The sequence below is a fragment of the Deltaproteobacteria bacterium genome (genome assembly GCA_019309045.1).
Lineage (GTDB): Bacteria > Desulfobacterota > Syntrophobacteria > BM002 > BM002 > JAFDGZ01.
The window spans coordinates 1-45323 of sequence record JAFDGZ010000038.1 but is presented as its reverse complement, the minus strand read 5'-3'; the positions used below and the strand labels follow the sequence as shown (position 1 = coordinate 45323).

47 protein-coding genes, 1 tRNA gene, 1 pseudogene and 1 riboswitch are annotated in these 45323 nt (G+C 52.1%); of the genes and pseudogenes, 33 read left to right on the top strand and 16 right to left on the bottom strand.

Annotated elements, in window-relative coordinates; translation table 11 throughout:
• From JRI89_09825 to JRI89_09775, 11 genes are all read left to right on the top strand, one after another.
• Positions 1–1045: AsmA-like C-terminal region-containing protein (locus JRI89_09825; protein MBW2071541.1), on the top strand; the 1045-nt coding region annotated here is incomplete at its 5' end.
• Positions 1046–1523: 478 nt separating this feature from the next.
• Positions 1524–2429 carry a hypothetical protein gene (locus JRI89_09820; GenBank protein ID MBW2071540.1) on the top strand — a complete coding sequence of 302 codons (906 nt, stop codon included), beginning with the start codon at positions 1524–1526 and terminating at the stop codon, positions 2427–2429.
• Positions 2430–2556: 127 nt separating this feature from the next.
• On the top strand, positions 2557–2973 hold the full coding sequence (locus tag JRI89_09815) for a DUF1566 domain-containing protein (protein MBW2071539.1): 417 nt from the start codon (positions 2557–2559) through the stop codon (positions 2971–2973).
• Positions 2974–3068: 95 nt separating this feature from the next.
• A complete protein-coding gene (locus tag JRI89_09810; GenBank protein ID MBW2071538.1) occupies positions 3069–3584 on the top strand; it encodes a cob(I)yrinic acid a,c-diamide adenosyltransferase in 516 nt (171 codons plus the stop codon).
• Positions 3581–4381: a sugar phosphate isomerase/epimerase gene (locus JRI89_09805; protein ID MBW2071537.1), complete on the top strand. Its 801-nt coding sequence runs from the start codon at positions 3581–3583 to the stop codon at positions 4379–4381. The genes JRI89_09810 and JRI89_09805 overlap by 4 nt, the downstream gene beginning before the upstream one ends.
• Complete coding sequence (gene cobU / locus JRI89_09800) at positions 4378–4896, top strand: bifunctional adenosylcobinamide kinase/adenosylcobinamide-phosphate guanylyltransferase (protein ID MBW2071536.1); 519 nt, start codon at positions 4378–4380, stop codon at positions 4894–4896. The genes JRI89_09805 and cobU overlap by 4 nt, the downstream gene beginning before the upstream one ends.
• Positions 4897–5004: 108 nt before the next feature.
• Positions 5005–5784, top strand: a complete 780-nt coding sequence (cobS, locus tag JRI89_09795; GenBank protein MBW2071535.1) for an adenosylcobinamide-GDP ribazoletransferase — start codon at positions 5005–5007, stop codon at positions 5782–5784.
• A gap of 336 nt (positions 5785–6120) precedes the next feature.
• Complete coding sequence (deoC, locus tag JRI89_09790; protein MBW2071534.1) at positions 6121–6783, top strand: deoxyribose-phosphate aldolase; 663 nt, start codon at positions 6121–6123, stop codon at positions 6781–6783.
• Between the two features lie 430 nt (positions 6784–7213).
• Positions 7214–8260: an ABC transporter substrate-binding protein gene (locus tag JRI89_09785; GenBank protein MBW2071533.1), complete on the top strand. Its 1047-nt coding sequence runs from the start codon at positions 7214–7216 to the stop codon at positions 8258–8260.
• A 133-nt stretch (positions 8261–8393) separates the two neighbouring features.
• Positions 8394–10073: an iron ABC transporter permease gene (locus JRI89_09780; protein MBW2071532.1), complete on the top strand. Its 1680-nt coding sequence runs from the start codon at positions 8394–8396 to the stop codon at positions 10071–10073.
• 28 nt (positions 10074–10101) lie between these two features.
• Positions 10102–11181, top strand: a complete 1080-nt coding sequence (locus tag JRI89_09775) for an ABC transporter ATP-binding protein (GenBank protein ID MBW2071531.1) — start codon at positions 10102–10104, stop codon at positions 11179–11181.
• 85 nt (positions 11182–11266) lie between these two features.
• Here JRI89_09775 and JRI89_09770 read toward each other — a convergent pair whose 3' ends face one another.
• From JRI89_09770 to JRI89_09760, 3 genes are all read right to left on the bottom strand, one after another.
• On the bottom strand, positions 11267–12163 hold the full coding sequence (locus JRI89_09770) for an EamA family transporter (GenBank protein MBW2071530.1): 897 nt from the start codon (positions 12161–12163) through the stop codon (positions 11267–11269).
• 340 nt (positions 12164–12503) lie between these two features.
• On the bottom strand, positions 12504–12923 hold the full coding sequence (locus JRI89_09765; protein MBW2071529.1) for a type II toxin-antitoxin system VapC family toxin: 420 nt from the start codon (positions 12921–12923) through the stop codon (positions 12504–12506).
• A complete protein-coding gene (locus tag JRI89_09760) occupies positions 12907–13155 on the bottom strand; it encodes an AbrB/MazE/SpoVT family DNA-binding domain-containing protein (protein MBW2071528.1) in 249 nt (82 codons plus the stop codon). The genes JRI89_09765 and JRI89_09760 overlap by 17 nt, the downstream gene beginning before the upstream one ends.
• A gap of 292 nt (positions 13156–13447) precedes the next feature.
• Between JRI89_09760 and JRI89_09755 the strand changes: the two genes are divergently transcribed.
• The gene (locus JRI89_09755; protein MBW2071527.1) at positions 13448–13978 is read left to right on the top strand and encodes a hypothetical protein; all 531 of its coding nucleotides are present in this window, start codon (positions 13448–13450) and stop codon (positions 13976–13978) included.
• Positions 13979–13992: 14 nt separating this feature from the next.
• On the opposite strand, the gene JRI89_09750 is transcribed toward JRI89_09755, so the two are convergent.
• The 4 genes from JRI89_09750 to arfB all read right to left on the bottom strand — a co-directional run bounded on the left by JRI89_09750 (position 13993) and on the right by arfB (position 16154).
• Positions 13993–14880 carry a radical SAM protein gene (locus tag JRI89_09750; protein MBW2071526.1) on the bottom strand — a complete coding sequence of 296 codons (888 nt, stop codon included), beginning with the start codon at positions 14878–14880 and terminating at the stop codon, positions 13993–13995.
• Positions 14881–15022: 142 nt separating this feature from the next.
• The gene (locus tag JRI89_09745; protein MBW2071525.1) at positions 15023–15412 is read right to left on the bottom strand and encodes an FxsA family protein; all 390 of its coding nucleotides are present in this window, start codon (positions 15410–15412) and stop codon (positions 15023–15025) included.
• A gap of 70 nt (positions 15413–15482) precedes the next feature.
• Positions 15483–15641 (bottom strand): hypothetical protein, encoded by a 159-nt coding sequence (locus tag JRI89_09740; GenBank protein MBW2071524.1) that lies wholly within the window; start codon positions 15639–15641, stop codon positions 15483–15485.
• 96 nt (positions 15642–15737) lie between these two features.
• Positions 15738–16154 carry an aminoacyl-tRNA hydrolase gene (gene arfB / locus JRI89_09735; protein MBW2071523.1) on the bottom strand — a complete coding sequence of 139 codons (417 nt, stop codon included), beginning with the start codon at positions 16152–16154 and terminating at the stop codon, positions 15738–15740.
• 391 nt (positions 16155–16545) lie between these two features.
• On the opposite strand from arfB, the gene JRI89_09730 reads away from it, so the two are divergent.
• The 15 genes from JRI89_09730 to JRI89_09660 all read left to right on the top strand — a co-directional run bounded on the left by JRI89_09730 (position 16546) and on the right by JRI89_09660 (position 30465).
• On the top strand, positions 16546–17442 hold the full coding sequence (locus JRI89_09730; GenBank protein MBW2071522.1) for a transporter substrate-binding domain-containing protein: 897 nt from the start codon (positions 16546–16548) through the stop codon (positions 17440–17442).
• 66 nt (positions 17443–17508) lie between these two features.
• Positions 17509–18228, top strand: a complete 720-nt coding sequence (locus JRI89_09725) for an amino acid ABC transporter permease (protein ID MBW2071521.1) — start codon at positions 17509–17511, stop codon at positions 18226–18228.
• Positions 18225–18884, top strand: a complete 660-nt coding sequence (locus JRI89_09720) for an amino acid ABC transporter permease (GenBank protein MBW2071520.1) — start codon at positions 18225–18227, stop codon at positions 18882–18884. Before JRI89_09725 ends, JRI89_09720 begins: the two co-directional genes overlap by 4 nt.
• Entirely contained in the window at positions 18881–19606 is a 726-nt protein-coding gene (locus JRI89_09715; protein ID MBW2071519.1) for an amino acid ABC transporter ATP-binding protein, read from the top strand. The genes JRI89_09720 and JRI89_09715 overlap by 4 nt, the downstream gene beginning before the upstream one ends.
• 26 nt (positions 19607–19632) lie before the next feature.
• The gene (locus tag JRI89_09710; GenBank protein ID MBW2071518.1) at positions 19633–20358 is read left to right on the top strand and encodes an amino acid racemase; all 726 of its coding nucleotides are present in this window, start codon (positions 19633–19635) and stop codon (positions 20356–20358) included.
• A gap of 195 nt (positions 20359–20553) precedes the next feature.
• On the top strand, positions 20554–21552 hold the full coding sequence (locus tag JRI89_09705; GenBank protein MBW2071517.1) for a D-cysteine desulfhydrase: 999 nt from the start codon (positions 20554–20556) through the stop codon (positions 21550–21552).
• 122 nt (positions 21553–21674) lie between these two features.
• Positions 21675–21882, top strand: a riboswitch (cobalamin riboswitch).
• Positions 21883–22144: 262 nt separating this feature from the next.
• Positions 22145–22405: a hypothetical protein gene (locus JRI89_09700; protein MBW2071516.1), complete on the top strand. Its 261-nt coding sequence runs from the start codon at positions 22145–22147 to the stop codon at positions 22403–22405.
• Positions 22406–22513: 108 nt separating this feature from the next.
• Positions 22514–24556 (top strand): TonB-dependent receptor, encoded by a 2043-nt coding sequence (locus JRI89_09695; protein MBW2071515.1) that lies wholly within the window; start codon positions 22514–22516, stop codon positions 24554–24556.
• Between the two features lie 94 nt (positions 24557–24650).
• Positions 24651–25505: a cobalamin-binding protein gene (locus tag JRI89_09690; protein MBW2071514.1), complete on the top strand. Its 855-nt coding sequence runs from the start codon at positions 24651–24653 to the stop codon at positions 25503–25505.
• Between the two features lie 100 nt (positions 25506–25605).
• Positions 25606–26604 carry an iron ABC transporter permease gene (locus JRI89_09685; protein ID MBW2071513.1) on the top strand — a complete coding sequence of 333 codons (999 nt, stop codon included), beginning with the start codon at positions 25606–25608 and terminating at the stop codon, positions 26602–26604.
• 2 nt (positions 26605–26606) lie between these two features.
• A complete protein-coding gene (locus JRI89_09680) occupies positions 26607–27404 on the top strand; it encodes an ABC transporter ATP-binding protein (GenBank protein MBW2071512.1) in 798 nt (265 codons plus the stop codon).
• A 9-nt stretch (positions 27405–27413) separates the two neighbouring features.
• Positions 27414–28088, top strand: a complete 675-nt coding sequence (locus JRI89_09675) for a MotA/TolQ/ExbB proton channel family protein (GenBank protein MBW2071511.1) — start codon at positions 27414–27416, stop codon at positions 28086–28088.
• Between the two features lie 114 nt (positions 28089–28202).
• Complete coding sequence (locus tag JRI89_09670; protein MBW2071510.1) at positions 28203–28622, top strand: biopolymer transporter ExbD; 420 nt, start codon at positions 28203–28205, stop codon at positions 28620–28622.
• A 509-nt stretch (positions 28623–29131) separates the two neighbouring features.
• Positions 29132–29473 carry an energy transducer TonB gene (locus tag JRI89_09665; GenBank protein MBW2071509.1) on the top strand — a complete coding sequence of 114 codons (342 nt, stop codon included), beginning with the start codon at positions 29132–29134 and terminating at the stop codon, positions 29471–29473.
• Between the two features lie 137 nt (positions 29474–29610).
• Entirely contained in the window at positions 29611–30465 is an 855-nt protein-coding gene (locus tag JRI89_09660) for a 4Fe-4S binding protein (protein ID MBW2071508.1), read from the top strand.
• Here the strand turns inward: JRI89_09660 and JRI89_09655 are convergent.
• The 4 genes and pseudogenes from JRI89_09655 to JRI89_09640 all read right to left on the bottom strand — a co-directional run bounded on the left by JRI89_09655 (position 30359) and on the right by JRI89_09640 (position 33333).
• Positions 30359–31246, bottom strand: a complete 888-nt coding sequence (locus JRI89_09655) for a complex I NDUFA9 subunit family protein (protein ID MBW2071507.1) — start codon at positions 31244–31246, stop codon at positions 30359–30361. The two genes, JRI89_09660 and JRI89_09655, sit on opposite strands and share 107 nt — an antisense overlap.
• A 247-nt stretch (positions 31247–31493) precedes the next feature.
• Complete coding sequence (locus tag JRI89_09650) at positions 31494–31664, bottom strand: hypothetical protein (protein MBW2071506.1); 171 nt, start codon at positions 31662–31664, stop codon at positions 31494–31496.
• Between the two features lie 130 nt (positions 31665–31794).
• Complete coding sequence (locus JRI89_09645) at positions 31795–32166, bottom strand: hypothetical protein (GenBank protein ID MBW2071505.1); 372 nt, start codon at positions 32164–32166, stop codon at positions 31795–31797.
• Positions 32167–32378: 212 nt separating this feature from the next.
• Positions 32379–33333: pseudogene (locus JRI89_09640) on the bottom strand (putative sulfate exporter family transporter).
• Between the two features lie 24 nt (positions 33334–33357).
• On the opposite strand from JRI89_09640, the gene JRI89_09635 reads away from it, so the two are divergent.
• The 3 genes from JRI89_09635 (at position 33358) to JRI89_09625 (ending at position 36103) form a co-directional block, all read left to right on the top strand.
• Positions 33358–34575, top strand: coding sequence for a DUF3365 domain-containing protein (locus JRI89_09635; protein ID MBW2071504.1), 1218 nt, complete (start codon positions 33358–33360; stop codon positions 34573–34575).
• A 24-nt stretch (positions 34576–34599) separates the two neighbouring features.
• Complete coding sequence (locus tag JRI89_09630) at positions 34600–35334, top strand: sigma-54-dependent Fis family transcriptional regulator (GenBank protein ID MBW2071503.1); 735 nt, start codon at positions 34600–34602, stop codon at positions 35332–35334.
• Between the two features lie 157 nt (positions 35335–35491).
• Complete coding sequence (locus JRI89_09625) at positions 35492–36103, top strand: site-2 protease family protein (GenBank protein ID MBW2071502.1); 612 nt, start codon at positions 35492–35494, stop codon at positions 36101–36103.
• Positions 36104–36118: 15 nt separating this feature from the next.
• On the opposite strand, the gene mltF is transcribed toward JRI89_09625, so the two are convergent.
• Positions 36119–37564 (bottom strand): membrane-bound lytic murein transglycosylase MltF, encoded by a 1446-nt coding sequence (gene mltF / locus JRI89_09620; GenBank protein ID MBW2071501.1) that lies wholly within the window; start codon positions 37562–37564, stop codon positions 36119–36121.
• Between the two features lie 140 nt (positions 37565–37704).
• Complete coding sequence (locus JRI89_09615) at positions 37705–39024, bottom strand: glycerate kinase (GenBank protein MBW2071500.1); 1320 nt, start codon at positions 39022–39024, stop codon at positions 37705–37707.
• Between the two features lie 294 nt (positions 39025–39318).
• On the opposite strand from JRI89_09615, the gene JRI89_09610 reads away from it, so the two are divergent.
• Positions 39319–39732, top strand: a complete 414-nt coding sequence (locus JRI89_09610) for an HIT family protein (protein ID MBW2071499.1) — start codon at positions 39319–39321, stop codon at positions 39730–39732.
• An 88-nt stretch (positions 39733–39820) separates the two neighbouring features.
• On the opposite strand, the gene JRI89_09605 is transcribed toward JRI89_09610, so the two are convergent.
• The 3 genes from JRI89_09605 to dusB form a co-directional block, all read right to left on the bottom strand.
• The gene (locus JRI89_09605; GenBank protein MBW2071498.1) at positions 39821–40696 is read right to left on the bottom strand and encodes a glycosyltransferase family 2 protein; all 876 of its coding nucleotides are present in this window, start codon (positions 40694–40696) and stop codon (positions 39821–39823) included.
• A gap of 137 nt (positions 40697–40833) precedes the next feature.
• Entirely contained in the window at positions 40834–42585 is a 1752-nt protein-coding gene (ispH, locus tag JRI89_09600; GenBank protein MBW2071497.1) for a 4-hydroxy-3-methylbut-2-enyl diphosphate reductase, read from the bottom strand.
• Positions 42582–43631, bottom strand: a complete 1050-nt coding sequence (gene dusB / locus JRI89_09595; GenBank protein ID MBW2071496.1) for a tRNA dihydrouridine synthase DusB — start codon at positions 43629–43631, stop codon at positions 42582–42584. The genes ispH and dusB overlap by 4 nt, the downstream gene beginning before the upstream one ends.
• Positions 43632–43856: 225 nt before the next feature.
• Between dusB and JRI89_09590 the strand changes: the two genes are divergently transcribed.
• Together JRI89_09590 and JRI89_09585 are read left to right on the top strand one after the other, a co-directional pair.
• Positions 43857–43955 (top strand) — tRNA-Sec (locus JRI89_09590).
• A gap of 573 nt (positions 43956–44528) precedes the next feature.
• On the top strand, positions 44529–45323 hold a 795-nt coding region (locus JRI89_09585), incomplete at its 3' end, for a hypothetical protein (GenBank protein MBW2071495.1).

The window sequence follows — 45323 nt, the reverse complement described above, 5'->3', positions numbered from 1 at the left end:
TACTGAGGTCTTTTCTTCCGAATCCACCTCTGAACAGCTGCTCGATACCCAGGAAACTGCAGATTCATTGACGCAAGAATCTTTTCCTCCTTCCACCACTGGCACGCCACTTTCGGAAGAAACCGCTCCATCGCAGCCAGCTGAGCCACCTCTGCATGAGGCAGCGCCAGTATGGTCTACAGGTATGGCTCCAGGTTTCGACGCCGTGGGAACGATAAACGTTGAGTGGCTCTACTACAAAAAATTCGTTGCCAACAAAGTAAACTGCCATTTCACCCTGCAAAAGGGGAAGCTCGATATCGACACTCTCGACGCCAGGGTATACGGTGGAGAGCTTCACTCGACTCTAGGAGCTGATCTAAAACAGATCGGTCCTCCCTTCCAAACGAAGCTGACTGTCAAAGACGTTCTGTTGGATGAGATGATGAAGGATATTGCCCCTCATCTCAGCAAGTCGATGTCAGGAAATATGACCTTGCAGGCAACAGCCACTGGCAGCAGCCCTGATGTTGCTCATTTGAATTCTCAGGCAGATATTGTTCTGGAAGAGGCGCTATTCACCGGGCACCCACTAGTGCAACAACTAGTCGAGTTTTTCCAAAGCGAAGATTTTCAACAATTGGCCTTTCCACGGGTCACTGCCCGACTCCTTATAAGAAGGGGCCAGGTTATAGTCCAGGACCTCATCCTGCAGGGCCCGGTTCTCAGTGGTGAGGGCAGGGGTACTGCAAGCTTGCTTGATAGAAGGCTCGCTCTTGAGATGAACCTGCGTTTTCCTGTGCAATATGCCGGAAAATTGACGGAAATCAGACCTCTTCTCCCCCAGATCACAGACCCCCAGAATTTTGTAACCCTGCCAGTCGAGATTGTTGGAACAATGGAGAAGCCTGTTTACACTATAAATGAATTGTGGCTCAGAAAACATAGAGAGGCAGCAGAGAAGGAAAGTGTGCAGAGACCGCAAGCCAATGTGGTCCCCGAACCACCAGGCAGGGAAAAACAGCAGCAAGAAATAAACCAGGATTTACAGAAACTGGTTGAATGAGACCCTTGCCCACATGGCCAGGTAACCAGCCTGCCATACCAGCCGGCAACAAAAAGGCGCCCCGACAAACCTTCGCGCCGCTCAGTCCACCGCCACCTAGCGTCCCTTCCAGTTGTTTCTGGATTTCAACTGGCCTTACCCAAAAGCGTAAGCGGAGTAATAGGTTGGCCTTCCTGGGACCGAGTCACCCACGCGGCTTATCGGGGTTAGCTTATTTTAGCACACTCAGGGCACCTTTTCCTAGAAGAAATTCTCGAGCAAATCAGACTTATAAATAGTCATGATATAAGCAACTTGTCAGTTTCTGCAAAGCAGAAGTTTTGCGATAGCCCTCTTCTTTCTGTAATAAAGGAAAACAAACAAAAAGTATACCACCATATCCGGGGTAGATTTTCGCCATAAAAAATGATAAGCAACTGCGAAAGTAGAAACGACTGTTCTTTAACTGACAGCTAACAACAAATCTAGAGAAAACACTATGAAAAGAGGATGCGGAGCGTTTCTATTTGTGGTTCTGATCGTAGGTGCCCTCGCCGCCATTCTCTGGTGGAAGTGGGATCCTATCTATGAAAGGTTCACCCGCAAGGCAGTAGTAGCGGAGCAGCAGAAGTGTACTGAGCGCATCCAGGAGTTGCAGAAGTTGCTCAGCCAGAAGCAGCCTATTCAACAACAGCAGCCCCAGAAGCAGCTGCTTCCAACCGCCAGGTTCACCGAGGTCTTTGGGCCAAATTCACCCATAGCCCAGGGACGCTCACCCCAACGGTTGGATTGTCAGCAACTTGAGGATACCCTGCGCAGTTTCTGCAGGTATCTAGATGGCAACCAAGCACTCAAAACTCATGGAATATCGCAGGACAGCTGGCCCTTTTTTACTGGCATACTCGCCAGCCTGGATCGCCATAAGCCCACCATCAGCGGCGAAGCCTATCGCGCGCCAATTCTTCTGCAAAACAGTTTTTTCTTTTTCCGGCTATTGCGGCAGAAAAAAATTGCCGTGATCCGGGACATAATAAACTCAGAGGCAGATTTGGCCGAACCTCTGATGGGTACGCTCTATCACTGGCTCATACGTAAATGTGGTGATTTAGGCGATTCTGCCGAAAGTCTCAAATTTCTTTACCGCTATGCTGGCTTCTTTCTTCAGACCCTGGGAGGGCATTCTTATCTGATCAGGCGGGACTCGAAGATCGCCTTGTTGACCATGTACTATTCTGTTCTGGCAGTACACCAGGCAAATGAACACAGCCTCAATGAGGAGGGCATCGATCTTCGCTTTTTCCTGCCTATTTTGTTCAGTGGTGTTCAGAGTCGCAATGACCTCCTCTATAGTGAAGATTACCTGCAAACCTTGAGTAACCTCCAACTAAAATATTTTGGCTCGTAGCTATTGATATAGCAAGCTGGCTACCTCCTGCTGCCGCTAGCTGTCGAGAAAAAGTGAGCCCTTACCTATGATTGAATATCTGGCACGTTTGCCCGTGGTTATGATGATGACTATCAAGGAGGTTTAGATGTCAGAGAGATTTGTGGACAACGGCAATGGCACAGTCACTGACACCCAGACGGGTCTCATGTGGCAGAAAGATCCGGCACCCGAACGGGTTACCTGGCCCGAAGCGCAGCGCTTTATCAGCTATCTCAACAAGATCAAATTCGCTGGCTATGAAGACTGGCGATTGCCGAACAATGAAGAACTGTCCTCTCTTCTTCTTCCAGAAGAAAACAAACATCGTCTCTACCTCGACCCCATTTTCGGCAACCAGCGCTGTTTCTGGAGTGCCACTACCAGGGGGCACCATACTGCCTGCTACGTGGACTATTTCTACGGCGGCATCTACCGCTTTCCAGAAAGTTACGTCAATCACTCGGTGCGAGCTGTTCGGGGAGAGATGAAGAAAGAGAGCCAGCGCTTGTCCCAGGCAGCCTGAAAGGTTACCTCTCCCTCCAGAGGACAGGCACCTCAAAGAGGCTGGTCTTCGCAGTAAGTGTGCGGCTTACTGACTGCCATGAGGGCTCTCCTGAAATGATAGGCTATGTCCATATCTATACCGGCAATGGCAAGGGAAAGACTTGCGCTGCCATAGGCCTGGCCATTCGCGCTCTCGGCGCTGGCTGGAAGGTGTATCTGGGGCAGTTTCTCAAGAGTGGTCAGTACAGTGAGCACCTTGCCCTGGCCAGGTTCTCAGATCTCCTCACCATAGAGACCTTCGGCAAACCCGGCTTCATCCAGGGGGAACCTTCTGACAGGGATCGTCACCAGGCCCAAGCGGCCCTCGGGCAGGTCACCAAAGCCCTCACTTCCGGCACCTATCGGCTGGTAATTCTCGACGAAGCAAATGTGGCTGCACATCTTGGCCTTGTGCGTGTGGAGCAACTCATCGAACTCGTAGACCTCCGGCCGCAGCAGGTGGAACTGGTCTTTACCGGCCGCCACGCACATCCTGCCCTGATAGCCAGAGCTGATCTCGTTACAGAAATGCAGGAAGTCAAACATTACTTCCAACAGGGAGTAGCTGCCAGGACCGGCGTGGAAAAATGACCTTGACTGTAAGCAGCAGTTTCCCAGCAACGCGACGTTTTCCCTTTCGACTCGGCACCACATCATATATTTATCCAACAGATATCCTCACCAATGTCTGCAAACTCGCCTCTGAAGTGGACGACATTGAAATTGTTCTTTTTGAATCGGATGAGTTGGCCAACTACCCCAGCCAGGAAGAAATTCGCCAACTCAAAACAATTGCCAACCAGTGTGACCTGAGCTACACGATTCACCTTCCTCTGGATATCCAGCTCGGAGACCTGGACACCGACATCCGCAGCAAGTCCGTGGGCAAATGTCTGCGGGCCATCACTGCCACTGCACCACTGAAGCCTCATGGCTACATCGTCCATTTCCAGGGCCTGCCTGAGCACAATATTTCTCAATGGCTTCATAATCTGAGCCTCTCGATCGGCACCATTGTCGACCATGGAGTTTCTGCAGAACTTATCTGTGTGGAAACACTCGATTATCCCTTTCATCTGGTGGAAGACCTTATCCATGGTCTGCACCTCAGTGTGTGCCTCGATGTGGGCCATGTCATCCTCTACAAGCAGCCTCTGCAGCGCTATCTCGAGCGTTACAGAAAATCCATCCGGGTGGTGCATCTGCATGGCATCCGCTCAGGTCGTGATCACCGCGATCTTGGAGAAGCGCCGGATGACATCATGAGCACCCTCTTTTCCAGCCTGCTCTCCCTGGCCCAGGCCAGGGACATAGTGGTCACCCTGGAAGTGTTCAGCAAACAAGATTTACAGGTATCTCGTGCTGTAGTGGAGAAGTTCTGCCCATGAGTCGTCTTGTTCTTGTTACCGGTGGCAGCAGAAGCGGCAAGAGCAGCTATGCCCTGCACCTGGCAGCACCCTACGCCCACAAAGTCTTCATTGCCACCGCGGAACCAACAGATCCCGAAATGGCCAGCCGTATTGCCAGGCATCAGCTGGAGCGCGACCCTTCCTTCACTCTCATTGAAGAGCCGCTCGACCCAGCTGCAGCACTCAGGGCTATGCCTGCCAACACCTCGGTGGCCCTTATAGATTGCATCACTGTCTGGCTCGGCAATCTGTTCTACAGAAAGCGCATCAGCAATGAGAGCTCAGGGGAAATTGACGACTTTTTGGAACAGTTACAGGCGCCTCCCTGCCACCTCATTGTGGTGACCAATGAAGTTGGCATGGGAATCGTTCCTGCTGACAGGAAAACTAGAGAATTTCGCGATCTTGCCGGAAAAATAAATCAGCACCTTGCCCGGTGCGCCCAGGAGGTCTTTTTCCTGGTTAGCGGCATTCCTGTGCGGCTCAAATGGTGAGTCCGAGTATAATCGTCAAGCAGATAAAGGGGTCGATCCGCCACAGGCTTCGGCCAGCTGCATTACGAAATAAGAGATGCTGCTGCCCCATCAGATGAAGAATCCGCCATGCTACCAGAGCTCACCACCGCCATCCGCACTCTGACCATTTTGCCGATCCCAGGCCGGGAGGCAGAGAACCCGGCTGCTTCCCTGCCGTACTTTCCTCTGGTAGGCTGCCTGCTCGGCCTCTGTCTCTGGGCAGCTGGGCTGCTCGGTAATCTTATTCCGGGCAACGGCTGGCCTGCCGGAGTTGCCGGCCTCATGGTCGCAGCCCATATTGTCCTTACCCGCGCTCTTCACCTAGACGGCCTTGCTGATCTTGTGGACGCCATCGGCGGCAGCTGGGACAAACATGAAAGACTCGCCATCATGAAGGATTCTCATCTGGGGGTATTCGGAGCCATCGCGGTGGCCCTGGTACTCCTTCTCAAATGGCTTGCTTTTGCAAGAATGGTCGCCGGCGGGACCACCCTGTGGCTCGTGCTCATTTTTGCCATAGCGCGTGCCATCCAGGTGGACCTGGCCGTGCAGCTGCCCTATGCCCGGGCTGAAGGCGGCACCGCCAGCAGTTTTGTGGAAGCTGCTACCAGCCGACACCGCTATAGTGCTCTCGGGTTTACTCTAGTCCTCGCCGTGGTCTTTGGTCCTCCTGGAGTCGTCTTGTTCACGGTGGCAGTCACAGTTTCCCGGCTATATGGCCGCTGGTGCGGCAAGCGACTCGGAGGCATCAGCGGTGATATGCTTGGCGCTGCCAATGAGCTGGTGGAAACAGCTCTCTTCATGCTGCTGGCAGCGCTTGGCCCCACAGTCACCACCTACAGCAGCTGGGAGATATTTGCCAATTGATTGCAGCAAAGCGGAACCTCTGCGGCCCAAGAAGGCCACATAGGGGTGGGGCTATTTATCTAATCAAGCGTCGACAGCCAATGTCGCGAAGGGCAATCGTCAGGACTACAATCACGAGGCGGCTTTCTTGTATCTCATAGACGATGCCATAGTCCCTCAGTCTGACTTTGCGGAAAGGGTGGAGCCCTCTCATGTTGGTTGTTCACGGCTCCGGTAAATTTGCCGCCTGGCTGTCGATTCTCCCTCGGATTTTTCTCCTCCCGGGCCCAGGAATCCTCTTTAAGGTTTTAGCCGCATAGTCCTTGATTGGATGATCTTTAGACCAAGGAGACAGATATGAACATTACTCCACAGCAACTGGCAGCAATGATAGACCATTCTTTGCTCAAACCCTTTGCCGGTCGACAAGACATACAGCGGCTCTGCTCCGAAGCCGTGGGCTACGGCTTCAAGGCGGTGTGTGTCAATCCTGTCCACGTGGAGGAGGCGGTGCGCTGCCTGCGCGCTGCGGACGTGCTGGTATGCTCGGTAGTGGGCTTCCCGCTGGGAACTCATTCTCCAGCGACAAAGGCCAGGGAAACCCGGGAGGCGGTGAGGTCGGGCGCCAGGGAAATCGATATGGTCATGCGGCTTGACGCCTTGAAAGAAGGGGACGATGAGACGGTGCTCACCGATATCCGCGCCGTGGTCGATGCTGCCACCGGCAATCCGGTGAAGGTGATCCTCGAGATCTGCTATCTGACGGACGAAGAAAAAAGAAGAGGTTGTCTGCTTGCAAAGGAGGCAGGAGCAGCCTTTGTCAAGACCTCTACAGGCTTTGCGGTGGGCGGGGCCACGGTGGAGGATGTGAAACTGCTGCGCCAGACAGTTGGCAGCGACTTTGGCGTCAAGGCTGCCGGCGGCATCAAAACCCTGGAGGATGCTCTGCACATGATTGCGGCCGGGGCCAACAGGTTGGGAACTAGTGCCAGCGTGGGAATTATTAACCAAATAAGATAGCAAAAGAGACAATGCGGAATGATGGCCGTATTCCTATCTTCTGGCAAAAATGCTCGCCTGCTGGATATTAATGCTACCGACTGGAAGAAAAAAGAGGTAAAATCTTAAATCATATCAAAGCCGGATCTCGCCACAGCGCCTGGAGATGAACAAAACCTGAACCTAGTGGTATACCTTCTGCTATTGGCCAGGCCCAAGAAACCAGTGGGGAATGCCCCACAATTAGACCATAGTCGATGTTGGTAAACGAGATACTTTGGTGCGCCCCTTTTTAGGGACACTGATGCTGCTGGCAATAACGGTATCTGATTATGATCGGAGCAACCACTCGAGGGAAGATTGGCTGCAAAGAAGGGGGGTGAGAAAGCAATTTGCTTTTGCTTGGGCAGCCTACACCTAACCATAATCTTAGCGAAAAGGAGATGATACCATGAGGACAAAAAAAAGGGTTTTTGTGTGTCTGGCCCTGGCAGCATTGCTCTCGTGGCCGATCCTGGGCCCGGTGAATGCCACCGCCGGGGGGAAAATCCTCATTTACTCTCCCTGGAAAGACAAGGTCATGAAGAAATTTACCGCACTCTTTGAAGAGAAAACCGGCATCAAAGCGGAGAGCATCAATATTTCCACAGGAGAGATCGCCGCGCGGCTGCGGGTGGAAAAAGCCCGTCCCCAGGCTGACGTCTGGCATTCTGTCAGAGCGGCCTATCTAGTCAAGGCGAGGGAGCAGGGCTTGATTGCTCCCTACAATCCCCCCAATGCCAAATATGTGCTCAAACGCTATACCTATCCGAATGATGACTACATCATGGGAACCACCATGTATCCTCTGGTATTTTGCTACAACAGCAAACTGCTCAAGGAAATGAATGTGCCGCCTCCGAAAAACTATGAGGATCTTCTGGATCCAAAGTGGAAGGGGAAGATCGTCATGCCCCATCCCGCAGCCTCGGGCACAGCCTATGCCTTTGTCACCACCATCTTGCAAATGTACCGGAAACCCGGTGAGACAGGCATTGAATCAAAAGGCGGCTGGAGTTATTTGAAAAAGCTCATGGCCAATGTGGCCCAGTATACCAGGAGCGGCAGCGCTCCCAGCAAGATGGTAGCCAGGGGTGAGTATCCTGTGGGCATTACCTTCTACGATAGAGTCTACATGCTGCAGGAGGAGGGCTATCCAATTGTTCCTGTGTTCCCGAGTCCCATCTATGCCGAGCCTTCGTGCACAGCTCTGGTGGCGAACTCTCCCAATCCGGAGGGGGCCAAGGCTTTTCTCAACTTTATGCTCTCAAAAGAAGCACAGGAACTGGCGAAGGAGACGGGAAACTATTCGGTTCGACCTGATGTAGACAGGCCAAAAGGGGCCGTGCCCCTCAGTGAACTGAACATTTTCAACGACGACTACCTGTGGGGAGCCAAGTATAAAAAGGAGATAATCGGGCAGTTCAATATCTACGAGTGGAAGGCGAGGAAGAAGTAGAGACCCCTTTGGAAAAGCTGGCTCGATTTTACTCTACTGTTTGTCATCGGTCAGCGATAATGATATCTGAAAAAAACCCATTTTTCTCATGCGAGGGTATGAGCATGATGCCCTCATGCCCCAGTAAGGCTAGATGCACATTATTAGTGAAAAACTTGGAGAAATAAGAAGACTGACCAGAGAGCCGCTTGTCTTCTCTCTGGTCATCTTCTGTTTCATCATGCTGGTCTGGTTCGTCCTCTATCCTCTCTACTCGGTATTCCGCCAGAGCGCCCTGGACGAAAACGGCCTGTTTATCGGTCTCAACAATTACCTCCACTTCTTCACCAATCCCTATTTTCGCAACGTTCTCTACAACACCCTCTACATTTCAATTTTCGCCACTGTCGGCGCTCTCTTTGTGGGCACACTGTTTGGCTATGCACTCACCAGAAGCACAGTTCCCTTGAAGCCACTCTTCATGGTAACAGCAATCCTGCCCATGATCACCCCACCCTTTGTGAACGCCTTTGCCTTCATCTTGCTGCTCGGACGCGTTGGTCTCATCAATATCTATTTGCAGAAATTTTTCCATTTCAAATTCATCATCTATGGCTGGCATGGCGTGGTAATCTCGCAGATAATTACCACATTTCCCCTGGCGTTTCTGGTGACCTCGGCCTCCTTCAGCAGCTTTGACAGATCCCTGGAGGATTCGGCTCAGGATCTTGGCGCTAGAGACTTCAGAGTTTTTCGCACCATCACCTTGCCGCTCATCACCCCGGCCCTCATGGCAGCCACCCTGCTCATTTTCATGACCAACCTGAGTGCCTTCGGGGCGCCTGCCCTTCTGGGCGGCGGACTATCTGTGCTTGCCGTTGAAGCAGTCATGCAGACCCTGGGGGTCATGGACTGGGGCATGGGAACCACCATCAGTATCATCCTGCTCATTCCTTCTTTTGTTCTCTTCTATCTGCAAAGTGTGTACAAATCAAAGCGCTCCTATGTGACGGTCACAGGCGCACCTGCGCACGCAGACGTAAGGCCCACGCCGCCGAAGATAAAATGGCCGCTCTTTGCTTTTCTCGCTTTCATGTCGGTAATTGTACTCGTGCAGTACCTGGTGATTTTTGCCGGAGGCTTCGCCAAGGTCTGGGGGGTGGACAACTCGTTCACCCTGGACCACTACCGCCTTTTGCTGGAAAATGCCGGCCGCTCTGTCATCAACAGCCTCTGGATGTCATCGGTGGGAGCACTGGGCGCAGCCCTGGTAGGAGTTGTCATAGCCTACCTCATAGAAAGACAGAACTTTGCCGGCAGAAAGGCCATGGATTTTGTGGCTATGCTGCCGTATGCCGTGCCAGGAACCATGATGGGCCTCGGCTTTGTAGTAGCTTTTAACAGACCGCCATTGATACTCACCGGCACTGCTCTCATTATCATCGTTGATTATGTAATCAGGCGAATGCCTTTCGGTCTGAGAACAGGTGTATCCACTCTCAAGCAGATCGATGTGGTCCTGGAAGAGGCTTCCGCAGACCTGGGGGCCACCTGGTTCACCACATTTCGCCGGGTGGTGCTTCCTCTGTTGAAACCTGCATTTATTGCTGGACTCACCTTTGCCTTTATTCGAGCGATCACGGAACTTACTTCCACCATCTTTCTCGTCACCCCCAAATGGCGAGTCATGGCAGTAGATATTTATAATTTTGTTGAGGCCGGCTCTCTCGGCGTGGCAGCTGCCATGTCAAGCCTGCTTATGGCGATGGTGATTTTACTCCTTGTGCTTCTCTACAAATTAACCGGAGCCACTGCTTCCATGTTTCGTATGTGACGGTACTGTTGAGTGTTAGGAGATCAGTATGACCAGGGTCCCTGTTCTTTTGAAGAACGTCACCAAGCGCTTTGGCAAAAAGGGAGAGGAAATACTCGCTGTAGATCGGTTCAGCCATGATTTCGAGGCTGGCAAACTCACTACTCTTTTGGGTCCGAGTGGCTGCGGCAAGACTACTACCCTGCGATGTATCGCAGGCTTTTACGAGCCCGAGGAGGGCGACATAGTTGTGGGAGGAAAACGGGTCAACCATCTGCCTCCTTACCAGAGGCCAACAGGGACCGTATTTCAGAATTATGCTCTTTTTCCACATATGACTGTGTTCGAAAATGTTGCCTACGGCCTCAAGATCAAAAAGCTTCCGGCGGCGGAGATAAAGAAAAAAGTGGCAGCCGGCCTCGAACTCCTGCAACTCGGCGGCATGGAAGATCGGATGCCTGACCAGCTTTCCGGCGGCCAGCAGCAGCGGGTGGCCATTGCCCGGGTGCTGGTGAACGAACCACAGGTCTTGCTCTTTGACGAACCTCTGTCGAATCTTGATGCCAAACTGCGTCTCTACATGCGGGGGGAGATTCGGAACCTGCAGGAACGGCTGGGAATCACCACCATCTACGTAACCCACGATCAGGAAGAGGCCACCAGCATCTCGGATACTATGCTAGTAATGAATCAGGGACGTATCGAACAGGTGGGCTCACCCATAGAAATATACCGCAGACCGGCAACCAAGTTCGTTGCCGAGTTTATAGGCATAACCAACTACCTGCACGGTACGGTGCAGAAAATGACAGGAAACCGGGTGCAGATCAGTCTCTATGAGGCCGTCTTCGAGGTGGAGGTGGATGACCGCTTTGAAGAGGGTGAGGAGGTGACCATCGTTGCCCGTCCCGAGATGCTACGCTTTGCAGAAGAAGGTGAGGCAGCACTCAGGGGGAAAATTAAAAATGCTTTTTTTCTCGGTTCTCTGGCCAGATACGAGATAGAAGTGGCCAATGGCCACCTCATCTCTCTTGACGATGCAAACCCGACGCACTTTCGTGCCCGGGGGACTAATGTGGCTGTGGCTCTCGATACCCTTACTGTCTATGTGAAGAAAACAGACGTTTGACTTTCGACTGCCACTTTTGTCAATGGCATTCAAACTGCACAAGGCTATGATCTTCTGCTACTTTTTTGCAAAACTCCCTTTTCTGTCAGGCTGCTGTTGCCACCAGATAGAATCCTACCACCATGGCTCCAGAAAGAATCAGCCGCTGCTTGCCATACGGCTCCCGCAAAATGAACCAGCCCACCAGTACGGCTAGAAGCACGCTAGCCTGGCGGAGAGTGACGATGTAGCTGACCTCTTCTGTCTGCATGACGTGCAGGATCAAACTATATGAAGCCAGTGTGCCAGCAGCTGCTACCAGCCCGCGCGGCCATTCTCTTTTCCACACTTCTCTGATTGCCAGTTTTTTCTTTATCAACCAGTAGCCCCAGAATAGCAAATAGCAGAGCATCACCTGGAGGAGAAAAAAAACCGGTCCACGAACACTCGTCGGCATCTCTGGGTGGTTGCTGAAGCTGACCATTGCTGCTTTGTCCACCAGGGTGTAGGCCACCACCGCCCCCAGGGTAATGAAGGCCCAACGGGTGTCTTTCTTGCGAATGGATGTCCTGAGTCCTTCCCCCTCAGAATCACCGCTGTTTCTGAACTGGAGCAGCAAGACGCAGGTCATGACAATCGCAATGCCGATACCACCACGCCAAGTGATCGTTTCTCCGAGTATGAAAAAAGCGGCAACAGGCACCAGTGCCGGTGCCGACCTGGCAATGGGATAGACATACGAAATGTCACCCGTTTCATAGGCAATACTAAGGGCTAGAATATATATACCGTGTATCACCCCGGAGGCCAGGACATAGATCCACAGTTCCTGCGGAATCATCTGTCCAGGTATGCTCAGCAGCACCACTGCCCCAAAGGCAAGCAAAAAAGTACCCTTCAACAGTGAAAACGCCATGGGGCTTTCACTGGATTTGGTCAGGAAATTCCAACCCACATGAATGGCGGCAGATAGCAAAACGAGCACTACAGCGGTTAAATTCATATACCTGACAATTCTCTTGATCGGGGACGAAGGGATAGCCTAATTTGCCACATTGTGTTCGCCGCACTCCAGCATAAAACGACTACTCTCAAAAAGCACCCTGGCCTGGATGTTTCATAAACAGCCGCTTGCAAGTGGTAAAGATTATTGTACCAACGGGGACAAAAACAGCGATCCCGAGAATAGAGGCCATCCTCAATTATCCCTAACTCAACTGGCAGTTGCAGCGAGCAAGATCAGAATTGTTAGGCCAGGAATGGAGAAGAATGAAATAACAACAAAAATTAGTGGAAAAACAACGAAAACCACTGAACGGAGAAATGGCAGCCATAGCAGCTGATCAGGCGGGTCCCAACCAAAGCAAAGAAATCATGCCTTTGTCTGCCAGTATCTTCAATTCAGGATCACCTGTGACCAGTGGCACTGCCTTTTCTCGCGCTGTTTGGGCGGCGAAGGCATCCGCGAAAGCTACAGGATACTGACCTTTTATGCGAGCTGCCTCACGGACTCTGTTGCGCGTGGGTTCCACCAGCTTCACAGGCAGATTCCCCCGCCGAACCTCTTCCCAGAAAGCTTCAGCCTCTTCAAGGTTTCGAACACGTACAAGACGATAGAAGACCTCTCCCAGATTGATCGTGGAAAGGTAACAATTGAATTGTTCATCCTCGGCTGCCCGGGTCAGATATTCTTCTACCTCATGAGCTCCTGCCGCATCCTGTAGCCAGCTCAGCATTGCGAAAGCATCAAGGCAGACGCTCATCAGTCACCTCTTCACTATGCTCGGCCAGGTGATCTGCCAGGGCGGTTGTTCCAGCAAGAACACCGCGCCAGCGTCGCCAGTCCTGCACATTACTGGACCGTATCGGTCGGATGGTGATATGGTCATCTTCGATCTCAACCCGCAGACGATCTCCTTCCCTCAAGCCCAGTGTCTCTCGAATCTCTCTGGGCAGGACAACCTGACCTTTAGAAGAAAGAACTGCTTCGGGCATATTTGATCCCCACTGCTGTCTGTCTTACCGTCATTGTAAGACAGTTTTTCCATTGTGTCAAACAGACGAGAAAGTTCTCATGATCCTTCAGATGGTTGGACATACATCTCGTGTTCTCACCCGCACTTTGTTGGCTGAGGCGGTGCGGCAGGAAGGTCAAACTGGCTTGATACATTGCCTGCCAAATCGAAACCGACATTCAGCTGGAAAAGAAAAGCTTGGCAGAAAAGAACGATAGCATGTTAGTATACCTTAGTTAACAAGGTCGCGCTCTTTTTCGCAGGGAGAAATCATGCAGAGTAAGGAAGCATGGCAGATGACTATCGAGGAGCTCACGAAGGCCGCTCAAGGCGGCAAGATAGACCCTTTCGGAGGCGTTGAAGACGAGATGGTTGCATTGTGCTCCGGGGCTAAACCAGTAATTTTTGATAACTGGCCTCAAACGGTTGATAAAGCAACGTTTGAAAAAATTGTTAATGCTTGGTTCAACCGAAAACCAACCCCGTGCGCTAATACTCTCTTCGTGGCACCGATCGCAGATAGTGACGGAATAATAGGCCTCACCATCGCTTTGAGCAAGAAGACGGCCACGGTTGCTGCAACAGAGATCGTAGAATTGCCCCACGATGCCAGTTATGATGCCAGAATGGGAAAAATCTTGGGGTACTCAGACGCTGATATTGCAGCATGGTATCTCAACATGCGAAATCATGTTGATGCGTTCTTGAGATTTGCTGGTGGACACATGGATAAGGCTACAATTATGTTCGAGAGATTCTGTGCTGGTCTGTCACTTGAGCAAGCCATAGACATTGAAAGCTGATGTTACCGGGCACTCTAGTCCCCCATTATTACTTCCCTGCCGGCGGCTAGATAGTAAACCACGCCATTCTTGCGCACTGTTCGGATCCTTTCTGTTCGAAGCAATCTTCCGAGATATTTCGCTACCTCATTCGGATGCATGTTGAATGCATCGGCTATTTGTTCCGCCGTGCACGGACGGCGCTGCAGCATGGAAAAAACCATCTCTTGCGTAACCGGCATTTTTTTTACTGTGGCTGCGCTGAATTCTGGGATGATCTCTGCCGGCGGCTGAAACAGGTGAACTAGAACACGCATGTCTTCATGTGACAGCGGTTTGACAAACTGTTCAGCCGAGGGACGTATAGCAGTGTTAAATTGAACACGTTCCACATTGATTGTCCTTACCAAAGCGGCGATTTTTCTCACATCCTCGGGCATTGAGTTGACGCCTTCTATAAGAAAAATCTCCAGCCATAATTTTCCGCTGAATTGCGCTGCAAAAACCCTCTGACTTTCAACCAGTTGATCGAACTGCAATTGCTGGTGGGGTCGGTTCACTCTCTCGTAGGAATCCTGATCCCAGGCGCTCAGAGAAACCTTCACAGTATTGGCCTGAGAAGCCGCCTGCCGAACTTCCTGGGACTGCAGCATAGTGCCATTAGTTAGAAGCGCCGTTGGAATTGTGCTCTTTACTTTGATGAACTCGATAACCTCGCCGAAGCAACTATGCAGTGTTGGTTCTCCTGAACCGGAAAGGGTAATATAGTCTGCCTTGCCGTCAGTCTCTAACCACTTTTCCAGTTCGGCAATTACTTCAGCAGTAGGAACGTATTCCTGGCGAACAACGGTCTTGTGTGTTGTTCGCCCCAGTTGACAAAAGATGCAATCCAGACTGCATGTCTTGAAAGGCGTAAGATCCACACCCAGAGACCGCCCGAATCGACGAGAGGGTACTGGTCCAAATAAATATCTATATTTTCTTCTTTTGGATAGATCTCTTTTCCGGGTCATTTACCACCAGATAATCCTGCCGCTTTTCCTGACAGCACGGCGTTCCTCTCTCTTACCAGCTCTCACCATAAGGGTGAGTTGTCATCCACACATCGAATTTTTTCCGCAGCCACCGTTTGAATCTGTTCCTCGACTGCGGAATCAGCAAGGCAAGCCCCGCAAGATCAGTTATGAAGCCAGGCGTCAAAAGCACGACTCCAGCCACGAAGATAAGCAGGGCATCCAGCATTTCCTCTGCCGGGAGTTCACCATGCTCCAGACTCTGCCGAACCCTAACAAGCGTCTGAAGGCCCTGCAGCCTTGCCAGGGAAGCACCCAGGATGCCGGTAACAATCACCACAGCAATGGTATTGAGTGCGCCTATGTGTGAGCCGATTTTGATCAGCAAATAGATCTCTGCGATGGGCACAAGGGTAAAACCTAGAAAGAGCTTGAGAAACATACAAATAACTCCTGGTGAGTCCGTCCACGGCTGCGGCATTTGCAGTATGCAGGACGCTGCTCTGCTCTCTTCAATCGGCGCCATACACCTGGGCTACCATTTGCTTGAACCATGGCGGCCTTTGCAGAAGCACGTAGATGAGCAGAATGCCGACAATTGGCAGAGGAACTACCCAGTCCACCACAGCAATCATAATCAGACCGGCCAATATCTTGTTCTTGCTACTCATTTTAACAACCGTGCCTCCAGATTAGAGGGAAGAATCTGGCTGATGTTGAAATCGCTCTAACTCGTGATCATGTGTTGTTGCCACTGCGTCACAGGACTATTCCTCTTCAATCCTTTGTCTCAATCTTTTCAATTGTCCTCGCCGTATTTTGCTTTCGAGGCGTCTTTCTTGCCACCTTCGTGGGGGCTTTGTAGGTTTTCGCTTTTTGCGGACAACAGTCGCTCCCTTGATCAGTTCTTTCAGTCGGTTGAGTGCATCTTCTCTGTTCTTTTCCAGATTGCGATACCGCTGGGCCTTGATGATAATTATACCCTCTTTTGAAATACGATGATCATTGTACCTCAGCAGCGCTTCTTTACAGGTTTCAGGCAGCGACGATCCCTTGATATCAAAACGGAGGTGCACTGCGGTGGCCACCTTGTTAACCTTCTGACCACCCGCACCCTGCGCCCGAATCGGCTGCAATTCCACTTCATGCATTAGCACAGCTATTTCGTCTGAGATTCTCAGCATGGTCGGAACCCTCAACCTTGCTGCTAAGTCTGCGCAAGTCCCAACTGTGAAAAGCAACCCTCTGCCACAGGGAACACACGACGTCAGTATCAACCAGAATACTCCCTCTTTACAGTCTGTGCAATGTTCTCTTTTCACTGGAGAGAGTCGAGGACTCGTTCTTCAACAGTACACGGTTACATACCCCTCAAGCCCATAAAACCGTGAATGTGGAGGACGGGCCTGTTGTTGCTTCGGAAACCGTGATGCGCTATAGTGGTTTGCATCTTATTGCGGGCCCCGGAACAGCGCTTGCTCGGGAAAAGTACAGGGTACGGAGCTGGCTCCATTAAAGCACTGTTCCGGTCCAATCATTTCATCTGCATCACATCACCAGGCAAAGGAGGAAAAAATGAAGAGAGTAGGGATAATTGCTCTGGCAATTGCCTGCTGTGTGTCTCTTTTGGCCGCGCCGGTCTTGGCTGATCAGACCATGGACCAGATAGAGAAGACAGGCAAGATCAAACTGGGGTTCAGGGAGGGATCCATACCTTTCGCCTATGTGGACCCAAAGGTGGGAAAGCACGTTGGCTTTTCTGTAGATATGGCTCATCTGTTGGCGGAAAACCTCAGCAAACGATTCGGCAAGAAAATTGAGATAGTACCGTACACCGTTACCCCGAAAACTCGTATACCCATGGTAGTAAACGGTACCATCGACGTGGAAATGGGCTCCACCACCTACACCCAGAAGCGGGAAGAACAGGCTGATTTTAGCATGATTTTCTTCTTCTCAGAGACCACCTTCCTGGTTGCCAAGGACAGCGGCATCACCAAGCTGGAGGATCTCAACGGCAAACGGGTGGGTGCCGCCAGGGGGACAACGAACCTGCGGGCAGTGGAAGCTCTGGCCAAACAAGGTAAATTTAAACCCAGGGACATTGTTGTCACTGAAACCCATCCTCAGGGAATGTTGGCTTTGAAAAGTGGAAAAATCGAGGCCTACTCCACTGACCGCAGTCTTCTGGAAGGATTGCGAATGAAAGATCAGCACCCGGAAAAATGGATGACCGTCCCCTTTGCTATTGCCTACGAACCCTATGCCTATATTATGCGTGAGGGAAACTCCGACTTCCGGGACTTCGTTAACAACACCATAATCTGGTCCATCAAGACCGGCAAATTCTTTGAACTGTACGATAAATGGATGGGACCCAATGGTGTTGTCCCCATCCCTATGTCCGAAGCCTACAGGAACTATCTACAGATGATGGTCTATCCCATTTCAGACGGTTGGTGGAAAAAATAGCTCTTCTTCTCGATAGAGGGAGGTTTGTCGGCCTCCCTCTGCTTCTCCCTGTCTGGAATACAACTCATGGGAATGAACTACACGTTCGACTGGGGCGTACTGTGGCGGCAGCCTTACGGCATTTGGCTGCTGCAAGGCATCTGGCTCACCTTGAAGATCGGTTTCATCGCCTGGATCATCGCACTGTTCCTCGGCATTATGATTGGAACCCTGCGGGTGACCCCGTGGCGCTGGTTGCGCTTCGTTGCCACGGCCTACACTGAACTCTTTCGAAATATACCTTTCCTGGTCCAGCTTTTCTTCTGGTACTATGCCGGGCCCATGATTTTCGGTGAACATATCGGCAGGGAAATCAACCAGATTCTGGGTCTCAACTACTACGTTTCTATTTTTGCTCTGGGACTGTATACGGCCTCACGTGTAGCTGAACACATGCGCGCCGGCTTTGCCTCTATCAACAAAGAGCAATATCAGGCAGTTCTGTCAACTGGAATGACCTACTACCAAATGTATCGTTATGTGATTATCCCGTATGCCCTGCGAATCATCATACCACCTATCACCACTGAGTTTCTCACAATTTTCAAGAATTCATCCATCGCCATGACCATAGGAGTGGCTGAATTGACTTTTATGAGCTACCGAATCGACGCTGAAACCTTCCACGGCTTGGAGGCAACTACAGGAGCCATGTTGATCTACCTGCTCCTTGGACTCACCGTGGTGCGCCTCATGGGGATCATTGAAGCCAAATTCAAGATTCCCGGCATGATCGGGAGGCAATGATGTTCGATGCTGTGGCCCGCAACCTGCCGTTCTTGATGGGGGGATTTCTGGTTACCCTCCAGCTCACTTTCTGGGCTCTGGCAGGAGGAATTGCCCTGGGGATCATGGTGGGTCTGGGCAGGATTTCGAGGAGCAAGTGGATCTATCAACCAGTCACTGTCTACGTCAATTTTGTCCGCAATATGCCGCTTATTCTGGTCATATTCTGGTTCTATTTCGTTATGCCCATATTCGCCGGCAGACCTCTCAATCCCTTTCTCTCAGCAGTCATTTCATTCATTATCTTTGAAGCAACGTATTTTGGAGAGATATTTCGCGCCGGCTACCAGTCTATCAGTAGAGACTTGATACATGCGGCCTACTCCACAGGTCTGACTTATTCGCAGACAGCTCGTTATATTCTGATCCCTCTGGCTTTCAGACGCATGCTGCCCAGCCTGATCACCCAATCCATCGTCACTTTCCAGGACACCAGCCTTGCCTTCGTCATCGGTGTGCAGGAGTTTGTCAGACGTACCTCAATTGTAGACAACCTGGAGGTGCGTTCAATTCAGCTGTTCGGATTCGTTGCCATTGTCTTTTTCGTTTTCTGCTTTATCGGTTCCAAGATATCTCTCCACTTTGAAGGAAAGGCGAGGAAGTCAGGAATCCTATGATAGAAATCAAGAATGTCAGCAAGTGGTTCGGTGATTTTCAAGTGCTCATCGACATCAACGAGACAATCCGTCGAGGGCAGACCGTGGTAATTTGTGGGCCAAGTGGTTCCGGCAAGAGCACCCTCCTTCGCTGTATCAACGGACTGGAGCCGTATCAACAAGGAGAGATCCTGGTTGACGGCACCTCCCTGAGCGATCCCAAAACCAACTTTTATCAGCTCAGACAGAAGATCGGTATGGTATTTCAGCGCTTCGAACTGTACCCGCACATGACGGCCCTTCGCAACATCAGCCTTGCTCCCATGAAAGTGCTCAAGAAAACCAAAAAGGAGGCGGAGAAAAAGGCCATGGAGCTCCTTGAAAGGGTGGGCATACCCGATAAGGCCCACGAATACCCGGCCAACCTTTCAGGGGGACAACAGCAGCGGGTTGCCATTGCTCGCAGTCTGGCTATGGAACCGAAGTACATGCTGTTCGATGAGCCCACTTCAGCGCTGGATCCAGAAATGATCAACGAGGTACTCGAAGTCATGGTTGACCTTGCCAAAGAGGGAATGACCATGATCGTGGTGACTCACGAAATGGGCTTTGCCAGGGAGGTGGCGGACGAAATTATCTTCATGGACGAGGGCAAGATTGTCGAACGAGGTACGGACGAGCAATTCTTCAGGAATCCCAAGTACGAACGCACCAGAGACTTTCTCAGCCAGATTCTGGTCTGAGTGCACCATAAAAGAGGCGGGCACAAATGTCACGAAAAGTCATCGGTATTCTAGGTGGTATGGGACCTGAAGCAACTCTGGCTTGCTTTGCCATGATAATTCAAAATACCCCGGCAACAAGAGATCAGGACCATTTGCGGGTCATCATCTACTCGAATCCAGAGGTGCCCGACCGCACTGCAGCCATTACTGGCAAAGGAGAGTCCCCTGTGCCCATGCTGGTGCAAGGATGCAGGACACTGGCGCAGGCCGGTGCGGATTTCATCATCATTCCCTGTGTCTCGGCTCACTATTTCCTGGAAGAATTGCAGGAACAGACAACCTTGCCGATCCTTTCAATCTTTGATATGGTAGCAGAGGCTATAGCGACTCAACATCCCGGAGTCAAAAAGGTAGGGTTGCTGGCCACTTCAGGTACAATTCAGGGCCGGGCATTCCAGAAGCGTCTAAGTGAAAGTGATATCGAGACCATCACCTGCGAGGCAGCCGACCAGAATCTGGTTATGCAGGCCATCTACGATCTCAAGAAAAGCTCCCCCCAACGTTCGCGTCCTGCAATCAGGGCCGATCTCATCGAGGTTGTCGGCAGACTCATCCGCAGGGGAGCAGCAGGGATAGTTGCCGGCTGCACCGAGATTCCTCTGGCTTTGAGCCAGGAGCATCTCCAGGTGCCCTACTTTGATTCGCTCGGCCTGCTCGCCAGGGCTGCCATTCGCCAGGCTGGAATCGAACCACTCTCTGACAGCTGTTAAGCGCCTCTGGAAATTTGCCTCGGCAAATTGCTTTTTGCAAACATCACTTGCACTGAGGGCGCCAGTCGCCAGGCCATGGGAGGATCTAGTCAGAGTTGAAAGCCGGCTATTTTTCGGCTGACCTTTATCAGAGAAGCAGTCGGCTGCAAGGCCGCTTCTACACCAGGCTCACTCAATGCAAAGAAAGGAATCGTTATGAACCTAGCGCGCTTTCCTCGCAGACGATATACTGAAGGCCGCACCCCTCTGGAAAAGCTTTCCCGTCTTTCCCGAGCCCTAGGTGGCCCCACCATTTACATGAAAAGGGACGACCTTCTTGGTCTGGCTGCCGGCGGCAACAAGACCAGAAAGCTGGAATTTCTCGTTGCCGACGCCCTCGCCCAGCAGGTTGACACCCTCATTACCTGCGGCGCGGTCCAGTCCAATCACTGTCGCTTGACTCTGGCTGCCGCAGTTAAAGAAGGCCTGAAATGCCGCCTGGTTCTGGAGGAACGCGTTCCAGGCAGCTACAGCCCCAAGGCCAGCGGCAACAACTTGCTCTTTCATCTCATGGGAGTAGAAAAAATTAAAGTTGTACCCGGCGGCTCCGATATGATGCAAGAAATGCAGCAGGTGGCAGCAGAGGTGGCAGCAGAGGGAGGAAAAGCATACGTGATACCAGGTGGTGCTTCCACTCCCATTGGCGCCCTCGGCTATGTGGCCTGTGCCGAAGAAATACTGGCGCAAGCGTTTGAAAATGGTGTCAGAATAGATCAGGTGGTCTGTGCCAGCGGCAGTGCTGGCACTCACGCCGGCCTGGTAACCGGTTTCTCCGGGACCAACAGCAATATTGACGTAATTGGCATCAATGTCAGCCGCCCCAAGGAGATTCAGGAAGAAATAGTACACCATCTTGCGGAGCAAACTGCCTCTCTTCTCGGAATTGCAGCAGGAATACCAAGAGATGCCGTGCTTTGCTTTGCTGATTATGTGGGGCCGGGGTACTCCCTGCCCACGCCTGAGATGGTGGAAGCCGTTAAGCTGGTGGCCAGAACTGAAGCAATTCTTCTAGACCCCGTCTACACCGGCAAGGCAATGGCCGGCCTCATCGATCTGCTGAGAAAGGATTACTTCCGTAAAGATGAAAACGTGCTCTTCGTCCACACCGGCGGCTCACCCGCCCTGTACGCCTACGTCCCAGAATTCATGCAGTAAAGGGCGAGGGTTGCAGGCCTTGAAACAAGTAAAATGACATCCAACGACCGCCATAATCAGCTGATCGGCTGAACATGGCAGTTGAATTTTTCACTTGATTTTTGCTCTTTCGCTATAGTAAAAGGGATACTCACAACTCAGGTGCCCATCTGGGCTCAATAGGGAATCCCGTGCAAATCGGGAGCGGTCCCGCCGCTGTAACCCTGCTCTTTCCTTCAGGGAAAGGGAACCCTCCTGGCAACATGTTGCCACTGTCTCGCTGAAGCGGGGTGGGAAGGCAGCCTGGGGGGCAGGGAAGCCAGAAGACCTGCCTGAGTACCGGTCGAGGAGGCCACGAGGAGCTGGCTGCAATCGGCGATCCTTGAGGATCAAGTAAACTGGGTGCAATCCTTGAGCTCAAAGCAGCTCAAGGATTTTTTTTTGCACCACTCCTCAACCTCAACCAGTTTCCAGGAGACGGTCGGTTTAGCCCGACCGGCCGTCTCTGGAAACCAACCCTGGCAGAGGTCTGCCGGGCAACAGTTCATCCTGCTCATGCCAGGCAGCAGTAAACACATCCAAAAAATTATTGTCCAGAGAAAGGAGGCAACAGATGAAGAAAGGCATAATCGTTTACCTCACTGACAGCGGCAATCTGCCCGAGTCCTTTTCTGTTGAAGAGGCAATGGCCGGCCTGGGCCTTCCAGGCGACAGCACTGTTCTTGCTGCCGGCACAGAAGGCTTCTACGATGTGGAAGATGCCTGCCATCTCCTGCTCACCCAGGGAGCCCAGCACGTCTCTTGTGTGAAGGCCCGCTTGAATGAAGCAGGCAAACTTGAAATATTCGGAGACCCCTTGCGGTTATACGGCTGATTTTTTGCTGATCCGAATAGGAGTCTTCCACCTTCAGCAAGAGCTATCTTGCAGTTTTCTTAAGGGTATCCAGCCTGTTGCAAAGGCTATATTTCTTGGGAGGGTTTTATGAAAAGAGCACACCTTTTCATTTCGAGTATACTCATGGCAGCGGCGATCGCAGTGCCCGCAACAGCTCAGGAACAGGAAGAGACTACACTGGCGCCAGTGGTGGTTACTGCTACCAGAACCGAGGTGCCAGTCACAGAGCTCGGCGTCTCAGCTACTGTGATAACAGCAGACGAGATCCAGCGTCGCCACATTACTGATGTGTCGCAGCTCCTCCAGAATGTGGTTGGCCTGAACATCTCGCAGACCGGCTCCCGCGGTGGCACAACTGTTCTATACCCCAGAGGCGGTGAGAACAACTTCACGCTCATCATGATCGATGGAGTCCACGTCAATCTGGCCGGCGGCGACTATGACTTTTCGAATCTTACCACTGACAATATCGAAAGAATAGAGATCATTCGGGGCCCCCAGAGCGCCCTGTACGGTTCAGACGCCATGGGCGGGGTAATCAACATCATAACCAAGAGAGGCCAGGGCAAGCCAACCATCAGGCTCTCTACGGCCAACGGCGCGCACCATGAGGGCGGCCGTTACATCGGCGAGCAGAAGATAGGCGTCTCAGGTGGAAACGAGCGAATCGGCTATTCCTTCGCATACGGCAGGATAGACGACAAGGGGATTCTGAACGTGAACAACGACTACTACAATAACACTTTCAGCGGCCGCCTCGACGTCTATCCATCTGAAATCTGGGAAATAAACCTGACTGCGCGTTATGCTGACAGCAAATATGAGTTTCCCACTGAACTCGGCGGAGATCGTGTTGACAAAAGCTTTCCGGGGCTGGATCCTGATCAATATCAGAGAGACCGTGATACGGTTATAGGTGTGCAAACCCGCAACAACATGCTTCCCTGGTGGGAAAACGTCTTCCAGCTAGGGTTTCACAGATCGGACAAGACGTACGACGATCCGCCCAACAAGCAGACCGCACTGGACGCTCCACCCGGCAGTCATTCTGAGAGCAGCGAAACCAGGGCAACTATTGATTATCACCTGAACCTGCGCTTTGCCAGAGGCGAGGCCTTGAAATCCGTATTTACAGCTGGATATGCATACGATAGAGAAGCGCTCGATCTGGACAGTCTGGCCACAATTGTTTTTGGTCCACCGCCTTTCGGTTCTTTTCCATCAACTGAGACCGCTGACAAGAGCCGCCACAATAACGCCTTCTATTTGCAGGAGCAGTTGGGCTTGTTCAACCGCCTGTTTCTCACTGGAGGTGTCCGCGTAGATGACAACAGTGAGTATGGCAGCAAGACATCGCCCAGGGGTTCGGTGGCGCTGGACATCAGGGAAACTGGCACAAAACTGCGGGCAGCAGTTGGCACTGGCATCAAGGAGCCGACTTTTCTAGAAAATTTCGGGGGATTTGGCGCCATAGGCAATCCAAAGCTGGATCCGGAAAAAACATTTTCCTGGGAAGTAGGTGTCGACCAGACTCTACTGAACAACAAAGTCGCCCTGAGCTTCACCTATTTCAACAGCAAGTTCAAGGACCTCATTGCTGCTGTTTATGAAGCACCCATCTTTACCTTCGAAAACATCCAGAAAGCAGAGGCCTGGGGGCTGGAGTTCACCTTTCTGGCCAAACCTGGCCCTGGCCTTACCCTGGGAGGCAACTACACCTATTTGAACACCGAGGTAACAGACGATGGCGGCCTCACGAATCTTGCTTTTGCCAAGGGCAAGAAACTTCTGCGGCGGCCAAAGCATTCTGCTTCCTTTTTTGTGAACTGGCTATGGCGCCAGTTCAATGTAAACATAAGAGGCACCTATGTGGGAGACAGAGACGACCTGTTGTTCCAGGCACTTGACACATCTCCTTTTTACACGTTTACTACCAAGCGTCTGCAAAACAACGATTATTTCACCCTTGACGCAGCAGCCTCCTATACCACCCAGATAAGACAGGGTCCCGTGCAGCAGCTGAAGTTTTTTGTCAAGGGGCAGAATGTCTTCGACAATCATTACCAGGAGGTTATTGGTTATTCTTCTCCTGAATTCAGTGCCATGGGCGGTGTCGAGATTCTGCTCTGACAAACTGCCCTCAACTTGCAAGTAGAGAGAAGTTGTCCAAACAATGACTCCATGCCTGTTCAGCAAACTTGGAGGGAAGAGTGCACCGCTCTTGTTGAGCCTTCTTATATTGCTGTCCACAGTCGGCTACTGTGGAACGGTCACTGATGAGGCTGGCAGGCTGGTTGCAGTGCCGGAATACTGCAAGCGAATAGTCTCCCTGGCGCCGAGCATCACCGAGATTCTCTTTGCCCTGGGTGCCGGCAACCGTGTGGTGGGAGTAAGTCAGTTCAGCAATTATCCAGTGCAGGCCAGGAAAGTTGCCAAAGTGGGCTCTTATGTGTATCCCAATCTCGAGCGCATAGTGGCCCTGCAGCCAGATCTGGTTATTGGCACCAGGGACGGCAATCCCAAAGTTCTGGTGGAGCGTCTCTCAGAACTGGGCATTCCTGTCTTTGTTACCGACCCGAAGAACCTGGAAGAAATTACTGTCACGGTGACCAATATTGGCAGGGTTATCGGCGCCGAGGAGGCAGCCAGCTCGTTGGCCCGACAAATGACCCGACGCATTCATCAGGTGGAAGCCAGAGTGTGTGGAGAACCAAGGCCAAAAGTTTTTTTCCAGATTGGCATCGAACCTGTTATTTCTGCGGGTCGAGGGACATTTATAGACGTCCTGATCAGAAAGGCCGGAGGCTTGAACATTGCCGCTTCCAGTTCAGGCTACCCTCGCTTCAACATCGAGCGCGTTCTCGTGGCCCAGCCCCAGGTCATCATCATCACCTCTATGGCGCGAGGTTTTTCCTTTGAAAAGGCAAAACAGTTCTGGCAGCAGTGGCCGCAGATTCCCGCGGTAAAACACAAGCTGATTTATCCGATCGACTCTGATATCTGTGATCGGCCCTCGCCGCGGATTGTCGACGGACTGGAGACGCTCGCCCGGATTATTCATCCGGAGAGATTTCCCTGAAATTGAACAGCATCTCTGGGCAGTTGCACAACAGCCGGGCTGGGCATCTTTCGACTTTGTTCTTTACAATTAGCCGGCCGGCTATTATCACTTTGGGACCATGCGAGCAACGCCATCCAGGATAACACTCATATCACTGCTGCTGCTGGCAGTGCTCCTTGCAGTCTGTCTGCTGTCACTGACGGCAGGTCCGGCCCATTTACAGAGCGGGGCAGTGCTGCGTGAACTGCTGGGCATGAGGGTCCTCAATGACACCAGCCGCACCATTCTGCTCAAGATCAGACTGCCCCGAATTCTGCTGGGAGCTCTGGTTGGCGGTACTCTCGCTGTGGCTGGCGTTGTGTTTCAGGCTCTTCTGCGCAACCCCCTGGCCGAGCCTTTTATTCTCGGCATCTCAGGTGGCGCGGCCTTTGGCGCTATTCTGGGCATCCTTCTGGGTTGGGCTTTCTTCCCGGGGGTGATGGGGGCATCCTTTGCTGGCGCTCTTGCCACCATTGTGCTGGTCATGGGAATTGCCAGAGGCAATGCTCGCATCCAGACAAATGTTCTGCTTCTCTCCGGGGTGATCGTCAACGCATTTTTTTCCGCGGCCATTATGTTTCTCATTGCCATAACCCGAAATCACAAAATCCACAATATCCTCCACTGGCTCATGGGCGACCTCGGTTTTGCTGCTTTCAAAGAAGTGGCTGTTCTGCTGCCGCTGGTGTTGGTGGGCCTGGCCTTTGTCTATGGAACCGCGCGTCCTCTTAATCTCATGGTCGCCGGGGAAGAGACTGCCATCCACCTGGGAGTTCGCGTAGAGCGCTTGAAAAAGACTCTTTTTGTTCTCGTCTCGCTGATAGTCAGTGCAGTGGTCTGCCTCAGCGGCATTATTGGCTTTGTCGGTCTCATCATACCGCACGCCCTTCGTTTCCTGGTGGGCTCAGATCACCGACTGCTGCTGCCAACAGCCTTTTTCTCAGGGGCTGCCTTTCTGGTAATCTGCGATATGCTTGCCAGAACACTAACATATCAGGGCGAACTGCCAGTGGGCGTACTGACGGCTCTCTTCGGCGGTCCCTTCTTCATATATCTCATACGCCGGACTTTGGAATAGACATGACGCTTGTGGAAGCCAGAAACATTGCCTTTCGCTACAGAAGCGACTGGGTGCTCAGAGACATTTCCTTCACCTTGAACCGCGGTGAATTTCTTGGTCTCATTGGTCCCAACGGTTCTGGCAAGACCACTCTCCTCAAAATCATCAACGGCGTCCTCACTCCTCAACAGGGAGAGGTTCTCTTTGCAGGCCGCTCCTTGTCTTCCTGGGATCGCAAGATTCTCGCTCAGCGCTTGGCAGTGGTCGGTCAGGAAACTCCTGTCGACTTCCCCTTCACTGTACTCGAACTCGTGCTCATGGGACGCTATCCTCACCTCGCGTTGCTGGAATTCGAAAAGGAGCGCGATGTGATTATTGCCCAGCAGGCTATGGAAAGCGTTCACGTCAGTCACCTTGCCAACCGGCGGCTGGCAGCTCTCAGCAGCGGCGAACGTCAACGGGCCCTGGTGGCCCGCGCCCTGAGCCAACAGCCCATATGTCTGTTGATGGATGAACCCACTGCTTTTCTCGACCTTCGCCATCAGCTCGATCTTTTTGTACTTACCCGGAAGCTGGTGCGTGAAGACAACCTTGGTGCTCTGATCATTTCGCACGACATCAATCTCGCTGCCCAGTTCTGTGACCGGTTGCTCGTCCTGGACCGAGGCCGTCTTGTTGTGCAAGGCACCCCGGAGGAAGTGGTTTGCTCCCGTCATCTGGAGCCCGTCTACAAGTGTCGTTTGTACGTGGATCGCAGTCCCGTTTCCGGCAAGCCCCGAATAACGCCACTGCCATCAGCTGCAGACGACCAATTGTGAGGTGCAGCAATGCTTGTCTACATTCATAAAGGCGGACCAGTAATGTATCCGCTCCTGCTCTGTTCGTTGGTGTCGCTGACCTTTATCATTGAACGCTCTCTTTTCTGGCTCCGCCAGAGTCGAGGCCGCAATCAGCAAGTAGTCGACGAAATCTTGCAGCTGGTTGAACAAAACCGCTTCGACAGGATCGATCAGCTCAGCCACGGCGCTCGTGACTATGTGGCTCGCATGCTCTACTGCGGCATCCTTCATCGCCATTTTTCTCTCAAAGATGCTCTGGACATGGCAGCAGAAGAAGAAATCAAGCGTATGGAGAAATACTTGCCCATCCTCGACACCATTATCACACTAGCGCCTCTCCTCGGCATTCTCGGCACGGTGATAGGTATAATCCAGAGTTTTGATCTGCTAGGCGGTGCAGGTATTGAACACCCCCAGGCCGTATCAGCCGGTATTGCTCAGGCCCTGCTGACTACTGCCACGGGGTTGGCCATCGCCATCTTTACCCTGATTCCCTATAATTACTTTCAGTCCCGCGTTGAAGACGCTGTCAGACTTCTGGAAAAATATGGCACCAGTCTGGAGATTGTCTGGAACAAACAGAATCATGGCTGCACTGTTCCTGAGGTCGAGGGCGCTGCCGTTGCCGACAGTTCTCGAGAACCACACTCAGAGGTGAGCTGAAATGATCTGCGGGCTCCTTTCACTCACGTGGCCATTATGTACCGGGAAGGAGCACTTCACTGTCCAATTTTTGAATATGGAGTTCTGTAATCGTCCTGCCGGGGAGGTTTGTCTATGAAGCTGAAAAGGAGGACCATGAAGCGCGGCCGCATCGAGATGATCCCCCTCATAGATACGGTGTTCTTGCTGCTTGTTTTCTTCATCTATGCCATGCTGTCCATGGTAGTTCATAGAGGAATTCGCCTCGACCTTCCCCAGGCGTCCACTGCAGCACTTGATCGGACCGACTATATCAGTATATCTGTAGATGCTTCGGGGGTGATCTACATGGACAAGATCCCGCTCGGACTGGCGGAACTGAAGGAAAAACTGACCCAGAAAAAGCAACTCCAACCACAGCTGAAGGTTTTTATCGCAGGCCAACGTACGGTAGACTACCAGAATATCATAGAGGTATTGGACACTGTGCGCCAGGCCGGCATAACTCAGGTAGCTCTCGAGACAAAGTGGAACGAAACTCCAGAAGGGATTTGATCGCGGCTGGGGCTCTTGCTCTGCTGGTACACCTCTGCTTCTTTTTCTGGGAGGCTCCTCAGGGCTGGCTCTCCCGAGGACAGGGTCCGACCCCGCTGGCCATGAGCGTCACTCTCGTGGCCCTGCGGCCTGCTGCGGAGGTGCGGCCGGCCACCGTTGGAAAACAGAAACCTCGAGCAAAGTCAGCAGCCAAGCCTGCCAGCCGCTCTCCTGTCAGAAGAAAACCTGTCAGCAAGAAAAGGACCACCGTACAGAAGCCCGGCCGCAAGCTGGCCACATCAAAGCCGAAGAAGAAGCGAGTTCAGGCACATAGTCAGCTCCAATCCAGAAAAGCTGCACCAACTAAACCTGCAAGCATAACAGCCTCGCAGGCACAACCATCAGCCCCCCCCGAAACTGATTTGCCGCCTTCTCTTCCTGAGCATGATACCGGGCACACAGAGTCCAACAAGCAAGTGCCAGGCCCAAAAACTCCATCTCCACCGAACTCAGCAGACAAGAGGGCCGCCTTGATCCCGGGTGGACAGCTGGCGTCTCCCGGCAGCAAGGCGACATCAGGTAGTGGGGCCTACGTCAAGCCACAGCCTCCTCAGTATGGCTATCGCACGGAACCGCACTATCCTCGCCTGGCTGTCAGACGCGGTTATCAGGGCACCGTTCTGCTCAGAGTATACGTCCTGGAAGATGGTCATGTGGCTACTGTGCAGATCAAGGAAAGTTCTGGATACAAGATTCTTGATGATGCAGCTGTTCAGGCTGTCAGGAATTGGCGGTTCAATCCCGGCCGTCTGGGAGAAAGGCACATTGCCAGCTGGGTACTGGTGCCCATCTCTTTCAAACTCGAAATGTAATTCAGTCAAACTCAAAACCCATGAGACATTCACTGCTTGTGAGTTGGATTGAAGACAGCTTTCCATGCGTTATAATAAGATGGCAATAATTCTCTGAGCTAGAGCTTTTGGTTGCACCAGATCGAAGAGGGTCCAGCATGAGATTGACCTGGGACAGAGAAGCCGAAGAAATTCTCAGGCGAGTGCCATTTTTTGTCCGTCACCGCGTTCGCAAAAAGGTGGAAGAGGAGGTGGCGGCACGCGGCCGTCAGCGCATCACAGTAGCAGATATCGAGGAGAGCAAGAAGCGGCACCTCCAGACTCACAGCAAGGATGTCAAGGGATACAGCATTGAAACCTGCTTCGGATCGAGCGGCTGCAGCAATGCGGTCACCGCCTCTGCCGCGCTGGTGAACGAGCTGGACAAGGTGTTGCAGCAAGCAGAGCTTCTCTCTTTTCTCCGCCTGCAACTCGGGGACCGGTTAAAGCTGCACCATCAGTTCCGTGTCACTGTAGCTGATTGTCCAAATTGCTGCTCGCAGCCGCAGATAAAAGATGTCGGCATCATAGGACAGGCCGGCATGGAGATCAGGCCAGAGGAGTGCCTTGCCTGCGGCGACTGCGAGGCAGCCTGTGAAGAGGCTGCCATCTTGTTGGCTGAGGGCTCCCTTCTGGGGTTAGATGAGGATCGCTGTGTGCGCTGCGCAGCATGTGCCCGGGCGTGCCCCACGGATGCCATTACCTGCAATACGGCTGGCTATCGCTTGCTTGTGGGCGGCAAACTGGGGCGCCATCCTCAGCTCGCTGTGGAGCTTGCCCGGGATCTCAGTGAAGAGCAGGTGTTGCAACTTGTGGCAAGGATTACCGAATTCTTTAAAGCTAACGCACTGGAGGGAGAGCGCTTGGCTACCAGAGAGCCTCCCGCAGAGTCTGTTCCAGAGAAATGGGGGTCAACCCGAAAAGTTCATAAAAAGGTTTTTCATCGCAGGTGCCGCCTTCCAGAAGCATGCTGATCTGATCTCGGGTAAGGGGGTAGCCAGGCGCATGCTCGAGCATGCTGGTCGCCAGCCGCAGTGGCAGCACGGGCACGTGAACCTTGATGATACTCCTTCCCATCACCTTTGCCAGAGTGTCCATTATCTCGTTGAAGCTCACCTCTTCTGCCCCTCCCACCTCCAGGGTCTGACCTTCGGCAGCATCCAGTTCAAGAGCCTTGACGAAACCCTGGGCCACTGTGACCACACTTACTGGTTTGAAGCGATATTGCCCGTCGCCGATGATGGGTACCACAAATTTCTTGACCATGTCGGCGAACATCTTTACGGCCTCGCCGCCTCTGCCAAAGATCAGTGAAGGCCGAAAGATAGTGTAGCGCAGGCCGCTCTGCCTCACCAGCTCTTCCGCAGCGAATTTTGTCCGCAAATATTCTGTGGAACCATCTTCCCTGGCCCCCAGAGCACTCATATGAAGCAGTCGAGAAACCCCCGCCTCTTTGCAGGCTTCGATCACATTTTCAGTGGCCTCTACATGAAGCTTCTCAAAGGTGATGCCCTTCTTCGGGAAGGCCCGAATGATTCCCACCAGATGGATGACAGCATCACAGCCTTGGGCTCCCTGCAGCAGCTCTTCTTTACTCTCCACGCTGCCGTGGACAATCTCCACATCGTCTGGCCTTTTCAGCTTGTGCTCTGAACGAGGCCGCACCAGAGCACGCACCTGGTGACCTTTGTCAAGAAGCTCTTTCACCACATGGTTGCCGACAAACCCCGTACTGCCGGTAACGAATACTTGCATGGCCACCTCCTACCCGTACTCTGTAAAACTATGCTCTCAGTCACTACTCTGTAAGCCAAGCAGCTTTTAGTTACAGCTAACATGTATCATATGCGACGCACCGCAATTGCGCAACTCTTCAGAGCGAATATTTGCTGGAATATCTTGCCCAGAGCGAACACCGTGGCCATTGCTTGTGCTCTGAAGCAAAACTCCCCGGCCGGGCAATACCGAACCGGGGAGAAAAAGCGCTGCTAGTCCGAAGGTCTTACTGCAAGGCATGCACCACGTTGTCCATGCGGTGTTTCTTTTCGTCATCAGCCAGTGTTGCCTGATCTCTCAGAGCACCTGGTTTGCAAACGAACTGTTTGCCTTTCTTATCTCTCACCAGGCCAAACCGCATAGCTGTCGATTCAGTCACCTCAATTATGCTCGCCATTTTTTTCTTCTCATCATCAACCTGCTATTCACAGGTGCTAAGCGTCGGGTGGTAAAAATCTCTTTCTCCCTGTAAAGAGAGTGAAATTTTGAGATCAGCAGCTCCTTCAGGCCAGGCCCCGCGGATCTATTCACAGTTTCACTCCTCGCTTTTCTAACACTTTCCTGTCTATGCCCAGGTCTGTGAGCATTCTCATCACCCTGTTTCGTGGCGGGATATTGTAAAGGAACAGGCCGATTGTCAGAATAATGCCAAACGTTTTCGCCTGCGGTGAACGTTTGAAGCTTGTCACGAAAGCTAGATACAGGAAAGAGACACTCAGGTACAATGTCCGCTGATACGACTTTTTCAAGAGTAACTTCAGCTCCTCGAAGCTCACCTTGTCGATCTCAGGAAGCATCTCGAAGTCGAGTCGGGCCAGTCCTTTCTCACGTTTGATATAAAGGGCACCCAGGGCAATCCCTGCCATGAGGTATGCCAGGGTCTCAATGGACAGGGTCATGGCCCGAGCCGCCCCCTTTCTTCACACTCCCTGGAGTTTCCTGTAATAGTTTGACCCACATCTTCAGTGAGCATAACATTCTTACACTTGCTTTTCATGTGATTCAGCGGATAAGGCACCCTGCCATATACTGAAGACTATTGCCTGGCGGTTACCTCGCTGTCCAAAAAAAACTCCTCTGCAGACACCGTGTCTGCAGAGGAATTCATGGTTTACTGAGTTACAAATTGGGCAATGTTGGGAATTTCCATGCCATGGTGGAACAGATAGGCAATCACCAGCGTTACCGGTATGATTAACAGAAACAGAGCAATGAAGTATACCCAGACCATCTTGCCAAACTGAGCTTCCTTCAGCTTTTTGAAATCAGTGATTATGCCGAGGCTCAAGAAGGTGAGCATAAAGAACAGCTTCCTCATCCCTTTCTCGATAGGCACCGCACCCGCTTTCACTGATTTGAGGAAAGGCATGGCATCGGGAGCCCCACTGTGCCCGGGACCGAAATAGAGCGCCAGCAAGAATAGCCAGCAGAAAAAGTATCCCAGGACGAATTTGGGAAACCGATGCCATACCTCGGAGAATGGCACGGTTTCCCCCGGTATTCGATCTATCTTGTATACCCACACCAGGGCCAGCACAAAAGCACAGATACCGATGAACATGTAGATCCACACTTTGGTCATTACTGCACTGGAAGTAATGATGCCGGCGGGCCACTTGATCGTCCCATTGCTTTCCACCTCTATCTTGCTCCGCATGAACTCATCCATAAGCTCACCCGCGGCAGCATCAGCCCCATCTGTTTTCACCGACATTCCCATGGCAGCACCAGCGACCAGTGGATCATTGGTAGTTGGCCAGACATGAGTGAAAAAACCAGGCAGCATAATCAACTCGATAACCGCCCAGACAACCACCAGGGCGGAAACCATTATCGACACCACCGGGCCTGGCGCGCACTGCTCCGCCGGTGGCAACCGAAGCTGACACTCCGCAGATGGAAATACCCGAACCAAGGACCGCTACGGTCTTGCGGGGAAGCTTGAATATCTTTCTCGAAATAATATACACTCCAGGCCAAAAAATCATGTAAGCCACTATTGTGGCCACGCAGCCAGCCACAAAAAGCTCGAAATAGATGGCCGAGCCTATTTTATTCAGTCTCATGCCGTCTATTTCACCGAATCATGCATGCACTGCCACGGCGACCCCGAGGATGCCCCACGGTCCCTCATCAAGATCTACGGCAGCGACAGAGGTTTCGGTCACGTCCCCGACGAGATCGCCGGAGTGACAACTGTCAGCATTCCCATGGATATAGCTTTGGCTAATATCAGAGCACGAGCCTATTCAATACTGTGGAGCAGCCTCCTCTGTCTGTCAATGCTGTACATTATGGTAAGCTTTTTCTTCAACCGTCTAGTTGTCCACAGCTTGAAAGATTTATTGGACATGTTTCGAGACATTCCTCGCAGCGACAAGGAATTGCAACTACTCGAAGAGGCAAAAGGCAAGGATGAAATCGAGGAAATTACTACTGCAGCTCAAGTTATGGCGACTCACCTGCATCAAAGTCGTCAGGAGCTGGAAAAATATACTGAAACACTCGAGGAAATGGTGGCTCATCGAACCAGAGCACTAGAGAGCTCCCAGCAACGGCTCCAGGAGAAGGTGGCCACTCGTAACCGGGAACTCCATACCTTGAACACTATTGCCGAGCTGATCACCCGTTCCGTCCATCTCCCCGAAATACTGCCCAGCGTCTTGAAAAAAACACTGGACATCGTACCAGCGCAAGGCGCAGCAATCTATCTGCTGCGCAACAATCCATCGCGCCTAGAACTACAGTGCCATGAAAATGCTCATTTCGTGCTTCCACAGCTGCCCTTCGATTCCAGTTTGTGTCCGCATCAAGTTGAAGACAAGCCCACAGACCTGTCCTCATCTCTGTACGAAGCCGCCTGTGGTCACCTGAGCTTTTTCTCTTTCGAAGAAGAGCAGAGCGGTCTGAACGTGCCTCTATGCTGCCGTGGCGAAGTTCTCGGGGTTATGTGCTTCGTCAACCTCGACTTCAGCGAGGTTACCCCGGAAATGCAGCAACTGCTCTTTTCAGTTGGCCAACAAATCGGCATTACTATTGAAAGCTTGCAACACACTGAAAACCTTCTGCAAAGCAAAGAATTACTGCAATCTGTTTTTGACGGCATAACTGACATGCTGGTCCTTCTCGACCGTGACTTGCGCATCAAAATGGTGAACAGGGCACACCTGGAGCGCTATAAGGTGACAAAAGAGCAGGTCATCGGCCAGCAATGTCAGTACCCCCATTTTCATGGAGCCTGCCCCTTCTTGGAGTGCCGCATCGAAGAAGTGGCCAGCTCAAAAAAGCCTTTGACCGAAGAGGTGTAAAGCAAGAAAGGCGAGATTTTTCTGGTGCACTATTATCCGATTCTCGATGAAATAGGAGACATTCCCATTTCTGTGCAGACTAAACTGCTTCGGGCTATTCAAGAACAGGAAATAAAGCCTCTCGGCACTGCTCGCACTCGCAAGATAGATGTCCGCGTCATCGCTTCCACCAATCAGAACCTGGAGGAAAAAATCCGCCAGAGAACTTTCCGCGAAGACCTATATTATCGCTTGAACGTGGTGACTCTGACAACGCCTTCACTTGCAGAGATCCACTCTGATATTCCGCTCCTTGTCAATCACTTTAGCAGACTCGCCTCCCTCGAGCTGGGCATTGCTCCCAGACGCTTTACTTCCGGAGCACTTGCCCTGCTCAAGCAAAGAAGTTGGCCAGGCAATGTCAGAGAACTGCAAAATTTTGTCCCTCGCGTGGTCACCTTCTCAGCAGACAGTGTCATTCGAGCTCGAGAGCTGCAAGCCCTGGAAGACTCGAGGTACACGGCGAACATGTTTCACAAGACAGCCCAGGCCACACCTCAGGCCATCGAGCCTTACAAACAGGCAAAAGACCGGGTAGTCAAGCAATTCACTTTCGACTATGTCTCCAGCTTGCTCCAACAAACAGGAGGCAACGTCACCAAGGCCGCTGATCTGAGCGGCCTCGGCAGGGCATCCCTGCAAAAGATCATGCGAAGGCTGGGCATTAGATCAGAAAGCTACAAACAACAGGGCAGCTGTACACCACAGCGGTTCTGCTAATTCGAGGGAAGTAAACATTACGGCAGCAGCATCTCCTTCACAGGCTAACTATGCTTCTCTGCCTCTATTTGCTCAACAAGCAGCAGATCCCTTGACCTTTGTTCTCTCCAAGCTTATGGTATTGATCACCTATAATCTGTAATGAAAAGAGACCGTCATGCTGACTATGATACTTGCCATAGTGATTCTGCTATTTTCCGTAATCGTCCACGAAGTTGCTCACGGCTATGTGGCCTACCGGCTTGGAGACCCTACAGCCAAACATGCCGGCCGCCTGACTCTCAATCCCATCAAGCACATTGATCCTATGGGTACTATTGTCCTGCCGCTGGTACTGCTTCTTCTGGGATCACGCTTTCTGGTGGGCTGGGCAAAACCGGTGCCGGTAAATCCTCTTTATTTCCGGGATCCGAAGCGCGGCATGATGATCGTTGGGGCTGCAGGACCCCTCGCCAACATTACCCTTATACTGCTGTCAGCTCTAGCGCTGCGTTTGCTGGCCGCAACAATGCCGCCCATGCTAGTGGACTTGCTTTTCTACTGCTGCTCCATAAATATTGTCCTGGCTCTGTTCAACCTGATACCTGTGCCGCCGCTGGACGGCTCCAGGGTGCTCGCCGGCATCCTGCCCCCTGGTATAAGAGCTGCCTACGTGGGACTCGAACGGTATGGCATGTTGATCATTCTCGGCCTGTTTTTCCTTGGCCTCATGGACCAGGTAATCTTACCCCTCTACAGGGTCATCTTTTATCTCCTGGTGCAAGCCTAGAACGCTGTACAGGAGCTAGCCGTTTTGCGCCAGCCACCAGTACTCTGCCATTCTGCTCAGGGTATCCTCCTTCGCTCCTTTCCTCTTTCCTGCCTGTTCCGTGGCCTGGACCAGAATCTTGTAATAGGTTCGTATCCGGTCAACATATCTTACTGGTTCTGTACCGCGTGCATAGCCGTGCTTGAGTGTTCGATAGTACTTTTTTTGCCGAAGAAGCGGCAAGGTGGCCCTCACATCCTGCCATGAATTGGGATTCTTACCCATACGTTCGCACAGTTCTCTGGCGTCCTGCAAGTGGCCCCAGCCAACATTATACGCTGCCAGAGCCATATAAGTACGATCAGGCTCAACCACCTCTGGCCCTATTCTCTTGTGTAAATCCGCCAGATAACGCACTCCTCCAAAAATAGCCTGACGTGGATCCAGTCTGCTCTCTATGCCGAGATACTCGGCTGTATCCAGGGTCAGCATCATTATGCCTCTAACCCCGGTAAAGCTTCTTGCCCGTGGATTCCAATGAGACTCCTGGTATGCCTGTGCTGCCACTAAACGCCAGTCGAAACCATATTTATCTGCAGCAGCTTCGAAATATTTCTGGTAGCGCTGCAGCCGATGGCGTACTCTGCGATGGTATTTCACCAGGTCCACATAGTCGAAAACTTCCAGGTGCCCATAGTAGCGCTCACTCAGCTGCTGGATAAGGGCGTGGGTCTGCGGCCTGGTAAACCAGTTGTCCACAGCATGCCTGAGATGCCGATGTTGTGGGTGCATGGCCCAGGCAAGCTGCTGCGGCTTGCCTATACTGAAGAGAATTACCAGCTGCGGATAGTACCGCCGGTTCACGGCAATGATATTCGAGTCAGCGATAGTCAGAGGGATGATCCCCTTCCACACCATCTCCAGAAGCTCCTCTGTTTCGTAGCCGGAGATGGACATCCAGGAAAGCGCCGGGTATTTCTTCTTGAGTTCTCGCAGCCTTTCCTCATAGGCCGAGCCAGCATTTACCCACAGCGATTGACCGACAAGATCGGCAATTTTGTGCGGAGAGGGGCCACCGCGTCTCCCCACAACTTGCTGTTCCACCTCCATGTAGCTGGGTCCAAAGGAAAGCCGCAAGCGTCGCTCCAGGGTTCTGCTAAAACCTGCCGCTATCAGGTCGGCATCGCCTCGCAACAGAGACGGCACCATTTCCTGAAGTTTGTCTGTAACCACAGGTACAACCTTCACACCCAGGTAGTCTGCGAAACCCCGCACCAGATCATACTCGAAGCCTGTCGGCCCATGAGCACCTTCATAATAACAGGTGGCGTTGTTGCGCATCAAAACCCGCAGCTTCCCTCTTGCCTTGATTGTATCCAGCTCGTCGCGAGGTGCCAGTTCCTGACAACCGCTGTTAAAGAGAAAAAGACAGCACAAGCTGGCTGCAACAATAGGCAACCTGCACTTTCGCCACAGGAACATGGGATCCTTTCTCCTCGAGGCCATCTAATTACAAAGCGTTTGGATAGCTAATATCATCTCGACCGAGATTGCTGGCTCAGCCAATCGGGCCAGCCGGCATTCTATGCTGTCCTGCTTCTGCTCGCTGCATCAGGAGCAATTCAGTCTACTAATATAATCCGCAGATCCATGACATTGGTATTTGTTGGTCCCGTCATAACCAGGTCGCCAAGATTCTTGAAAAAATGGTAAGAATCATTGTTCTCCAGGAAAGCTCGTGCATCTAGATTCTTCGCCCTCGCTCGGGAAATGGTACTGCCGTCCACCACCGCACCGGCAGCGTCAGTAGGTCCATCTGTACCGTCTGTGCCAGCAGAAAGAATACATATCTGCGGCAATCCATCAATAGCAAAGGCAGCCTCCAGAGCGAAATGTTGATTTCTCCCTCCTTTTCCTTTGCCGCGCACCACTACTGTTGTCTCTCCACCGGAAATCACACACGCAGGTCTTGGCAGAGGATGACCGCTTTGGACAATTTGCCGCGCCACTGCCGCATGAAACCGCGCTGCCTCACCTGTGTCACCCTCAATCAGCGAGGAAAGAATGAGTGTTCGCCTGCCCAACTTTTCCGCCTCCATCGCGGCAGCTTCTAAGGCCTGCAGGTTGGTTCCCACCAGGTAGGTACGGCTCCTCTTGCAGGCAGGCTCGTCTGGTTTGGGGGTCTCGGCAACTTTTCCGGCCGCGCCCGCCTCCAGGTGTGCCATTACGGCCTCTGGCAATGCCTCCTGTAAACCGTAGCGGCTAACAATTTCCAGACAGTCCTGGTATGTGCTCGGGTCTGCCACCGTTGGGCCAGAAGCTATCACATCCAGATGATCACCCACTACATCAGAGAGGATAAGGCTAAATACCTGGGCAGGATAGGCGAGGCGGGCAAGGTGTCCTCCTTTGATTTGAGAAAGATGTTTGCGTATAGCGTTCATTTCCTGGATAGAGGCACCAGATTTCAGGAGGAGCTCGGTGGTCTTCATCTTGTCCTCCAGAGAAACGCCAACCACGGGCACTGGCAGCAGTGCTGAGCCGCCCCCAGAGATGAGAACCAGCACCACATCATCTTCGCCAAGTCCTGAAACCAGTTCAATGATTCTGCGGGCAGCACGGTTGCCGTTCTCATCAGGAGTTGGGTGGCCTGCTTCATACAAGTCAATTCGGCTCAGCGTTTCCAGGTAGCCGTATTTGGTTACCACCACTCCACCACTGATTCGCTCACCCAGGATTTCTTCCAGGGCTCGCGCCATGGCTGCCGAACCTTTGCCGGCACCCACCACCCAGAGACCACCTCTGTAATCGACTTTTTTCCCCGCAATGGTCAATTGCTCGTCCTGAATTGACACATATCGCTTTACAGCTGCAGCGGGATCCACTGCCTTGAGGCCGGCTAGCAATATCTGCCGTGCTTGTTCTCGCAAATCTCTCGTCATGTCGACTCCTCTCGAGCCAGTTAAGGTAAACAACGCATAAATAGTCTGCCAGTGCAGGCCGCAAAATAATCTTCTTTATCCACCCAAGTCAAGCACTCTGATTCCATTCCATTGTTGCAAGATTTTTATTATACAATGCTTTCAGTTATTGTCTTTTCCCTAGATATCTGCCATAGCCAGTGAGAATCTTGCAGATTATCTCCCCTATTTACCGGATTGACACCTGTTTTGCGAGCCAGGTAAAATGCCACCTTGGCATTATACATCTCTCACTACAGCAATGGAGGTACGACTATGCCAGACTGTATCTTTTGTCAGATCGTAGACGGCAAGATTCCCTCGGCGAAAATAAAGGAAAGCGACACTGTTCTAGCCTTCCTGGACATCAACCCCGTCAGCAAAGGTCACTGCCTTGTCATTCCCAAGGCCCATTACGCCACCTTTGCTGACATTCCAGCCGATGTGCTGACTGATATGGGAAAGACGCTGCAGCAAATCGGCACTGCAGTGGAAAAAGTTCTTGGCAATGAAGGATACAACGTCCTGCTCAATAATGGCAGAGCAGCCGGCCAGCTTATTGACCACGCTCATTTCCACATCGTTCCCAGAAACACAGGCGATGGCGTCATGGAGTGGCCAGAGGTGCACCCTTACTCTGAAGGGGAGATGGAGAATATTCGGCAAGCCCTGGCTGAGGCGGTCTCTTGAAGCTTGAATTTGGCCTCTCCTGTCTAGAGCAAGAAAATGGCTACCTGGTTCTCCGCTGGGAAGGATGGCGGTTTGCCGTTTTTCAAGTTCATTTTTCTGACGGCTCTCCCTGGGAGTCCTTATTTCGGGGGTAAACAGCCATCGTTGAGTAGAGTGCCGGTTTGTTCAAATACTTATTCGCTTCAGCCAATTTAGAACGTTTCAGGCATCCCCGCCCATAGATCAGACATTTACGTTCAAGTGTTTGCCAAACCCAACTGTACTGCTGCCGAGACAGTCTCCCACTGAGCAGAAGTTTCTCCAGTGCTCTTATGCGGTATCGGTCAATGCCCGGCGTGGAGGACAACTGGTCAGCATGACCTCCACGTTTGATCACCAGGGGCTGGCGAATGAGCGGCACCAGCTGCTCAAGTGCTGCTCTGAGCCAAAGATCATAGTCTTCAGCCATGGGCAACTCTTCATCGAAGCCGCCCAGCTGCTCGAAGAATGGCCTGCGGATCATCACCGCAGATGGGCTAACCAGACATCTCTCCAGACTAGCCCTGAATATGTCTCCCGAAGGCTTCTGATGGTAGCGTTTCGGATTCACTCTCCTGCCGTTTCTCCACCACAGTTCATCAGTCTGACAGATCTGCATCCCGGGGTTTCTGTCCATAAATGTTTTCTGGACAAGAAGCTTTCCGGGCAGCCAGAGATCATCCGAGTCCAAAAAGGCGAGCAGCGGTGCCCGGCTCAATTGTACGCCTCTGTTGCGTGCTGCACTCACACCGCTGTGAGTCTGACGGTGGTATTGCAAAGAACTGCCAAAAGGTTCGAGTTTTTTCTCTGTACCATCAGTTGAACCGTCATCGACCACGATCAGTTCAAAACTGACTCCAGACTGCAGCAGCACCGACTTTACTGCCTCAGCAACCATGTTGGCCCTGTTGTAGGTGGGTATGATAACGGAAACTTCAGGGGCCATATGGCCACATCCTCCATTTTTTCTCTAGAAAAGCAGCAACCGGAGGCGGTCCCCTGGTGCAAGCAGTCCTCCAGTTCCATCCAGGAAAGCCGTCTTACCATTGCTGCAAGACCATAGACAGGAACAAAATATGCTGTTCACAGGCGAGCCGCTAGAACTTGATAGAGCAGGGCCAATATGCCTGCAAAATAGAAGTTGCTTTCCACTAGAGCCTCAAAGGCAAGGCTGTCAGGTCGCATCAATTTGCGGTTGTAAGTGTATACACAGAATATTGCATAGGCGCACGATGCCAGCATCAAATAACTGAAAAAGGTGAACAGGCCGTATAAAGGCAGAACTGTCAAAAGAATTGCCATCAGCAAAATCAGATGCAAGAGGAGTTTTATTGTACGCTTCTCACCAATTACCACGGGTACAGTCTCTTCTCCAACAAACCGGTCGCCCTGAATGTCTACCAGATCGAAAATAGCTGATCGCACGAAAACAAGAACAAAAACCACCAGCAGCAGGCAGATAGTTGAAAGCCGCACGTGCAGGCCGCCATAGAGCTTTGGCAACAGCGCTATGACGGCACTCCAGGCGCCAGCAACAAACACGGTCTTGGATGCGGGAATATCTTTCAACTTACTCACCCTGACTGCACTCAACCATATTTCTGGAACAATGCGGATGCTGTAGAGCAGGCCGAGGGCAATCATGACCACCAGGGCAAATAATACCTCAAGACCCATCAGGGCAGCGCAACCAACAGCAAGCAGCACCGAGACAATGCCTGCAACAGCAAAAGGAATAAGGTGTCTTTCATAGAATCCTGCTCTGGCGGGATCGTTCAAGTGAGCGGCCCTGTCAGTGTAACGATTCAGCACATGCATGGCAAAGACATACAAGAATGTGATAGCCGCAGCCAGTCCCCGAGGTTTGACTCCCTCGAGAACAGCCGTGGCATAGCCCAGACAGCAGGCACCCCCAGCAACATACAGGTTGCTCTCCATCAAAAAGCGGAAGAACCTCCGCAGGATTCGAGGCAATGGATGTGCTGTCTCTGGTTCAATGGTCTCCAGTTGGCGCACCACCCTGCTGATCAGCCAATTGGGTGTTGAAGCTCCAGCTGTAACGCCGACGACCCGAAAGGCGCTCAATTTCTTTCTGTCCAGCTCATCCGCGGTCTCCACATGAAAGGTGGGAACGCCCGAGGCCATGGCAATATCTGCCAGCCTTCTGGTGTTGGCGCTGTGGCGACCCCCCACCACCACCATGGCCTCTACTTCTTTACTCAGTGAGCGCACCTCTTGCTGTCTATTGTGGGTAGAGTCGCAGATAGTGTTGCGAACAATGACCTCAGGGAAACGCTTCTGAAGAACCTCTACGATTTCATTGAATATTGCTTCATCCTGGGTGGTCTGAGCCACCACCAGCACGCGCTCCATAGGCGGCAGTGTCTGCACATCTTCCATTTTGCTGACCACGTGAGCCCGGTTATTGCTGAAGCCTTTCAGTCCCAGAACCTCAGCGTGATTGTCATCCCCGACTATCACCACCTCATAGCCGCGCAGTGCGTGCTTCTTGATAATGCCCTGTACTTTCGCCACTCTAGGACAGGTAGCATCGAGGATCTTCAAACCCTTTTCTTTAATGATCCTTCGTTCTTGAGGGGGAATTCCATGGGCCCGTATGGCAATTCTGCCGCTGTCCGTGCCATCCAGTTCCTCCAGACAACGTACACCCCGGGCCTCTAGGACCTCCAGCACCTGGTTGTTGTGAATCAGCGGCCCATATGTGTAAACGGTCTCTTTAGTAGCAGAGGCTTCCGTAGTAGCGGCGAGTACAGCCTCGAGCGCTTTGCGCACTCCCATACAGAAGCCAGCAGTTCTCGCCACTTTTACCTTCACTGCAGTTCTCCCATCTGCTGCTGATCTCTAGCCCCGTGCCGTCTTTCGTCAGGGCAGCGCCGCTGTCCCAGTTCATCGAAAAAGGCTTTTGCCAGCTTCAGTACCTCGTTGGTATGCCTGCATCTGCTCACCACATGTCTCAGCTTGCTGCTTCCGGGAAGGCCTCGAGTATACCACATCACTCGGCGGCGCAGGCAGGCAACAGTAACACCTTCAGGCTGACTCTCCAGATAGAGCCGCAGGTGACGCATCATCACAGAGAACCGTTCAGGCGCGCTCGGTAAAGGGCAAGATTCTCCGGCAGCCATGCCTTTGGCTTGCTGGAATATCCAGGGATTGCCCACGGCAGCTCTTCCTATCATCACACCATCACAACGGGTGGCAGACTTCATCTGTTCCACCTGTTCGGCCTGTCTCACATCCCCATTGCCAATCACCGGAACATCAACATCCTCTTTGACCTGGCGAATTATCTGCCAGTTTGCCTTCCCAGCAAATCCTTGTTGAGCTGTGCGAGGATGAACCGTAATGGCAGCTGCTCCGGCAGCAGCAGCTGCCTGAGCCACCTCCACAGCGTTTATCCGCTGGCGGCTCCAACCAGCCCTGATTTTTACAGTAACCGGCACCGCAACCGACCTCTGCACTGCCTCAACTACACGGGCAACTTTCTGGACATCATTCATGAGAATAGCTCCAGCTCCCTGACGCAAGATTTTCCTTACAGGACAGCCCATGTTGAGATCCACAATGTCGGCACCATGGTCAACTACAATTCCAGCGGCTTCTGCCATTACCTCGGCCTCAGAGCCAAAAATCTGGATGGCCAGAGGCTTTTCCCTGCGGTCCCAGTAAAGGAGCCGCCAGGTAGCTGGATTCCGCCGCACAAGTCCCTCGGCGCTCACCATTTCCGAAAATACCAGATCAGCTCCAAGCTCCCTGGCTATCAGGCGAAAACTCACATCCGTCATCCCCGCCATGGGCGCCAGTACCAGGCCCTTGCCAAGCATGACATTGCCTATCTGCAGCTGCCTCTCCCCTGTTACCATGCAGGCCTCACCACAATGTGGATTTTCATTCTTCCATGCATTGTGTAATCATAAAGGAGGCCTGGGCAAATCTCAACTCTCATGCCCTGAAGCACCAGGTCGCCACTGGCTCTGGGAGATCAAAGGAAGTGAACTGCTCTCTAGCGGCAATCTCATTTTGCTTTGCTCTCTGAGGAGATAGGGAAAGCCCTCGACAGCTCAACACATATCTGTTATATATCTCGCGGAAGTGCCAAGCTCGCTGGTGGGGCTCCCGGACTTCAAATCCGGTGTGGGGCAGTGAGGGCTGTCCCAGGTGGGTTCGATTCCCATGCACTTCCGCCATTTTTTTGGGGGAACAGAGGGGGACTATCGGATGTGTCCCGTCCCCCTCATGGCAGGATTCAGCATAACCACATCGGTGGCCGGAGAATCGAGGCTGCGTTTCCCATGTTCAACATCGACTCACGAATACTCCTGGTTCCTGCTGTTGCCACCACCGTCTACCTGCCTCCAGCACAGCCTTTTCTGACATCAAAAACATCATCTTGAAGCGAACCTCAGATCACCTTTGAAGAGCTTATTTCAGAATATCAGATAGTTGACCGGCGCAGACCAGCAGCCTACCTCAGCAACTCAGCAAGAAGAATTTTATAATTTTACGCCCATCCCCATCTATCCTTTTACTTGACATTTTTGTTGTTGTTATTTATATTGTTGTCCGATTGGACAACAATATAAATTTGAGCAACAGCAATGGACGACGACTTTGAAATATTTGATTACCTCAAGATCCATATAAAAGAACTCATCCCTGTGGAAGGGCTCAATATCCGCTTTGAGGTCCCAGGCTCCAAAGACAAAGAGTGGCACCCTGAGTTCATAGCGCACGTCTCGTATAAAGATGTGCAGTTCAAATTGGCTGGAGAAATATTAGCACAGCAGAGTGCTTCACTATTCAAGGCAAAAATATCGCTTCTGAAATCATTTGCAAAGCAGGCTGAGTGCATAATTCCTCTTGTGGTGGCAAAATACTTAAGCCCTGATCGAAGGAAGCGATGTCAAGAGGAGGGTGTTTACTTCATAGACCTCTCTGGAAATGTCTTGCTGAAGTATGACTGCTTACACATAGAACGGATCGGCTTTCCTAACCGCTATCCTGAAAAAAGAATGGGAAGGGGGCCTTTTTCCGACAAGGCCTCGCTTATTCTCAGAGCAGCTCTTTACGACATAAACAAGCTTTGGGGGGTTCGTGAGCTTGCCAGAAGCCTTGGCCTTGATCCTGGTTTTGTTTCCCGCATGGCGAAGGAACTCGAAAAAAGGAACTATGCATCCCGCATCGGTGGTAAAATAAAACTCCGCGATCCCAAGAGTCTTCTAGAAGATTGGAGCCGGGAATATAATTACAAGAGAAATCAGGAAGTGCGATACTTTTGTCTGGCAAAAGGTCCAGAGGAAATAATAGACAAGCTGGCTGCTGCCCGGATCCCGGACGACATCCCTTACGGGCTCGGCCTTCAGGCAGGGGCCAATCTTGTCGCCCCATACACGGTCTACAACGAAGTTCATGTCTACATTCAGAATAAGGATAATATCAAGCGGTTCGTGGGAAAACTGAAATTGAGGGAGGCCCGCGAGGGAGCCAATCTTGTATTCCTGTTGCCTTATTACAAGCATTCAGTTTTCTACGGCAGGCAAAAGATCAACAACGTA

Excerpts from the sequence above, each read along its gene's own strand:
- JRI89_09705 (MBW2071517.1), top strand. The coding sequence starts at position 20,554 with ATGAACCTAGCGCGCTTTCCTCGCAGACGATATACTGAAGGCCGCACC.
- JRI89_09780 (MBW2071532.1), top strand. The coding sequence starts at position 8,394 with ATGCACATTATTAGTGAAAAACTTGGAGAAATAAGAAGACTGACCAGA.
- JRI89_09635 (MBW2071504.1), top strand. The coding sequence starts at position 33,358 with ATGCACTGCCACGGCGACCCCGAGGATGCCCCACGGTCCCTCATCAAG.
- JRI89_09760 (MBW2071528.1), bottom strand. The coding sequence starts at position 13,155 with ATGCCCGAAGCAGTTCTTTCTTCTAAAGGTCAGGTTGTCCTGCCCAGA.
- mltF (MBW2071501.1), bottom strand. The coding sequence starts at position 37,564 with ATGTTCCTGTGGCGAAAGTGCAGGTTGCCTATTGTTGCAGCCAGCTTG.
- JRI89_09720 (MBW2071520.1), top strand. The coding sequence starts at position 18,225 with ATGATGTTCGATGCTGTGGCCCGCAACCTGCCGTTCTTGATGGGGGGA.
- JRI89_09700 (MBW2071516.1), top strand. The coding sequence starts at position 22,145 with ATGAAGAAAGGCATAATCGTTTACCTCACTGACAGCGGCAATCTGCCC.
- JRI89_09660 (MBW2071508.1), top strand. The coding sequence starts at position 29,611 with ATGAGATTGACCTGGGACAGAGAAGCCGAAGAAATTCTCAGGCGAGTG.
- cobU (MBW2071536.1), top strand. The coding sequence starts at position 4,378 with ATGAGTCGTCTTGTTCTTGTTACCGGTGGCAGCAGAAGCGGCAAGAGC.
- JRI89_09680 (MBW2071512.1), top strand. The coding sequence starts at position 26,607 with ATGACGCTTGTGGAAGCCAGAAACATTGCCTTTCGCTACAGAAGCGAC.
- JRI89_09810 (MBW2071538.1), top strand. The coding sequence starts at position 3,069 with ATGATAGGCTATGTCCATATCTATACCGGCAATGGCAAGGGAAAGACT.
- JRI89_09610 (MBW2071499.1), top strand. The coding sequence starts at position 39,319 with ATGCCAGACTGTATCTTTTGTCAGATCGTAGACGGCAAGATTCCCTCG.
- JRI89_09715 (MBW2071519.1), top strand. The coding sequence starts at position 18,881 with ATGATAGAAATCAAGAATGTCAGCAAGTGGTTCGGTGATTTTCAAGTG.
- deoC (MBW2071534.1), top strand. The coding sequence starts at position 6,121 with ATGAACATTACTCCACAGCAACTGGCAGCAATGATAGACCATTCTTTG.
- JRI89_09775 (MBW2071531.1), top strand. The coding sequence starts at position 10,102 with ATGACCAGGGTCCCTGTTCTTTTGAAGAACGTCACCAAGCGCTTTGGC.
- JRI89_09695 (MBW2071515.1), top strand. The coding sequence starts at position 22,514 with ATGAAAAGAGCACACCTTTTCATTTCGAGTATACTCATGGCAGCGGCG.
- JRI89_09755 (MBW2071527.1), top strand. The coding sequence starts at position 13,448 with ATGCAGAGTAAGGAAGCATGGCAGATGACTATCGAGGAGCTCACGAAG.
- JRI89_09770 (MBW2071530.1), bottom strand. The coding sequence starts at position 12,163 with ATGAATTTAACCGCTGTAGTGCTCGTTTTGCTATCTGCCGCCATTCAT.
- JRI89_09605 (MBW2071498.1), bottom strand. The coding sequence starts at position 40,696 with ATGGCCCCTGAAGTTTCCGTTATCATACCCACCTACAACAGGGCCAAC.
- JRI89_09670 (MBW2071510.1), top strand. The coding sequence starts at position 28,203 with ATGAAGCTGAAAAGGAGGACCATGAAGCGCGGCCGCATCGAGATGATC.
- JRI89_09710 (MBW2071518.1), top strand. The coding sequence starts at position 19,633 with ATGTCACGAAAAGTCATCGGTATTCTAGGTGGTATGGGACCTGAAGCA.
- dusB (MBW2071496.1), bottom strand. The coding sequence starts at position 43,631 with ATGGTAACAGGGGAGAGGCAGCTGCAGATAGGCAATGTCATGCTTGGC.
- JRI89_09615 (MBW2071500.1), bottom strand. The coding sequence starts at position 39,024 with ATGACGAGAGATTTGCGAGAACAAGCACGGCAGATATTGCTAGCCGGC.
- JRI89_09785 (MBW2071533.1), top strand. The coding sequence starts at position 7,214 with ATGAGGACAAAAAAAAGGGTTTTTGTGTGTCTGGCCCTGGCAGCATTG.
- arfB (MBW2071523.1), bottom strand. The coding sequence starts at position 16,154 with ATGCTGAGAATCTCAGACGAAATAGCTGTGCTAATGCATGAAGTGGAA.
- JRI89_09765 (MBW2071529.1), bottom strand. The coding sequence starts at position 12,923 with ATGAGCGTCTGCCTTGATGCTTTCGCAATGCTGAGCTGGCTACAGGAT.
- JRI89_09745 (MBW2071525.1), bottom strand. The coding sequence starts at position 15,412 with ATGTTTCTCAAGCTCTTTCTAGGTTTTACCCTTGTGCCCATCGCAGAG.
- JRI89_09650 (MBW2071506.1), bottom strand. The coding sequence starts at position 31,664 with ATGGCGAGCATAATTGAGGTGACTGAATCGACAGCTATGCGGTTTGGC.
- JRI89_09685 (MBW2071513.1), top strand. The coding sequence starts at position 25,606 with ATGCGAGCAACGCCATCCAGGATAACACTCATATCACTGCTGCTGCTG.
- JRI89_09815 (MBW2071539.1), top strand. The coding sequence starts at position 2,557 with ATGTCAGAGAGATTTGTGGACAACGGCAATGGCACAGTCACTGACACC.
- JRI89_09725 (MBW2071521.1), top strand. The coding sequence starts at position 17,509 with ATGGGAATGAACTACACGTTCGACTGGGGCGTACTGTGGCGGCAGCCT.
- cobS (MBW2071535.1), top strand. The coding sequence starts at position 5,005 with ATGCTACCAGAGCTCACCACCGCCATCCGCACTCTGACCATTTTGCCG.
- JRI89_09645 (MBW2071505.1), bottom strand. The coding sequence starts at position 32,166 with ATGACCCTGTCCATTGAGACCCTGGCATACCTCATGGCAGGGATTGCC.
- JRI89_09740 (MBW2071524.1), bottom strand. The coding sequence starts at position 15,641 with ATGAGTAGCAAGAACAAGATATTGGCCGGTCTGATTATGATTGCTGTG.
- JRI89_09655 (MBW2071507.1), bottom strand. The coding sequence starts at position 31,246 with ATGCAAGTATTCGTTACCGGCAGTACGGGGTTTGTCGGCAACCATGTG.
- JRI89_09625 (MBW2071502.1), top strand. The coding sequence starts at position 35,492 with ATGCTGACTATGATACTTGCCATAGTGATTCTGCTATTTTCCGTAATC.
- JRI89_09820 (MBW2071540.1), top strand. The coding sequence starts at position 1,524 with ATGAAAAGAGGATGCGGAGCGTTTCTATTTGTGGTTCTGATCGTAGGT.
- JRI89_09675 (MBW2071511.1), top strand. The coding sequence starts at position 27,414 with ATGCTTGTCTACATTCATAAAGGCGGACCAGTAATGTATCCGCTCCTG.
- JRI89_09730 (MBW2071522.1), top strand. The coding sequence starts at position 16,546 with ATGAAGAGAGTAGGGATAATTGCTCTGGCAATTGCCTGCTGTGTGTCT.
- JRI89_09805 (MBW2071537.1), top strand. The coding sequence starts at position 3,581 with ATGACCTTGACTGTAAGCAGCAGTTTCCCAGCAACGCGACGTTTTCCC.